The 57,671-nt window shown below is 61.0% G+C and carries 43 protein-coding genes (1 of these 43 cut by a window edge); 20 read left to right on the forward strand and 23 right to left on the reverse strand.

The window, feature by feature from the left end; genetic code table 11:
• Window positions 1-169: 169 nt before the first annotated feature.
• The 3 genes from V8J63_RS06605 to V8J63_RS06615 all read right to left on the reverse strand — a co-directional run bounded on the left by V8J63_RS06605 (window position 170) and on the right by V8J63_RS06615 (window position 3,806).
• Complete coding sequence (locus V8J63_RS06605) at window positions 170-898, reverse strand: aspartate/glutamate racemase family protein (RefSeq protein WP_122506523.1); 729 nt, start codon at window positions 896-898, stop codon at window positions 170-172.
• A gap of 54 nt (window positions 899-952) precedes the next feature.
• A complete protein-coding gene (locus tag V8J63_RS06610; protein ID WP_125927629.1) occupies window positions 953-2,491 on the reverse strand; it encodes an NCS1 family nucleobase:cation symporter-1 in 1,539 nt (512 codons plus the stop codon).
• A gap of 574 nt (window positions 2,492-3,065) precedes the next feature.
• The gene (locus V8J63_RS06615; protein WP_336463798.1) at window positions 3,066-3,806 is read right to left on the reverse strand and encodes a phosphoadenylyl-sulfate reductase; all 741 of its coding nucleotides are present in this window, start codon (window positions 3,804-3,806) and stop codon (window positions 3,066-3,068) included.
• Window positions 3,807-3,971: 165 nt separating this feature from the next.
• Here V8J63_RS06615 and thrH point away from each other — a divergent pair, with 165 nt between their 5' ends.
• Window positions 3,972-4,589, forward strand: a complete 618-nt coding sequence (gene thrH / locus V8J63_RS06620) for a bifunctional phosphoserine phosphatase/homoserine phosphotransferase ThrH (RefSeq protein WP_122705845.1) — start codon at window positions 3,972-3,974, stop codon at window positions 4,587-4,589.
• Between the two features lie 182 nt (window positions 4,590-4,771).
• Here thrH and pabB read toward each other — a convergent pair whose 3' ends face one another.
• The 4 genes from pabB to rloA form a co-directional block, all read right to left on the reverse strand.
• Window positions 4,772-6,115, reverse strand: coding sequence for an aminodeoxychorismate synthase component I (gene pabB, locus V8J63_RS06625; RefSeq protein WP_130901657.1), 1,344 nt, complete (start codon window positions 6,113-6,115; stop codon window positions 4,772-4,774).
• Window positions 6,116-6,363: 248 nt separating this feature from the next.
• Window positions 6,364-7,350: an alpha-L-glutamate ligase-like protein gene (locus tag V8J63_RS06630; RefSeq protein WP_016773817.1), complete on the reverse strand. Its 987-nt coding sequence runs from the start codon at window positions 7,348-7,350 to the stop codon at window positions 6,364-6,366.
• Window positions 7,350-8,885 (reverse strand): osmotic stress tolerance membrane protein RloB, encoded by a 1,536-nt coding sequence (gene rloB, locus V8J63_RS06635; RefSeq protein ID WP_024012295.1) that lies wholly within the window; start codon window positions 8,883-8,885, stop codon window positions 7,350-7,352. The genes V8J63_RS06630 and rloB overlap by 1 nt, the downstream gene beginning before the upstream one ends.
• A 5-nt stretch (window positions 8,886-8,890) precedes the next feature.
• On the reverse strand, window positions 8,891-9,427 hold the full coding sequence (gene rloA, locus V8J63_RS06640) for a retropepsin-like aspartic peptidase RloA (protein WP_041479149.1): 537 nt from the start codon (window positions 9,425-9,427) through the stop codon (window positions 8,891-8,893).
• A 404-nt stretch (window positions 9,428-9,831) separates the two neighbouring features.
• Here rloA and V8J63_RS06645 point away from each other — a divergent pair, with 404 nt between their 5' ends.
• From V8J63_RS06645 to prpD, 6 genes are all read left to right on the forward strand, one after another.
• Window positions 9,832-10,554 (forward strand): GntR family transcriptional regulator, encoded by a 723-nt coding sequence (locus V8J63_RS06645; protein WP_177180867.1) that lies wholly within the window; start codon window positions 9,832-9,834, stop codon window positions 10,552-10,554.
• The gene (gene prpB, locus V8J63_RS06650) at window positions 10,551-11,444 is read left to right on the forward strand and encodes a methylisocitrate lyase (RefSeq protein ID WP_024012298.1); all 894 of its coding nucleotides are present in this window, start codon (window positions 10,551-10,553) and stop codon (window positions 11,442-11,444) included. Before V8J63_RS06645 ends, prpB begins: the two co-directional genes overlap by 4 nt.
• 151 nt (window positions 11,445-11,595) lie before the next feature.
• Window positions 11,596-12,723, forward strand: a complete 1,128-nt coding sequence (gene prpC / locus V8J63_RS06655; RefSeq protein ID WP_130888993.1) for a bifunctional 2-methylcitrate synthase/citrate synthase — start codon at window positions 11,596-11,598, stop codon at window positions 12,721-12,723.
• Between the two features lie 198 nt (window positions 12,724-12,921).
• The gene (gene acnD, locus V8J63_RS06660; protein ID WP_024012300.1) at window positions 12,922-15,516 is read left to right on the forward strand and encodes a Fe/S-dependent 2-methylisocitrate dehydratase AcnD; all 2,595 of its coding nucleotides are present in this window, start codon (window positions 12,922-12,924) and stop codon (window positions 15,514-15,516) included.
• Window positions 15,517-15,571: 55 nt separating this feature from the next.
• A complete protein-coding gene (prpF, locus tag V8J63_RS06665) occupies window positions 15,572-16,762 on the forward strand; it encodes a 2-methylaconitate cis-trans isomerase PrpF (protein WP_336463799.1) in 1,191 nt (396 codons plus the stop codon).
• A gap of 292 nt (window positions 16,763-17,054) precedes the next feature.
• Entirely contained in the window at window positions 17,055-18,539 is a 1,485-nt protein-coding gene (gene prpD, locus V8J63_RS06670) for a 2-methylcitrate dehydratase (protein WP_336463800.1), read from the forward strand.
• Window positions 18,540-18,601: 62 nt separating this feature from the next.
• On the opposite strand, the gene ppsR is transcribed toward prpD, so the two are convergent.
• Window positions 18,602-19,420, reverse strand: coding sequence for a posphoenolpyruvate synthetase regulatory kinase/phosphorylase PpsR (gene ppsR / locus V8J63_RS06675; RefSeq protein ID WP_016773826.1), 819 nt, complete (start codon window positions 19,418-19,420; stop codon window positions 18,602-18,604).
• 174 nt (window positions 19,421-19,594) lie between these two features.
• Here ppsR and ppsA point away from each other — a divergent pair, with 174 nt between their 5' ends.
• The 8 genes from ppsA to V8J63_RS06715 all read left to right on the forward strand — a co-directional run bounded on the left by ppsA (window position 19,595) and on the right by V8J63_RS06715 (window position 27,733).
• The gene (gene ppsA, locus V8J63_RS06680; protein ID WP_051600403.1) at window positions 19,595-21,964 is read left to right on the forward strand and encodes a phosphoenolpyruvate synthase; all 2,370 of its coding nucleotides are present in this window, start codon (window positions 19,595-19,597) and stop codon (window positions 21,962-21,964) included.
• A gap of 98 nt (window positions 21,965-22,062) precedes the next feature.
• Complete coding sequence (locus V8J63_RS06685) at window positions 22,063-23,052, forward strand: alpha/beta fold hydrolase (RefSeq protein WP_076566892.1); 990 nt, start codon at window positions 22,063-22,065, stop codon at window positions 23,050-23,052.
• Window positions 23,053-23,262: 210 nt separating this feature from the next.
• A complete protein-coding gene (rraA, locus tag V8J63_RS06690; protein WP_016773829.1) occupies window positions 23,263-23,754 on the forward strand; it encodes a ribonuclease E activity regulator RraA in 492 nt (163 codons plus the stop codon).
• Between the two features lie 21 nt (window positions 23,755-23,775).
• Window positions 23,776-24,771 carry a zinc transporter ZntB gene (locus tag V8J63_RS06695; RefSeq protein WP_130887697.1) on the forward strand — a complete coding sequence of 332 codons (996 nt, stop codon included), beginning with the start codon at window positions 23,776-23,778 and terminating at the stop codon, window positions 24,769-24,771.
• A gap of 63 nt (window positions 24,772-24,834) precedes the next feature.
• Entirely contained in the window at window positions 24,835-25,083 is a 249-nt protein-coding gene (locus V8J63_RS06700) for a hypothetical protein (protein WP_003223293.1), read from the forward strand.
• A gap of 2 nt (window positions 25,084-25,085) precedes the next feature.
• Window positions 25,086-25,910, forward strand: coding sequence for a mechanosensitive ion channel family protein (locus tag V8J63_RS06705; RefSeq protein ID WP_016773831.1), 825 nt, complete (start codon window positions 25,086-25,088; stop codon window positions 25,908-25,910).
• A gap of 90 nt (window positions 25,911-26,000) precedes the next feature.
• On the forward strand, window positions 26,001-26,591 hold the full coding sequence (gene sigX / locus V8J63_RS06710; protein ID WP_016773832.1) for an RNA polymerase sigma factor SigX: 591 nt from the start codon (window positions 26,001-26,003) through the stop codon (window positions 26,589-26,591).
• Between the two features lie 107 nt (window positions 26,592-26,698).
• Window positions 26,699-27,733, forward strand: a complete 1,035-nt coding sequence (locus tag V8J63_RS06715) for an OmpA family protein (RefSeq protein ID WP_016773833.1) — start codon at window positions 26,699-26,701, stop codon at window positions 27,731-27,733.
• A gap of 102 nt (window positions 27,734-27,835) precedes the next feature.
• Here the strand turns inward: V8J63_RS06715 and cobA are convergent, their stop codons facing one another.
• The 8 genes from cobA to V8J63_RS06755 all read right to left on the reverse strand — a co-directional run bounded on the left by cobA (window position 27,836) and on the right by V8J63_RS06755 (window position 39,631).
• Window positions 27,836-28,597 (reverse strand): uroporphyrinogen-III C-methyltransferase, encoded by a 762-nt coding sequence (gene cobA / locus V8J63_RS06720; RefSeq protein WP_125927618.1) that lies wholly within the window; start codon window positions 28,595-28,597, stop codon window positions 27,836-27,838.
• 13 nt (window positions 28,598-28,610) lie between these two features.
• Window positions 28,611-31,322 (reverse strand): nitrate reductase, encoded by a 2,712-nt coding sequence (locus V8J63_RS06725; protein WP_125927617.1) that lies wholly within the window; start codon window positions 31,320-31,322, stop codon window positions 28,611-28,613.
• Window positions 31,322-31,639, reverse strand: a complete 318-nt coding sequence (gene nirD, locus V8J63_RS06730; protein ID WP_016773836.1) for a nitrite reductase small subunit NirD — start codon at window positions 31,637-31,639, stop codon at window positions 31,322-31,324. Before nirD ends, V8J63_RS06725 begins: the two co-directional genes overlap by 1 nt.
• Window positions 31,636-34,089, reverse strand: coding sequence for a nitrite reductase large subunit NirB (gene nirB, locus V8J63_RS06735; protein ID WP_336463801.1), 2,454 nt, complete (start codon window positions 34,087-34,089; stop codon window positions 31,636-31,638). The genes nirD and nirB overlap by 4 nt, the downstream gene beginning before the upstream one ends.
• A 418-nt stretch (window positions 34,090-34,507) precedes the next feature.
• Window positions 34,508-36,178 carry a bifunctional protein-serine/threonine kinase/phosphatase gene (locus tag V8J63_RS06740; protein ID WP_336463802.1) on the reverse strand — a complete coding sequence of 557 codons (1,671 nt, stop codon included), beginning with the start codon at window positions 36,176-36,178 and terminating at the stop codon, window positions 34,508-34,510.
• Between the two features lie 7 nt (window positions 36,179-36,185).
• On the reverse strand, window positions 36,186-37,397 hold the full coding sequence (locus V8J63_RS06745) for a nitrate/nitrite transporter (RefSeq protein ID WP_197892291.1): 1,212 nt from the start codon (window positions 37,395-37,397) through the stop codon (window positions 36,186-36,188).
• Between the two features lie 431 nt (window positions 37,398-37,828).
• On the reverse strand, window positions 37,829-38,404 hold the full coding sequence (locus V8J63_RS06750; RefSeq protein WP_095189450.1) for an ANTAR domain-containing response regulator: 576 nt from the start codon (window positions 38,402-38,404) through the stop codon (window positions 37,829-37,831).
• Between the two features lie 15 nt (window positions 38,405-38,419).
• Window positions 38,420-39,631 (reverse strand): CmpA/NrtA family ABC transporter substrate-binding protein, encoded by a 1,212-nt coding sequence (locus V8J63_RS06755; RefSeq protein WP_125927614.1) that lies wholly within the window; start codon window positions 39,629-39,631, stop codon window positions 38,420-38,422.
• 218 nt (window positions 39,632-39,849) lie between these two features.
• On the opposite strand from V8J63_RS06755, the gene V8J63_RS06760 reads away from it, so the two are divergent.
• Window positions 39,850-40,869, forward strand: coding sequence for a quinone-dependent dihydroorotate dehydrogenase (locus V8J63_RS06760; RefSeq protein ID WP_071171588.1), 1,020 nt, complete (start codon window positions 39,850-39,852; stop codon window positions 40,867-40,869).
• Between the two features lie 299 nt (window positions 40,870-41,168).
• Here V8J63_RS06760 and rmf read toward each other — a convergent pair whose 3' ends face one another.
• Window positions 41,169-41,384, reverse strand: a complete 216-nt coding sequence (rmf, locus tag V8J63_RS06765) for a ribosome modulation factor (RefSeq protein ID WP_003223300.1) — start codon at window positions 41,382-41,384, stop codon at window positions 41,169-41,171.
• A gap of 530 nt (window positions 41,385-41,914) precedes the next feature.
• On the opposite strand from rmf, the gene rlmKL reads away from it, so the two are divergent.
• A complete protein-coding gene (rlmKL, locus tag V8J63_RS06770) occupies window positions 41,915-44,185 on the forward strand; it encodes a bifunctional 23S rRNA (guanine(2069)-N(7))-methyltransferase RlmK/23S rRNA (guanine(2445)-N(2))-methyltransferase RlmL (RefSeq protein ID WP_024012311.1) in 2,271 nt (756 codons plus the stop codon).
• 144 nt (window positions 44,186-44,329) lie between these two features.
• Entirely contained in the window at window positions 44,330-46,714 is a 2,385-nt protein-coding gene (locus V8J63_RS06775; protein ID WP_336463803.1) for a sensor domain-containing diguanylate cyclase, read from the forward strand.
• 145 nt (window positions 46,715-46,859) lie between these two features.
• Here the strand turns inward: V8J63_RS06775 and dacB are convergent, their stop codons facing one another.
• The gene (dacB, locus tag V8J63_RS06780; RefSeq protein WP_073473982.1) at window positions 46,860-48,320 is read right to left on the reverse strand and encodes a D-alanyl-D-alanine carboxypeptidase/D-alanyl-D-alanine endopeptidase; all 1,461 of its coding nucleotides are present in this window, start codon (window positions 48,318-48,320) and stop codon (window positions 46,860-46,862) included.
• A gap of 234 nt (window positions 48,321-48,554) precedes the next feature.
• Here dacB and V8J63_RS06785 point away from each other — a divergent pair, with 234 nt between their 5' ends.
• A complete protein-coding gene (locus V8J63_RS06785) occupies window positions 48,555-48,899 on the forward strand; it encodes a YggL family protein (RefSeq protein ID WP_016773843.1) in 345 nt (114 codons plus the stop codon).
• 243 nt (window positions 48,900-49,142) lie between these two features.
• Here the strand turns inward: V8J63_RS06785 and V8J63_RS06790 are convergent, their stop codons facing one another.
• Window positions 49,143-50,333, reverse strand: a complete 1,191-nt coding sequence (locus V8J63_RS06790) for a benzoate/H(+) symporter BenE family transporter (RefSeq protein ID WP_323164964.1) — start codon at window positions 50,331-50,333, stop codon at window positions 49,143-49,145.
• Between the two features lie 358 nt (window positions 50,334-50,691).
• On the opposite strand from V8J63_RS06790, the gene V8J63_RS06795 reads away from it, so the two are divergent.
• Window positions 50,692-51,456, forward strand: coding sequence for a GntR family transcriptional regulator (locus V8J63_RS06795; protein ID WP_007918375.1), 765 nt, complete (start codon window positions 50,692-50,694; stop codon window positions 51,454-51,456).
• Between the two features lie 250 nt (window positions 51,457-51,706).
• On the opposite strand, the gene guaD is transcribed toward V8J63_RS06795, so the two are convergent.
• From guaD to xdhA, 4 genes are all read right to left on the reverse strand, one after another.
• Window positions 51,707-53,011, reverse strand: a complete 1,305-nt coding sequence (gene guaD, locus V8J63_RS06800; protein WP_263219290.1) for a guanine deaminase — start codon at window positions 53,009-53,011, stop codon at window positions 51,707-51,709.
• A 13-nt stretch (window positions 53,012-53,024) separates the two neighbouring features.
• Window positions 53,025-53,882, reverse strand: a complete 858-nt coding sequence (xdhC, locus tag V8J63_RS06805; RefSeq protein WP_073473987.1) for a xanthine dehydrogenase accessory protein XdhC — start codon at window positions 53,880-53,882, stop codon at window positions 53,025-53,027.
• Window positions 53,883-54,000: 118 nt separating this feature from the next.
• Window positions 54,001-56,400 (reverse strand): xanthine dehydrogenase molybdopterin binding subunit, encoded by a 2,400-nt coding sequence (xdhB, locus tag V8J63_RS06810; RefSeq protein ID WP_130911536.1) that lies wholly within the window; start codon window positions 56,398-56,400, stop codon window positions 54,001-54,003.
• On the reverse strand, window positions 56,393-57,671 hold the 3' portion of the coding sequence (xdhA, locus tag V8J63_RS06815; protein WP_122692164.1) for a xanthine dehydrogenase small subunit. It continues 176 nt past the right edge of the window; 1,279 of the gene's 1,455 nt are visible here — the last part of the coding sequence; its start codon lies beyond the right edge, outside the window; the stop codon is at window positions 56,393-56,395. Before xdhA ends, xdhB begins: the two co-directional genes overlap by 8 nt.

The following is a 57,671-nucleotide window of genomic DNA, read 5'->3' on the forward strand; positions in this document are numbered from 1 at the left end:
CTGAGCAGGGACTGGGGCGGCGGTTTAGTGCTATCTGAGCCAGGCACCAAACCGAGTTGCGGCTATCGCGGGCAAGCCCGCTCCCACAAGTTTTGAGTTGCTCACACATCTTGCAAAGAATACAAAACCCTGTGGGAGCGGGCTTGCCCGCGATGAACGATAACTCGGTCTATCGAGCAAAGCGCTGCGCCCAGCCAATAATGGTCTTCGGCCGTGGCGTCGCATACGTGCGCACCTTCGACGTCGACAACTTCAAGCGCACCAGCGATTCGGCAATCGTCACCGCCGCTGTCACGCCATCCACCACCGGCACGCCGGTGCGCCGGCGAATCTGCTCGTCCAGCCCGGCCATGCCGCCGCAGCCCAGGCAAATCACCTCGGCCTTGTCCTGGGTCACCGCCAGTTCGGCCTGCTGCACGATCGCTTCCAGTGCGCGCTGCGGTTCGTGTTCCAGCTCCAGAACCGCCAGACCACTGGCGCGCACTGAGGCACAGCGATCCCACAGACCGGACAATTTCAGTCGATCTTCGATCAGCGGCACGGTGCGATCCAGCGTGGTCACCACCGAGTAGGCATGGCCGAGGAACATCGCGGTGCTGGCCGCCGCATCAGTGATATCTACCACTGGCACGTTGAGCAATTCCTGCAAGCCTTCGCGGCCGTGCTCACCGTAGCCGGCCTGAATCACGGCGTCGAAGGGTTGGTCGTAGGCCATCACCCGGTCCATGACGGCGATGGCGGCCAGGTAACTTTCGAAATTGCCTTCAATCGATTCGGCGCCGAAGTACGGGGTCAGGCCGACGATTTCGGTACCGGGCGAAGCGACGGCCTGCGCCGAGCGGGCGATGGCGTCGGTGATGGATTCGGTGGTGTTGACGTTGACCACGAGAATACGCATGGAAAATCCTTATTGCGGGCAGTGGTGCGGCCCGAAAACCGGGCCGCGAAGGGATCAGTGGCTGACGTTATCCACAGCGATGCATTCGCCGCTGACTTCGGCGTAATGCGTCTGGCGTTTGGCGATGATCAGGTAAAGCATGCCGGCGATACCGGCACCGATCAGCCAGGAGAACGGTGAAACGCTGTGGAAACCAGGTACCAGGGCCAGGACGATGGCGATCAGCGCTGCAGGAATAAACGCCGCCACCGCGCGGAAATTGATGCCACGGCTGTAGTAATAAGCGCCGTTGGGGTCTTCGCTGTAGAGCTGCGGCACATTGATCCGGCCTTTGCGGATCAGCCAGTAGTCGACCATGATCACCCCGTACAGCGGGCCGAGCAGGGCGCCTAGGCCCGACAGGAAATACACGATCACCAGCGGGCTGTTGTAGAGGTTCCACGGCAGGATCAGCACGGCAATGGTCGCGCTGATCAACCCGGCGCGGCGGAAGGTCAGGTACTTCGGCGCCAGGTTGCTGAGGACGAACGCCGGGGCGACGAAGTTGGCCATGATGTTCACGGCGACGGTGACGATCAGAAAAGCCAGGCAGCCGAGCACCAGAAAGAATGTGTTGGGGATCGAGGCGATGATTTCGGTCGGGCTTTCGATGATCCGCCCGTTGATCTGGAACTGCGCGCCACACAGCAACACGGTAATCGCAGCGAACACCAGAATGTTCACCGGCAAGCCCCAGAAATTTCCTACCTTGATGGTTTTGCGGCACGGCGAAGAACGGGCGAAATCGCAGAAGTTGAGGATTAGCGTGCCGTAGATCGCCAGCCACAACGCGCCGCCGGCAAAGATGTTGCGCCACATCTCGCCACCGGTCAGCGGCTCGCGGATCGACCAGGCAATGGTCGCGTTAGCCTGGAAGTACATCCACCCGGCGAGGGCAGCAACGGTCAGCAGAATCACCGGCCCGGCAAACGCCTCGTAACGGCGCACCATCTCCATGCCGTAGGCGAGAATCGCCAGTTGCACCAGCCAGATCGCCACGAAGCACACCCAGCCCAGGCTCGACAGGCCCAGAATCGAGTCGTGATCGTATTCGGCGAAGCCTGGATGCACAGCGGTCAGCAAGACGCGGAATACCACCGAGGCGAGGTACGTCTGAATACCGAACCAGGCGATGGCGATAACCGCCCTGATCAATGCAGGAATTTGCGCACCGTGAATGCCGAAACTGATCCGGCTGATCACTGGAAACGGCACCCCGGTTTTCTGCCCCATGTACCCGGACAGGTTCATGAAGAAGTACACCAGCGCCGCGCCGATCCCCAGCGACAGCAGAATCTGCCAGCCGCCCAGGCCCAACGCATACAGGCCGATGGCGAACGAGTAGTTGGCGATGTTGTGCACGTCGTTCGTCCACAGGGCGAAGATGCTGTACTGGCCCCAGCGTCGCCCTTCGGCTTTGGTCGGCGCCAGATCGCTGTTGTGCAGGCGCGGGCTCAGTTGCAGCGGCTCGCTCAGTCCGTCATCGGGCAACGGTTGATCGAGCGTGGAAGAGGGCAGACCCAGCGCGATGTTATTCGAAAGACTTGTACGCATTCCGGCAGGCTCCTGACGTTCACTCCCGCGATGACTGTGCATGAGCGCTCAGGCTCGACAAATCTTCGTCGCGGCGGTGAAAACATCACTGGTTATGGGGCATCTGCAGCCTGTACGGGATAGGGCGCTTCAGGCTTGCGGATCGAAAGTGTGCATGTTTTGCAGTTTTGTATACAAAACATGTATGCGATAAAGCCAGATTTGTGCCAGTTGCCAATCTATAAGCGGCAGGGCTCATTTCGAATAGTTATCAATGCGGCATAAGTTGCTGAAAAACCGGCGATATAAATTGATCGATTGGACAGGAATTTTTTTCAGGGGAGGGAGTTTGCAGAGGGGCAAGCAGATGGGGATTCTGCTGGAGAGTGTAACTTTTCAGGGCGTCAGAACTGAAAGTGCACACATAAATGGCACCGATGGTGACAACCTTGTGTACACCTTTTGTGTGCCTGGCACCTATCAATGTGAAAGCGAGCCTGCTCGCGAATGCGGTGGATCAGGCAACTGCAACGTTGACTGGAACTGCGCTTTCGCGAGCAGGCTCGCTCCCACAGGTCTTTCTATAAATGGGGGATCAAACCTTACTCTTGCTGATGATATTCCCGGCATGCAAGCCGCATTCTTTCTGCGTGGCTTCTTCCCACCACCAGCGGCCTTCGCGCTCGTGCTGGTTCGGCAGCACTGGGCGGGTGCAGGGTTCGCAGCCGATGCTGATGAAACCGCGCTCGTGCAGGCTGTTGTACGGCAGTTCGAGCATGCGGATGTAGCCCCAGATCTCCTCGCTGGTCATCTGCGCCAGCGGGTTGAACTTGTACAGGGTGCGTTCCGGTGTCGAGAAAGCTGTGTCGATTTCCAGCACCGCCACAGCGCTGCGGGTGCCCGGGCTCTGATCGCGGCGCTGGCCGGTGGCCCAGGCTTTGACGTCGGACAGCTTGCGCCGCAGCGGCTCGATCTTGCGGATGCCGCAGCATTCGCCGTGGCCATCCTTGTAGAAACTGAACAGGCCTTTTTCCTTCACGAACGGTTCGAGTTTCGTGTAGTCCGGCGAAACAATTTCAATATCGATCTGGTAATGCTCGCGCACGTGCTCGATGAAACGGTAGGTCTCCGGATGCAGGCGGCCGGTGTCGAGGCTGAACACTTTGACGTTCTTGTTCAGCTTCCACGCCATGTCCACCAGCACCACGTCCTCGGCGCCGCTGAAAGATATCCACAAGTCATCGCCGAACTCGGCGAAGGCGAGCTTGAGGATGTCCTGGGCGGATTTGTTGGCATAGGTCGTGGCGAGTTCCACGACGTCAAACGTTGGGCTCATCAGGGCGGCTTCCTACAGGTCAATGGCGCTCGGGCGCTCTATAGGGGGCCGATGGTAACAAAAAGCTGCCGCGCCCGGGGCGTCCTCTGCGTTGCGCGCCTCGGGTGCAGACGCTAGAGTTCGGCCTCGCTTGACTCAAATAATCACTACAAACGGGAGTGTCTTGTGGAAATTGCTTGCCTGGATCTTGAAGGGGTACTGGTACCGGAAATCTGGATCGCCTTCGCCGAAAAAACCGGAATCGACTCCCTCAAGGCCACCACTCGGGACATTCCCGATTACGACGTTTTGATGAAGCAGCGCCTGCGCATCCTCGATGAGCACGGTCTCAAGCTCTCGGACATTCAGGAAGTGATCGCCACACTGAAACCGCTGGATGGCGCGGTGGAGTTCGTCAACTGGCTGCGCGAGCGCTTTCAGGTGGTGATTCTCTCGGACACTTTTTATGAGTTTTCACAGCCACTGATGCGCCAGCTGGGCTTCCCGACCTTGCTCTGCCATCGCTTGATCACTGACGAAAGTGGTCGGGTGACGGGCTATCAACTGCGTCAGAAAGATCCCAAGCGCCAGTCGGTGCTGGCGTTCAAGAGTCTGTACTACCGGGTGATCGCGGCGGGTGATTCGTACAACGACACGACCATGCTCGGCGAGGCGGATGCGGGGATTCTGTTTCACGCGCCGGACAACGTGATTCGCGAGTTTCCGCAGTTCCCGGCGGTGCATACGTTTGAAGAGCTGAAGCGGGAATTTCTCAAGGCCTCTAATAGAGAGTTGAGTTTGTAGTCGTCTGGAAGGACGTCTTCGCGAGCAGGCTCGCTCCCACACGATGATCGTTCCCACGCTCTGCGTGGGAACGCCTCATCGGACGCTCCGCGTTCGGCTTTGGATGGGACGCGGAGCGTCCCGGGCTGCATTCCCACGCAGGAGCGTGGGAACGATCGGTGTGGGAGGCTGCTCGCGATGCTTCAGAGGTTCTGCAGGGTATCGAGCAGGATCCGCACTTTGGTCATCGACTCCTGATACTCCGCCTGCCAGTCCGAATCAGCGACGATCCCGCCGCCGCCCCAGCAGCACACCTGACCATCCTTGACCAGCAGACTGCGGATGGCGATGGAGCTGTCCATCTCGCCGCGCACGTCCAGATACAGCAACGAGCCGCAATACAGACCGCGCCGGGTCGGTTCCAGCTCGTCGATGATCTGCATCGCCCGAATCTTCGGTGCGCCGGTGATCGAGCCGCCGGGGAAACTGCCGGCGATCAGGTCCAGCGCATCACGATCCGTCGCCAGTTCACCGGTCACGCTGCTGACCAGGTGATGCACGTTCGGATAGCTCTCCAGACTGAACAACTCCGGCACCCGCACCGAGCCGATGCGGCAGGTGCGCCCGAGGTCGTTGCGCAGCAGGTCGACGATCATCAGGTTTTCCGCGCGATCCTTGGGGCTGGCCAGCAGTTCGGCGGCGTTGGCGGCGTCCTCGGCTGGGGTGACGCCACGGGGGCGGGTGCCCTTGATCGGACGGGTTTCGACTTGGCGCTGGCTGACTCTGACGAAACGTTCCGGTGACAGGCTCAGCACCGCGCCGCCGTCGGGCAGGCTCTGGAACCCGGAGAACGGCGTCGGGCAGGCCTGACGTAAAGCGCAGTAAGCCAGCCACGGATCGCCCTGGCATTCAGCACGAAAGCGTTGCGCGAAGTTGACCTGATAGCAGTCGCCAGCCTGGATGTAGTCCTGAATGCGTTCGAAGGCCTGACGGTAATCGTCGGCCGAGAGATCAGCGGCCATCGGGGCGTTCAGTTTGAAAGGCGCCAGCGCGTCAACTTGAGGCTGAGTGAACAGCGCGACCAATCGCTGCCGTTCACTGTCGACAAGCGATGGATGAAAGACCAATTGGCTGGTTTGCCCGTGGTGATCGCTGATCAGCGCCCAGTCGTACAGGCCAAAACGCGCATCGGGCAGTTGCAGGTCATCCAGCGCCTGACTCGGCAGGTTCTCCAGATGCCGGCCGAAGTCGTAGCTCAGATAGCCGATCAGCCCGCCGGCGAATGGTAATTCATACCCGGCAGGCAACTGAGCTTCGCCCAAGCGGCTGAGGTGGTCACGCAGGCGCTGGAGGAAATACGCGCCGCTCTCGTCCGGCAACACCGCCAGTTGTTCCAGCGGCCAGGCGCTGAGCAAGTCATAACGGCCGCGTTCAGCGCTCGGCCGGCCGCTGTCGAGCAGCACGGCGCCGGGTGCGTTGCGAATGGCCGCGAAATAGTCGGCGGGGTTGGCGCGGTAGGGCAGTGGGTGTACGGAGCAGGTCAACATGGGCGGGGCAGATCGGCCGTTGAGGCGGGGTGGGGATTGTAGTCCTCTGCGCTGCCAGATCAAAGTCAAAAGCCTCCCCCTCACCCCAGCCCTCTCCCCCAAGGGGGCGAGGGGGAAAGGGAGCCGATCTTCATGCTTTTCAAGGCCGGAGTTCGACCGGGTATTTCAGGTCGGCGCAGCTCTCGCATCCACCACGGTCAGTCCCCTCTCCCTCCGGGAGAGGGCTAGGGTGAGGGGCTTTTCAGCTTTTAGCCCTCGACCGCAGGAATATGCCCAAACATCTCCTGGGTAAACGCCACCCGCTCTTCTACCGATTCCTTAACGCCCCGCGCCTTCAGCTCTTCCAGCCGCGCTTCAACCGCGTGAGTGCGCAAGGTCAGGCCGCAATCGTTGGCGATCTGAATGTTCAGCCCCGGCCGCGCATTCAGTTCGAGAATCAACGGACCCTTTTCCTGATCGAGCACCATGTCCACACCGATATAACCCAGCCCGCACAGCTCATAGCAGCCGGCGGCGAGTTTCATGAAACCGTCCCAGTAGGGCAGTTGCACGCCGTCCACCGCGTTGGTGGTGTCGGGGTGTTTGGTGATGATGTTGTTCAGCCAGGTGCCGCGCAGGGTCAAACCGGTGGCCAGATCCACACCAACGCCAATGGCGCCCTGGTGCAGGTTGGCCTTGCCGCCGGACTGGCGGGTCGGCAGACGCAACATCGCCATCACCGGGTAACCCATCAGCACGATGATGCGGATGTCCGGCACGCCTTCGTAGCTGATGCTCTTGAAGATCTGGTCCGGGGTCACACGGTATTCGATCAGTGCGCGGTCGCGGTGGCCGCCCAGCGAGTACAGGCCGGTGAGGATGCTGGAGATGTGATGCTCCAGCTCTTCGTGGGCGAGGATCTTGCCCGACACCGTGCGATAACGGCCTTCGAAGCGGTCAGCGATGACGATGATGCCGTCGCCACCCGCGCCCTGCGCCGGTTTGATCACGAAGTCGCTGCGCCCGCCGATGATCTCGTCGAGCTTGTCGATTTCCTTCTCGGTGGAGATCACCCCGTACAGCTCCGGCACGTGGATGCCGGCGGCGATGGCGCGTTCCTTGGTGAGGATCTTGTCATCGACGATCGGGTACAGGCTGCGCTTGTTGTACTTGAGCACGTAGTCCGCGTTTCGGCGGTTGATGCCCATGATGCCGCGCGCCTCGAGGGCCTTCCAGGTCTTCCAGAAACCGAACATCAGGCGTCAGCCTTCTTCAGGAAGGCCTTGAAACGTACCAGTTCGGTCAGGCGGTAGCCGCGATAGCGACCCATCGCCAGCATGAAACCGACCAGAATCAGCAGGATCGCCGGGAAGGTAAACACGAAGTACACCAGCTCCGGCACGGTCATGATCAGGTGCGCCAGGGAGGCGGCGAACAGCGTGCCGATGGCGACTTTCAGCGCATGGTTGGCGCCGCGTTCTTCCCAGGTGATCGACAGACGTTCGATGGTCATGGTCAGAATCACCATCGGGAACAGCGCCACCGACAAGCCACGCTCAAGCCCCAGCTTGTGGCTGAACAGACTGATCGCCGCAATCAACACCACAACGAAGGTCAGCACCACCGACAGGCGCGGCAGCATTTGCAGTTTCAGATGTTCGAGATACGAGCGCAGCGACAGGCCCAGCGCGGTGATCACCGTGAACAGCAGAATGCCGAAGCCCAGCTGCGTTTCGCGGAAGGCCAGCGCGATCAGCACCGGGGTGAATGTGCCCAGGGTCTGCAGGCCGACGAGGTTGCGCAGGATCAGGATTACCAGTACGCCGATCGGGATCATCACCATGATCATGAAGGTCTGCTGGGTCTGCAGCGGCAAGCCGTACAGCGAGTAATCGAGGAAGTTGGCGTCAGTGTTTTCGTCGGTCAGCTTGGCCAGACGAATCGCGTTCATCTCGCTGTTGTTCAGGCTGAAAGTCACGTTGGCTTTCTTGCCGCCGTCGACGGTGATCAGGTTTTCGTCACCGGTCCACCACAGCAGGCGGTCGGTTGGCAGGCCTTGCTCACCGGTTTCCGGGTTGAAGTACAGCCAGTCGTTGCCGTTGAAGCTGCGCAGCCACAGTTCGGGTGTCTGGGGCTGATCGGCGACAAGGCGGATGGTGTGGACTTTTTCTACCGGGACGTGGGCAATCGACAGCAGCAGTTCGACGATCTTGGCTTTGTGCGAGGTCGACGGATCGCCGGCCAGCAGCAACTTGACGTTGTCGTCATTCACGTTGTTGACGCGCTTGATCGCCTCGCCAATAAAGGTTTCGACGTCGGCCGAGTGTTGGCGGATCGGCGCGAGCAGGGCTTCGGCGGCGATTTTTTCCGGGCCTTCGATGACCATGCTGTCACGGAAGGTCGGGCCTTTGACCTTGGATTTTTCCGCGGTGTAGCGCTTGGTCAGCACCAGACGGTAATACAAGGTCTGGTTGCCCTTGGCGCGACGGGCCGACCAGGTCACCTTGCGGTTGCCGTCGATGCGGTTCACCGCTACGCCGTAGTTATTGGAGATGAAGCTTTCGTTGAGACTGACGTAATCGCGGCTCAGCGGCGGCACGAACATCTGGATCTTCACCGGATCCTTGGTGCTGGCGACGAACTCGACCTTGGCGTCGATGTTCCACAGGTCGTCGGTGGCGTCTTCGGTCACCGGGATGCCGAGCACGAAAATCTGATAGGCCGTAACCGAAACGCCCAGCAGCACCAGCACGGCGATCAGGATTTTCAGGTGGAAGGTTAGAGAACGCATGGAAATTACTCGGCGGTGTGAGCGGCGATGGTGCAGGCAGGTTTGCCGGCAGCGTATTTAAGACTGGGGTCGACCAGCGCGTCGAAGCGTTTCAGCGCCTCGGAGCCGATCAAAAGCGGGTATTGGAACGCACTTCGGTCGGTGAGGTTCACTTCGATGCTGCGCAATGCCGAACCCATGCAGATATCCAGCTCGATCACCGGACGGGCGGTGTACTGCTTGCCTTCTTCCGGATCGTAGTCGCCGGCGCGGCGCTTGATCTTGCTGACGCGAGCCAGCGGCCGTTCGATGGGGTGTGAATGCGCGGTGTCGATGGCCAGGTAGAAACGTACCCAGGACTCACCGTTGCGTTTGAAACGTTTGATGTCGCGGGCGCTCAGCGAGGCGGTTTTCGCCCCGGTGTCGAGTTTGGCCGCAACTTCGAGATTGATGCCGTCAAGCGAAGCGTATTCGTTGAGGCCGTACACGGTTTTTTCCCCCGCGGCGGCGAGGCCCGGCAGGCAAAACAGAGCAAAAAAGGTGGGGAAAGGCTTGAGTCTCATAAATCCTGGTGCGCAGCGTTCCGTTATCGGTTCAGGTGCCCGCGCAACCGTGCGCAAGCCCCCGCGTGTGCCTGGCAGCTTTTTATGGCAAGCCGTACTAAAGACCCGCAAATGCGGGCGGCATTCTAGCACGGTGGTTTTATGGCGCCAGCGCTTGCGCCGACCCATGAGCTGCAAGGGATGCCACTCTTGTGGGAGCGAGCCTGCTCGCGAAAGCGCTGTGTCATTCGATGTAGAAGCCGGCTGATGTGCCGCCTTCGCGAGCAAGCTCGCTCCAACATTAATAGATGATCGATTGGCTGCGGTTATTAGACGATTGTCGACAATACCTATTTATCCTTTGACTGATGCGGTCTTATTGGCTAGTTTTTGCCGCATTGGATTTAAAGGTGTCGACAATCATGCTGGATCAACTCGATCCCCCAGTCATCAGCGGCGACGATTCCGAGACGCTGTCGGAAAACGTCTTCCGGCGCATTCAGGCGGCTATCGTCAAAGGCGAAATCGCCCCGGGCAGCAAGATCTCCGAGCCGGAACTGGCGCGTACTTATGGCATCAGTCGGGGGCCGCTGCGTGAGGCGATCCATCGTCTGGAAGGCCAGCGCTTGCTGGTGCGTGTGCCGCACGTCGGTGCGCGGGTGGTCTCGCTCAGCCATGCCGAATTGATCGAACTCTACGAAATCCGTGAATCCCTCGAAGGCATGGCCTGCCGCCTCGCTGCCGAGCGCATGAGCGTCGAGGAAATCGACGAACTGCGCCGGGTCCTGGAAACCCACGAGCGCGATGCGGCGTTTCAGGCCGGCGTCGGTTATTACCAGCAGGAAGGCGATTTCGACTTTCATTACCGGATCATCCAGGGCAGCGGCAATCGCACGCTGACGCAGATGCTCTGCGGCGAGCTGTATCAACTGGTGCGCATGTACCGCATCCAGTTTTCCACCACGCCGAACCGCCCGCACCAGGCCTTCGCCGAACACCACCGCATTCTCGATGCCATCGCCGACCGTGACGGCGAGCTCGCGGAATTGTTGATGCGCCGCCACATCGGCGCCTCGAAACGCAACATCGCCCGTCACTACGAGGACGGCGCCCACAACAAGACAGCCACTGAACGAGGTGATGCATGACTTCCAACCTGAACACGCCGGGCCAGCGCTTCCGCGATGCGGTCGCCAGCGAGCATCCTTTGCAAGTGGTCGGCGCGATCAACGCCAACCACGCGCTGCTGGCCAAGCGCGCCGGTTTCAAGGCGATCTACCTGTCCGGCGGCGGCGTGGCCGCAGGCTCGCTGGGCGTGCCGGACCTGGGCATCACCGGGCTGGACGACGTGCTCACCGACGTGCGGCGGATCACCGACGTTTGCGACCTGCCGCTGCTGGTGGATGTTGACACCGGTTTTGGCTCGTCGGCCTTCAACGTCGCGCGCACGGTCAAGTCGATGATCAAGTTCGGCGCGGCGGCGATTCACATCGAGGACCAGGTTGGCGCCAAGCGCTGCGGCCATCGCCCGAATAAAGAAATTGTCAGCCAGCAGGAAATGGTCGATCGCATCAAAGCCGCCGTCGATGCCCGTACCGACGACAGCTTCGTGATCATGGCGCGTACCGACGCACTGGCAGTGGAGGGTCTGGAATCGGCACTTGATCGCGCGGCAGCGTGCATCGAAGCCGGCGCCGACATGATCTTCCCGGAAGCGATTACCGAACTGGACATGTACAAGCTGTTCGCCAATCGTGTGAAAGCACCGATCCTGGCCAACATCACCGAGTTCGGCGCAACGCCGCTGTACACCACCGAACAACTGGCCGGCGCTGACGTCTCGCTGGTGCTTTACCCGCTGTCGGCGTTCCGCGCGATGAACAAGGCAGCGGAAAACGTCTACACGGCGATCCGCCGCGATGGCACGCAACAGAATGTCATCGACACCATGCAGACTCGCATGGAGCTCTATGATCGTATCGATTACCACACGTTCGAGCAGAAGCTCGATGCGTTGTTTGCACAGAAGAAAGGCTGAACAAAACCCTGTGGGAGCGAGCCGGCTCCGGGCGGCGTTCCGACGAAGACGGACTGACATCCAACATTGATGTCGACTGATCCAGCGCTTTCGCGAGCAGGCTCGCTCCCACAAGTTTCCCCATACAAATTCAAGAAGATTGGAGAACACAATGGCCGAAGCAAAAGTACTCAGTGGCGCCGGGCTCCGTGGCCAGGTAGCCGGGCAAACCGCACTGTCCACCGTGGGCCAGGCCGGAGCCGGGCTGACCTATCGCGGCTACGACGTGCGTGAGCTGGCCGCCGACGCGCAATTTGAAGAAGTCGCCTATCTGCTGCTGTATGGCGAACTGCCGACAACAGCGCAACTGGCCGACTATCAAAGCAAACTGAGCAAGCTGCGCGACCTGCCGCAAGCTTTGAAAGAAGTGCTCGAACGAATTCCCGCCGACGCCCACCCGATGGACGTCATGCGCACCGGTTGCTCATTCCTCGGCAACATCGAACCGGAGAAAGACTTCTCCGAACAGCGCGACAAGACCGACCGTCTGCTCGCCGCGTTCCCGGCGATCATGTGCTACTGGTATCGCTTCAGCCACGACGGCAAGCGCATCGACTGCGTCAGCGACGAGCCAACCATCGGCGGCCACTTCCTGCACCTGCTGCACGGCAAGAAACCGAGTGAATTGCACGTCAACGTGATGAACGTGTCGCTGATCCTCTACGCCGAACACGAATTCAATGCCTCAACCTTCACCGCACGCGTTTGCGCCTCGACTTTGTCGGATCTGTACTCGTGCGTGACGGCGGCGATCGGTTCGCTGCGTGGCCCGTTGCACGGTGGCGCCAACGAAGCGGCGATGGAAATGATCGAGCGCTTCTCGTCGCCGGAAGAGGCGATCAAAGGCACCCTCGGCATGCTCGAGCGCAAGGACAAGATCATGGGCTTCGGCCACGCGATCTATAAGGACAGCGACCCGCGCAACGAGGTTATCAAGGGCTGGGCGAAAAAACTCGCGGACGAGGTCGGTGACAAGGTGTTGTTCCCAGTCTCGGAAGCCATCGACAAGACCATGTGGGAGCAGAAGAAACTGTTCCCGAATGCCGACTTCTACCATGCCTCGGCGTACCACTTCATGGGTATCCCGACCAAGCTGTTCACGCCGATCTTCGTCTGCTCGCGCCTGACCGGCTGGGCCGCGCACGTGTTCGAACAACGCGCCAACAACCGCATCATCCGCCCGAGCGCCGAATACACCGGCGTCGAACAGCGCAAGTTCGTGCCAATCGAACGTCGCTGAATGGTGAGCTGACCCGGAACCAGAGAACCCCGCTAGACCCTGTGGGAGCGAGCCTGCTCGCGAAGACGGACTGGCATCCAACAAGGATGTCGACTGATCTATCGCTTTCGCGAGCAGGCTCGCTCCCACAGTGGACGGTGTGCAACTCAGGTGTCTGGCCTCACCCTTTGAAATTACCGTGACCCGAGTCCTGACCCGATGAACACAGAATTCCGCAAGAACCTGCCCGGCACGCCGCTGGATTACTTCGACACCCGCGCGGCGATCGAGGCGATTGCACCCGGCAGCTACGACACCCTGCCGTACACCTCCCGCGTGCTGGCGGAAAACCTCGTGCGTCGCTGCGACCCGGCCACGCTCACCGATTCCCTCAAGCAACTGATCGAGCGCAAGCGCGATCTCGATTTCCCGTGGTTCCCGGCGCGGGTGGTCTGCCATGACATCCTCGGCCAGACCGCGCTGGTCGACCTCGCTGGCCTGCGCGATGCCATCGCTTTGCAGGGCGGCGACCCGGCGCAGGTCAACCCGGTGGTGCCGACGCAATTGATCGTCGACCACTCGCTGGCCGTCGAGGCGGGCGGTTTCGATGCCCAGGCCTTCGAGAAGAACCGCGCCATCGAAGATCGCCGCAACGAAGACCGTTTCCACTTCATCAACTGGACCAAAAAGGCCTTCAAAAACGTCGATGTGATCCCGCCGGGCAACGGCATCATGCACCAGATCAACCTGGAGAAAATGTCCCCGGTGATTCAGGTGCGCGAAGGCGTGGCGTTCCCCGACACCTGCGTCGGCACCGACAGCCACACGCCGCACGTCGATGCGCTCGGTGTGATCGCGATCGGCGTTGGCGGCCTCGAAGCCGAGAGCGTGATGCTCGGCCGCGCGTCGTGGATGCGCCTGCCGGAAAGCGTTGGCGTCGAACTGACCGGCAAGCTGCAACCGGGCATCACCGCCACCGACATGGTCCTGGCCCTGACCGAATACCTGCGCAAACAGAAAGTCGTTGGCGCGTGGCTGGAATTCTTCGGTGAAGGTGCAGCAGCGCTGACCCTCGGCGACCGCGCCACAATTTCCAACATGGCCCCGGAATACGGCGCCACGGCAGCGATGTTCTACATCGATCAGCAGACCATCGATTACCTGAAACTGACCGGTCGTGAAGACCAGCAGGTTCAATTGGTCGAGCAGTACGCCAAGTTGACCGGGCTGTGGGCTGACAGCCTCAAAGGTGCGCAATACGAGCGCGGTCTGACTTTTGATCTGTCCTCGGTGGTGCGCAACATGGCCGGCCCGAGCAACCCGCACGCCCGCGTTGCGGTATCGGATCTGGCGGCCAAAGGCATCTCCGGCCAGTGGGATGACGTGCCGGGGCAAATGCCCGACGGCGCGGTGATCATCGCCGCCATCACTAGTTGCACCAACACCAGCAACCCGCGCAACGTCATCGCCGCCGGCCTGTTGGCGCGCAATGCCAACAAGCTCGGCCTGACGCGCAAGCCGTGGGTCAAATCCTCGCTGGCGCCCGGTTCGAAAACCGTGGCGCTGTACCTCGACGAAGCGGGGCTGACCACTGAGCTGGAACAGCTCGGTTTCGGCGTTGTGGCATTTGCCTGCACCACTTGCAACGGCATGTCCGGCGCCCTCGATCCGCTGATCCAGCAAGAGATCATCGACCGCGATCTGTATGCGACCGCGGTGCTTTCCGGCAACCGCAACTTCGACGGCCGCATTCACCCGTACGCCAAACAGGCATTCCTCGCCTCGCCGCCGCTGGTGGTTGCCTACGCGATCGCCGGGACCATCCGTTTCGATATCGAAAAGGATGTGCTGGGCGTGGTCGATGGTCGGGAAATTCGCCTGAAAGACATCTGGCCGAGCGATGAAGAAATCGATGCGGTGGTGAAGTCTTCGGTCAAGCCTGAGCAGTTCCGTCAGGTCTATATTCCGATGTTCGCCGTGCATGAAGACACCGGGCCGAAAGTCGCGCCGCTGTACGACTGGCGCGAGATGAGCACCTACATCCGCCGTCCGCCGTACTGGGAAGGCGCACTGGCCGGCGCCCGTCCGCTGAAGGGCATGCGCCCGCTGGCGGTGCTGCCGGACAACATCACCACTGATCACCTGTCGCCATCGAACGCGATCATGCTCGACAGCGCCGCCGGCGAATACCTGGCAAAAATGGGCCTGCCGGAAGAGGACTTCAACTCCTACGCCACCCACCGTGGCGACCACCTGACGGCCCAGCGCGCGACCTTCGCCAACCCGAAGCTGTTCAACGAAATGGTCGTGGAAAACGGCAAGGTCAAGCAGGGTTCGCTGGCGCGTGTCGAGCCGGAAGGCCAGGTCATGCGCATGTGGGAAGCCATCGAAACCTACATGCAGCGCAAGCAACCGCTGATCATCATCGCTGGCGCTGACTACGGTCAGGGTTCGTCCCGCGACTGGGCGGCGAAAGGCGTGCGCCTGGCCGGCGTTGAGGCGATTGCCGCTGAAGGTTTCGAGCGCATTCACCGCACCAACCTGGTGGGCATGGGCGTGTTGCCGCTGGAATTCAAACCCGGCACCAACCGCCACACCCTGGCCATCGATGGCAGCGAAACCTACGACGTGATCGGCGAGCGCAAGCCGCGTGCGGATCTGACGCTGGTGATCAATCGCAAGAACGGCGAGCGCGTCGAAGTGCCGGTGACCTGCCGTCTCGATACCGCTGAAGAAGTGTCGATCTACGAGGCCGGCGGCGTGTTGCAGCGCTTCGCACAGGATTTCCTCGAAGGATCGGCGGTAGCCGTTTAAACAGGTTCAGCGGCCGAGGGGTGATGAGTCCCTTGGCCGCTTAGAAGGAGCAATCATGGCTCACGCACCACAAATCAGAATCCCTGCGACTTACATGCGCGGCGGCACCAGCAAAGGCGTGTTCTTCAGCCTCAAGGATCTGCCCGAAGCAGCGCAGGTCCCAGGCCCGGCGCGCGACGCGTTGCTGCTGCGAGTGATCGGCAGCCCCGATCCCTACGACAAGCAGATCGACGGCATGGGCGGCGCGACGTCGAGCACCAGCAAAACCGTGATCCTGTCGAAAAGTACCCGCGCCGATCACGACGTCGATTACCTGTTCGGCCAGGTGTCGATCGACAAGCCGTTCGTCGACTGGAGCGGAAACTGCGGCAATCTCTCGGCGGCGGTCGGTTCGTTCGCCATCAGCAACGGTCTGGTCGACGCCAGCCGCATTCCGCACAACGGTGTGGCGGTGGTGCGCGTGTGGCAGGCCAACATCGGCAAGACCATCATCGCCCACGTGCCGATCACCAACGGCGAAGTGCAGGAAACCGGTGATTTCGAACTCGACGGCGTGACCTTTCCGGCGGCCGAAGTGCAGGTCGAATTCATGGATCCGGCGGCGGAAGAAGAGGGCGGCGGTGGCTCAATGTTCCCCACCGGCAATCTGGTCGATGAGCTTGAGGTCCCGGGTGTCGGCACGTTCAAGGCGACCATGATCAACGCCGGGATCCCGACGATATTCGTCAACGCCGAAGACATCGGCTACACCGGCACCGAACTGCAAGGCGCGATCAACGGCGATCCGCAAGCGCTGCTGATGTTCGAGACAATTCGTGCTTACGGTGCGTTGCGCATGGGCCTGATCGCCAATCTGGAAGAAGCCGCCAAGCGTCAGCACACGCCGAAAGTCGCATTCGTCGCCAAGCCTGCGGATTACGTAGCGTCGAGTGGAAAAGCGATTGCCGCTGGTGACGTCGATCTGCTGGTGCGCGCGTTGTCGATGGGCAAGCTGCACCACGCGATGATGGGCACGGCAGCAGTGGCGATCGGCACGGCGGCGGCGATTTCCGGGACGTTGGTCAATCTTGCTGCTGGTGGCGTTGAACGCAATGCCGTGCGTTTCGGCCATCCGTCCGGGACGTTGCGCGTGGGCGCCGAGGCGACGCTGGAGAATGGCGAGTGGGTGGTGAAGAAAGCCATCATGAGCCGCAGTGCACGCGTTCTCATGGAAGGTTACGTCCGCGTGCCTGCTGACTCGTTCTGACTCGACATTTTACCCTCACCCCAGCCCTCTCCCTGAGGGAGAGGGGGCTGACAGAGGTGTCTTGCGAGGTACATCGACCTGAGAGATCGAGACGATTATGGATTCAGCGATGGACTTTCAGGTCGGTGAACCTCCACGGCATCCCCCAATCGGTCCCCTCTCCCTCGGGAGAGGGCTAGGGTGAGGGGCTACCCTCTGACACAACACAAAGAAACCAGACACCACGAACCATAAACCAGCCAAGCCCCTGAGGAAGACCCAACCACTCATTTCCCCGAACAGGAGAACCACCGTGAGCGCCAACGTCGACCTGAACAACCGCCCCGATTACGACGCAGTCCTGCAGGACATCGCCGACTACGTCCTCACCTTCAAGCCCGAATCCGCCGAGGCGCTGAACACCGCGCGCAATTGCCTGATCGACACGCTTGGCTGCGGTCTGCTGGCCCTGCGTTTCCCCGAATGCGCGAAACACCTCGGCCCGATCGTCGAAGGCACGGTAGTACCGTTCGGTGCACGAGTGCCAGGTACCCCTTATCGCCTCGATCCGGTCAAAGCCGCCTGGGACATCGGCTGCATAGTCCGCTGGCTCGACTACAACGACACCTGGCTTGCCGCCGAATGGGGCCATCCATCGGACAACCTCGGTGCCATCCTCGCCGTTGCTGATCACCTGTCACAGAAACGCATCGCCAACGGTGAGGCGCCGCTGACGGTTCGCGATGTGCTGGAAGCAATGATCATTGCCCACGAGATTCAAGGCGTGATCGCTCTGGAAAACTCCTTTAACCGGGTAGGACTCGATCACGTCATTCTGGTGAAAGTCGCCTCGACCGCCGTCAGCGCCCGACTGATGGGCGCCAATCGCGAGCAGCTGCTGTCGGCGCTGTCCCACGCCTTCGCCGACGGTCAGGCGCTGCGCACCTATCGCCATGCGCCAAACGCCGGCTCACGCAAATCCTGGGCGGCGGGGGATGCGGCGAGTCGCGGCGTAAGACTAGCCGACATTGCCATGCGTGGTGAGATGGGCATTCCCGGGGTTCTGACGGCAAAGCAGTGGGGCTTTTATGACGTGCTGTTCAGCCACACCAACAACGATCTGGCGCTGAAGCCCGAGGACAAACGCGCTTTCAGCTTTTCCCGGCCGCTCGGCAGTTACGTGATGGAAAACGTGCTGTTCAAGATCAGTTTCCCCGCCGAATTCCATGCGCAGACGGCATGCGAGGCGGCGGTGACCTTGCATCCGCTGGTTCGCAATCGGCTGCATGAGATCGACCGCATCGTCATCACCACCCATGAATCGGCGATCCGCATCATTTCCAAGGTCGGCCCGCTGGCCAATGCCGCCGACCGCGACCACTGCCTGCAATACATGACCGCCGTGCCGCTGGCATTCGGCAATCTGGTGGCGGAGCACTACGAAGACGACTTCCACAAGGCGCATCCGATCATCGATGTGCTGCGAGAAAAAATGGTGATTGTCGAAGAGCCGCGTTTCACCCGCGAATACCTTGAGCCCGACAAACGCTCGATTGCCAACGCCGTGCAGGTGTTTTTCAAGGACGGCAGCAGCACCGACAACGTCGTGGTGGAGTACCCGATCGGCCATCGCCGCCGCCGCGCCGAGGGCATTGCGTTGCTGGAGGACAAGTTCAAGGCCAACCTGGCCACGCGGTTTGCCGGCCAGCGTTGCGCTGAGATTTTTGCGCTGTGCGAGGATCAGGCGCGGCTTGAAGCCACGCCGGTGAATCGATTCATCGACCTGTTTGTGATCTGACGGACCGCGTTATCGTTCTTCGCGGGCTTGCCCGCGATAGCGTCAGATCAGGCACCGCAAACCTACTTGAACCGCCGCTCAACGCCTTTCTCGACGAGAATCTTCGCCGAAATCTCTTCCACCGAGAAATGCGTGGAATTGATGTGCGGAATGTTCTCGCGGCGGAACAGGTTCTCCACTTCGCGCACTTCGAATTCGCACTGGGCGTAGCTCGAATAACGGCTGTTGGGCTTGCGCTCGTTGCGGATCGCGGTCAGGCGGTCGGGGTCGATGGTCAGGCCGAACAGCTTGTGCTGATGGGCGCGCAGGGCGGTGGGCAGGGTCAGGCGTTCCATGTCGTCTTCGGTCAGCGGATAGTTGGCCGCGCGGATACCGAACTGCATGGCCATGTACAGACACGTCGGCGTTTTGCCGCATCGCGACACGCCCACTAGTATCAGATCGGCTTTGTCGTAATAGTGGGTGCGCGCGCCGTCATCGTTGTCGAGGGCGAAGTTCACCGCCTCGATGCGCTCCATGTAATTGGAGTTGTGTCCGATCGAATGGGATTTGCCGACGGTGTAGGAAGAATGCTCGGTGAGCTCCTGTTCGAGCGGCGCGAGGAAGGTCGAGAAAATGTCGATCATGAAACCATTGGACGTTGCGAGAATCTCACGAATGTCCTGATTGACGATGGTGTCGAAGATGATCGGGCGAAAGCCGTCGGTTTCAGCGGCTTTGTTGATTTGTTGTACCATGGCCCGCGCTTTTTCCACGCTGTCGATGTAGGGCCGCGTGAATTTGCTGAAGGTAATGTTTTCGAACTGCGCCAACAGGCTTTGACCCAGGGTTTCGGCGGTAATGCCGGTGCCATCGGAGATGAAGAAAGCAGATCGTTTCATTTGCACCTTGGGCCTTAAGCTAGTAACGAATCTTGGATATGATAGGCGCGATTTGCCGGCCGCCATTGGCCCGCATTCTCACTTATTTTCCAGGTCCAGGCCATACAACCGGCCAAGGCTCCCCCGGGCCGCCGGTTTCTGAGCTTTTCCAACACAGTTAGTGGAGAGATCACCTTGGTAGAGTACGTAGTTTCCCTCGATAAGCTCGGCAAACACGATGTTGAGCATGTGGGGGGCAAGAACGCATCCCTGGGCGAGATGATCAGTAACCTGGCAGGCGCCGGTGTTTCGGTCCCCGGCGGCTTCGCCACGACGGCTCAGGCCTATCGTGACTTCCTCGAACTGAGCGGCCTGAACGATCAGATCCACAAGGCCCTCGACGCGCTCGACGTCGACGACGTCAATGCCCTGGCCAAGACCGGCGCGCAGATCCGCCAATGGATCATGGACGCCGAATTCCCTGAAAAGCTCAACACCGAGATCCGCACCGCGTTCGCCGCGCTGTCGGCCGGCAACCCTGACGTGGCCGTGGCCGTGCGTTCTTCCGCCACCGCCGAAGACCTGCCGGACGCGTCCTTCGCCGGTCAGCAGGAAACCTTCCTGAACATCCGTGGTGTGGAAAACGTTATCCGCGCCGCCAAAGAGGTGTTCGCTTCGCTGTTCAACGACCGTGCGATTTCCTACCGCGTGCACCAGGGCTTCGACCACAAACTGGTCGCCCTGTCGGCTGGCGTGCAGCGCATGGTGCGTTCGGAAACCGGCACCGCCGGCGTGATGTTCACCCTCGATACCGAATCGGGTTTCCGTGACGTGGTATTCATCACCGGCGCTTACGGCCTGGGCGAAACCGTCGTACAAGGCGCGGTCAACCCCGATGAGTTCTACGTACACAAAGGCACCCTGGAAGCCGGTCGTCCGGCCATCCTGCGCCGCAACCTGGGCAGCAAAGCCATCAAGATGATCTACGGCGACGAGGCCAAGGCCGGTCGTTCGGTCAAGACTGTCGATGTCGACAAGGCCGAACGCGCGCGTTTCTGCCTGACCGACGCCGAAGTCAGTGAGCTGGCCAAGCAGGCGATGATTATCGAGAAGCACTACGGCTGCCCGATGGACATCGAGTGGGCCAAGGACGGTGACGACGGCAAGCTGTACATCGTGCAAGCGCGTCCGGAAACCGTGAAAAGCCGCACCCAGGCCAACGTGATGGAACGTTACCTGCTCAAGGAAACCGGCACCGTGCTGGTGGAAGGTCGGGCGATCGGCCAGCGCATCGGCGCCGGCAAAGTACGCATCATCAAAGACGTCTCGGAAATGGACAAAGTCCAGCCGGGCGACGTGCTGGTTTCCGACATGACCGACCCGGACTGGGAACCAGTGATGAAGCGCGCCAGCGCCATCGTCACCAACCGTGGCGGGCGTACCTGCCACGCGGCGATCATCGCCCGTGAACTGGGCATTCCGGCGGTGGTGGGTTGCGGTAACGCCACCCAGCTGCTGAAGGATGGCCAGGGCGTGACCGTATCCTGCGCCGAAGGCGACACCGGTTACATCTTCGAAGGCGAACTGGGCTTCGACATCAAGAAGAACTCCGTCGACGCCATGCCGGAGCTGCCGTTCAAGATCATGATGAACGTCGGCAATCCGGATCGCGCCTTCGACTTCGCCCAATTGCCGAACGCCGGCGTTGGTCTGGCGCGTCTGGAATTCATCATCAACCGCATGATCGGCGTGCACCCGAAAGCGCTGTTGAACTACGACGGCCTGCCGCAGGAAATCAAGGACAGCGTCGACAAGCGTATTGCCGGTTACAGCGACCCGGTCGACTTCTACGTCGACAAACTGGTGGAAGGCATCAGCACCCTGGCTGCAGCGTTCACGCCGAAGAAAGTCATCGTGCGTCTGTCGGACTTCAAGTCCAACGAATACGCAAACCTGATCGGCGGCAAGCTCTACGAGCCGGAAGAAGAAAACCCGATGCTGGGCTTCCGTGGCGCTTCGCGTTACATCAGCGAATCGTTCCGCGATTGCTTCGAGCTCGAATGCCGCGCATTGAAACGCGTGCGCAACGAGATGGGCCTGACCAACGTGGAAATCATGGTGCCGTTCGTCCGTACTCTGGGCGAAGCCAGCCAGGTGGTCGATCTGCTCGCCGAGAACGGCTTGAAGCGCGGCGAGAACGGTCTGCGCGTGATCATGATGTGCGAACTGCCATCGAACGCGATTCTGGCCGAGGAATTCCTCGAATTCTTCGACGGTTTCTCGATCGGCTCCAACGACCTGACCCAACTGACTTTGGGTCTGGACCGCGATTCGGGGATCATCGCGCACCTGTTCGACGAGCGGAATCCGGCGGTGAAGAAGCTGTTGGCCAACGCCATTCAGGCCTGCAACAAGGCCGGCAAGTACATCGGCATCTGCGGTCAGGGTCCTTCGGACCACCCGGATCTGGCCAAGTGGCTGATGGAACAGGGCATCGAAAGCGTGTCGCTGAACCCGGACACCGTGCTGGAAACCTGGTTCTTCCTCGCCGAAGGTCAGGCTTGATCTGTATGTAATTGGCCCGCGCCCCATGTGGGAGCGGGCCTTGAGATTGAAGTAGGGCGGGCTCCAACGGATGCCGCCCTTTTTTGTGCAAGAGCATTATGCAAAGCAGCAGCAACCTGTTTCCTGTCGCGCTGATCAGCGCCGAACGGCGCGGCGATCTGAGCGAAGACGTCTATCGATTGAAACCCGGCAACAGCCCGGACTGGTCCGTGGAGATCGCCGTCACCCGCCTGGGGATGGCCGATGACACGGCGCCACGCGGCGTGCCGGTGATTCTGTTGCACGGCAGCTTTTCCAATCGGCGCTTCTGGTTTTCCCCCAAAGGCCTCGGGCTCGGCGCGTATCTGACGCGGCTGGGCTTCGACGTGTGGATTCCGGAAATGCGCGGTCACGGCCTGTCCCAGCGCAATGAGGACTACCGGCGCAACCGCGTGGCCGACTATGCCCGCTACGATCTGCCGGCGATTGCCGCGTTCGTGCGTGAGCAGAGCGGACAGATCCCGCACTGGATCGGCCATTCGCTGGGCGGCATCACCCTGGCGGCGGCGCTCGGTGGCGAATATCTCGGCGAACCGGCCGTGGCCTCGGCGGCGTTTTTCGGCACCCAGGTCAGCCGCACCTACTGGCCGTTGAAAATCCCACCGGTGGAGTGGGGCGGGCGCTTTATTCTCAAGCGTTTCGCGCAGTTGTCCGGCTCACGCCTCAAACGCGGCCCGGAAGACGAGCCGATCGGCCTGGCCATCGAAAGCATGCGCTGGTACGGCTTGTTCGGCCGCTTCGGCGACAAGGACAAGGATTGGTGGGCCGGTCTTGCCGAGGTGCAGGTGCCGGTGCTGGCGGTGACGGCAGCGGGCGATCATCAGGATCCGGCGTGGGCCTGCCGCAAGCTGTTCGAGCAGATCGGCTCAGAGTGCAAGCAGTTCATCAATCTGGGCCGCGAGCAGGGCTTCTCGGATAATTTCGGTCATGTCGAAATGTTGGTGAGCAAAGCGGCGCAGGCTGAGGTGTGGCCGCTGGTGGCGCGCTGGTTGAACGATCAGCAGACGCCGTTGCTGGCGCAGACGACGGATCTGGCCGCTGCGGTGTGAGGGGCGTTCCGTTCAGCCTGGCTTGCGGCTAAGATATGACGCATTGTGCGGTTCCGGTCATATTTCGTGACTGTTTAGCGATAACGTTTCAGCTGCGGTTCAGGTTCGCTCAGCGACCATGGCATGGACTAAGGTAAACAGCGACCGCCGGAACTCGTCTCATCAGAATGCGGCATCCTTGATCGTCTTCCTTGTTACAGGAGTTTTTCGATGGAACATTACCTTACGCCTGACCTGTGCGACGCCTACCCGGAGCTGGTGCAGGTGCTGGAACCGATGTTCAGCAATTTCGGCGGCCGGGATTCCTTCGGCGGCGAAATCGTGACCATCAAGTGCTTCGAAGACAATTCGCTGGTCAAGGAGCAGGCCGAACTCAATGGCAAAGGCAAAGTGCTGGTGGTTGATGGGGGCGGTTCGCTGCGCCGCGCCCTGTTGGGCGACATGATCGCCGCCAAGGCCGCGCAGAACGGTTGGGAAGGGCTGGTGATCTACGGTTGCATCCGTGACGTCGACGTCATCGCCCAGACCGATCTCGGCGTGCAGGCGCTGGCCAGCCATCCGATGAAAACCGACAAGCGCGGCATTGGCGACCTCAACGTCCCGGTGACTTTCGCCGGCGTGACGTTCCACCCGGGCCAGTACATTTATGCGGACAACAACGGCGTGATCGTGTCGCCGAGCCCGCTGAAAATGCCTGAATAAGCTTTTCGACAAGGGATGCGGATGTTCGAGGAAGAAAACGCGCAATGGGGGCTGGTGCATGCCCTGGTGCTGGACGGCAAGGGCGGTGCGCGTTCGATAGCCCGGACTGAGCTCGACGATTTGCAGCTGCTGGCCCATGAAAGCCTGTGGCTGCACTGGGATCGCAGCCATCCGCAGACCCAGACCTGGCTGCGCAAATCCAGCGGGCTCAATGAATTCACCTGCGATCTGTTGCTGGAAGAGAATACCCGCCCGCGTCTGTTGCCATTGCCCGACTCCGAGCTGCTGCTGTTTCTGCGCGGGGTCAATCTCAACCCGGGCGCCGAGCCGGAAGATATGGTCTCGGTGCGGATTTTCGCCTCGGCTCAGCGAGTGATTTCCCTGCGCTTGCGTCCGTTGCGCGCTACGGATGAGTTGCTGGCGCTGCTGGGTGAGGGCAAAGGGCCAAGAACTTCCTCGGAATTGATGCTGTATCTGGCGCAGTTCCTCACCAACAAAGTGCAGGATCTGGTCACGTGCCTGTCGGAAGTGGTGGATGAAGAGGAAGAAAAACTCGACGCCGACGAACGGTATACCCCCGAGCATGGGGCGATTTTGCACATCCGTCGCAGAGCGGCCGGGCTGAAGCGTTTTCTCGCCCCACAGCGGGACATTTTCGGACAGCTGACGCGGATCAAACTGCCGTGGTTCGTCGAAGACGACGCCGACTACTGGAACGAATTGAACAACAGCCTGACCCGTTATCTGGAAGAGCTGGAATTGACTCGAGAGCGCGTGGGGCTTGTGCTGGAGGCCGAAGACCGGCGTTTGAGCGTGCACATGAACCGCACCATGTATCGCTTCGGCATCATTACCTGCATCTTTTTGCCGATGAGCTTCATCACCGGTCTGCTCGGCATCAATGTCGGCGGTATTCCGTTCGCCGAAAGCCCGTATGGCTTCCTGATCGCCTGTCTGACGGTGCTCGCCCTGGCATTCGGCCAGTGGTGGTTGTTCCGTCGATTGCGCTGGGTGTGAACATGGCGCATGTGACCCGAGCAAATCTGCCCGCGTCTTTCACAGACATCACGAGAGGTGCGTATGCACGATCCGTTTGAACAGTCTTTGCGCGACATGCTCAACGCTTCGCCGTCCAGCCGCGACGACGATGCGTGCCTGGGCCGCGTACTCAAAACCGCCAACCGCCAGGTCGGCGCCGGTGATCTGTTCAGCCTGCTGGGCCGCTGGCTGCCCGCGCTGATGATCGCCCTGAACAATGGCTCGGCGCATGTCTCGCCGGTTTCCCGTCTTCGTAAAACCACTGCTCGCACTGCTGATAAGGCTGATTGAATATGGAACTTGATCTCTGGACTCAGAGCCTCGTCACTGCAATGACTGCGTTGTGGACCAAAGTCGCTAACTTCATTCCGAACCTGTTCGGCGCACTGGTTGTGCTGCTGCTGGGTTTCGTCGTGGCCAAGCTGCTCGACACCCTGCTCTCCAAATTGCTCGCCAAACTGGGCCTCGATCGCCTGATGGGCGGCACCGGGCTGACCAAGCTGATGTCGCGCGCCGGGCTGCAAGTGCCGATCTCGACGCTGATCGGTAAAATCGTCTACTGGTTCGTTCTGCTGATTTTTCTGGTTTCTGCGGCAGAATCCCTTGGCCTCGAGCGAGTTTCAGCTACGCTGGACATGCTGGCGTTGTATCTGCCGAAAGTATTCGGCGCCGCGCTGGTGTTGCTGGTCGGTGTCCTGCTGGCGCAACTGGCCAACGGGCTGGTGCGCGGCGCAGCAGAAGGCGTAGGGCTGGACTACGCTTCCGGGTTGGGGCGGATCGCGCAGGGGCTGGTGATCATTATCAGCATCTCGGTTGCGATCAGCCAGCTCGAGGTCAAGACCGACCTGCTGAACCATGTGATTGTTATCGTATTGATTACCGTTGGTCTGGCAGTTGCGCTGGCCATGGGTTTGGGAAGCCGGGAAATCGCCGGTCAGATTCTTGCGGGAATCTATGTGCGTGAGCTGTATGAGGTTGGGCAACAAGTGCGTGTTGGCGAGGTCGAAGGCCAGATCGAAGAGATCGGCACGGTTAAAACCACATTGCTGACCGATGAGGGTGAGCTAGTCTCTCTCTCCAATCGGATCCTGCTGGAACAGCATGTGAGTAGCCGCTAAACCGGCAAACCCTGCTAATGTATGCCGCCGCAAAATGCCAGCCGAGGCTGGTTGTGGCGGACATTGACCTGACTGTCGGCACGACTTGTTTTGAATAAAGCCCAACCGCTATCCACGCGCTACGACCCCCGCGAGCTCTCTGATGAGGAGTTGGTCGCGCGCTCGCATACCGAGCTGTTTCACGTAACGCGCGCCTACGAAGAGTTGATGCGGCGTTACCAGCGAACATTATTTAACGTCTGCGCGAGATATCTTGGGAACGATCGCGACGCAGACGATGTCTGTCAGGAAGTGATGCTGAAGGTGCTGTACGGCCTGAAGAACTTCGAGGGGAAATCGAAGTTCAAAACCTGGCTTTACAGCATCACTTACAACGAATGCATCACGCAGTATCGGAAGGAACGGCGTAAGCGTCGCTTGATGGACGCTCTCAGTCTGGACCCTCTTGAGGAAGCGTCTGAAGAAAAGGCGCCGAAGCCGGAGGAGAAGGGTGGGCTTGATCGCTGGCTGGTGTATGTGAATCCGATTGACCGCGAAATTCTGGTGCTACGATTTGTCGCAGAGCTGGAGTTTCAGGAGATCGCAGACATCATGCACATGGGTTTGAGTGCGACAAAAATGCGTTACAAACGCGCTCTAGATAAATTGCGTGAGAAATTTGCAGGCATTGCTGAAACTTAGTTCAGCGCAAATATCTCTTACGTGTAGGCAAGTTCTGATAGACTTGCCGCCGAGTTGTCCCCCGGTTTGCGGGACTGCTTCACAATCACCAGATGGGGATTTAACGGATGAAACTGAAAAACACCTTGGGCTTGGCCATTGGTTCTCTGATTGCCGCCACTTCGTTCGGCGCTCTGGCACAAGGCCAAGGCGCAGTTGAAATCGAAGGCTTCGCTAAGAAAGAACAATTCGACAGCGCTCGTAACTTCAAGAACAACGGCAACCTGTTCGGCGGTTCGATCGGTTACTTCCTGACCGACGACGTTGAACTGCGTCTGGGCTACGACGAAGTGCACAACGTACGTGCCGACGATGGCAAGAACGTCAAAGGCGCTAACACCGCTCTGGACGCTCTGTACCACTTCAACAACCCAGGCGACATGATTCGTCCATACGTTTCGGCCGGTTTCTCTGACCAGAGCATCGACCAGAACGGTTCGAACGGTCGTAACCGTTCCACCTTCGCCAACGTTGGCGGCGGTGCCAAGCTGTACTTCACCGAGAACTTCTACGCCCGTGCCGGCGTTGAAGCTCAGTACAACATCGACCAGGGCGACACCGAGTGGGCTCCTAGCGTCGGTATCGGTGTGAACTTCGGTGGCGGCTCCAAGCCAGCTGCTGCTCCAGTTCCAGCACCTGCTGAAGTCTGCTCCGACAGCGACAACGATGGCGTTTGCGACAACGTTGACAAGTGCCCGGACACCCCAGCCAACGTAACCGTTGACGCTGATGGCTGCCCAGCAGTTGCTGAAGTTGTTCGTGTTGAGCTGGACGTGAAATTCGACTTCGACAAGTCGGTAGTCAAGCCAAACAGCTACGGCGACATCAAGAACCTGGCTGACTTCATGAAGCAGTACCCATCCACCACCACTACTGTTGAAGGTCACACTGACTCCGTCGGTCCTGACGCTTACAACCAGAAACTGTCCGAGCGTCGTGCAAACGCCGTTAAGCAGGTTCTGACCAACCAGTACGGTGTTGAATCGTCCCGCGTTCAGTCTGTTGGCTACGGCGAATCCCGCCCAGTTGCTGACAACAAAACTGACGCTGGCCGCGCTGTAAACCGTCGCGTAGAAGCGCAGGTTGAAGCTCAAGCTAAGTAATTAGCTGCCGCTGATGGAAAAGCCCGGCTCAGGCCGGGCTTTTCTTTGTCTGCGATTTGGCTTCGAATCTTGAAAGATCGCAGCCTGCGGCAGCTCCTACATTCAGATCATATGTGTCCTGTAGGAGCTGCCGAAGGCTGCGATCTTTTGCTCTTCCACGACAGCAGCCACCGCACCAATCACCAGAATCGCCGGGCTTTTCAATTCAAACGCCGAGGCATCCTCAGCCATCGCAGTCAAATCACTGCGACATTCACGCTGATGCGCCAAAGAGGCGTTTTCGATCATCGCCACCGGCGTATCCGCCGCCATCCCTCCGGCCAGCAGATGATCACGAATCTCGCCCAGCTTGGCCACGCCCATGTAAACCACCAGCGTCGTCCCGCCTTGCGCCAGCGCCTGCCAGTTCAACTGGCTGTCATCCTGGGTATGCGCAGTCACCAACGTTACTCCGCGCGCCACGCCCCGCAACGTCAGCGGAATATCGCACTGGGTCGCCCCGGCCAGCCCAGCGGTGATGCCATTGACCAGTTCCACTTCAACCCCGCGCTCGCGCAACCACTGCGCTTCTTCGCCACCGCGGCCGAAAATGCACGGATCGCCGCCCTTCAGGCGCACCACGCATTTGCCCTGGAGTGCGTAACGCAGCATTAGGCGATGAATGAATGCCTGCGGGGTCGAACGGCAGCCGCCGCGTTTGCCCACCGGGATCACCCGCGCAGCCGGGCAGTGCTCCAGCACCGCGTCGTTTACCAGATCATCGATCATCACCACATCGGCCTCGCGCAATGCGCGCACCGCTTTGAGCGTCAGCAACTCCGGATCGCCAGGGCCTGCGCCCACCAGCCAGACTTTCGCATTCATGGTGTTGTCCTCGTTAAATGACCGCGACCGGCCGCGCTTCGGCAGCCAGCAGACGCTTGATTTCCGGCACGCAGGAACCGCATTGCGTACCGCATCGGAGATTGTTTTTCAGGCCTTGCAGATCCAGGCCCTGGCGAATGCCGGCGCAGACTGCGTTGAGGCTGACGTTTTCGCAATTGCACAAGGTCTTGTCGGTGGCGATCGCTCCGACAGTGCCCGGCGGCGCGCTCATCGGCGCGAGCAGCCAGCGCCGCAGTTGTTGGTCGGCGCGGCCCTCCAGCCACAGGCTCTGCAACCAGTGTTGCGCAAGGGTTTCGCCGGCCAGGCGAATGGCGGTGATACGGCCGTTTTCGATGCGCACGCGCTTGCCAATGGCGCGACGCGGATCGTCATAGGCTAGAACCGGGCCATCCAGCAGTGACAGGCACTGGTCGATCTCGCCCAGCAGCTGTGGATCCGGCGCCTGGCCGTGTGCAGCGCGTATCAGCAGCGCTGGCCGCTCACGACCGACAAGGCTGAGGCTGACGTAGGAAAACGCCTCGCACAGCGGTCGTAGCGTCTCGAAATGCCGTTGAACATCACCCTCAATCAAGGCGAACAGTTGCCACGGCAGATTGACTGCCTCCAGACGCACGCCGCTGTGCTTGAGCTCCGGTTGCCTGGACAGCGGATCAAACGCCGGCAAGGTCAGCGTGTTGACGCCGCCCTTGAGATAGCGATCGCCCCAGTGCATCGGCAGGAACGCCTGGCCCGGACGCACGCTGTCGTCGCTGCCGACCGCAACAATCACTGCGCCACGGCGGCTTTTCAGATTGACCAGATCACCGGGCTGCAAGCGGTGCCGGCGCATTTCGTCAGGGTGCAGGCTCAGCACGGCTTCGCTGACGTGGCCGAACAATTGCGCGGCGGTGCCGGTGCGGCTCATGCCGTGCCACTGGTCACGCAGGCGACCGGTGATCAAAGTCAGCGGGAAGCGCGCGTCGCGTTGTTCCTTGGCGGCGCGGTACGGGTCGGCAATGAACTGCGCGCGGCCATTGGCTGTAGGGAAAATGCCGTCGCCGTACAAGCGTGGCGTGCCTTGGCGGGCGCCGGCAGGGAAGGGCCATTGCTGCGGGCCTAGCTCGTCGATCAAGGCATGACTGATCCCGGACAGATCCAGGTCTCGCCCACGGGTCAGCGCTTTGAATTCATCAAACAACTGCGAAGGTTGATCGAAAGCGAACAGGCTTGGCTGCTTGGGGCGCAGACGTTTCTCCAGACGCTGTGCGAAATCCACCGTGATTGCCCAGTCCGGCCGCGCTTCGCCCGGTGCGACAACCGCTTTGCGCACGTGGGAAATGCGCCGCTCGGAGTTGGTCACCGAACCTTCTTTCTCGCCCCAACTGGCGGCGGGTAACAGCAGGTCGGCAAACGCTGCGGTTTCGGTGGTGCGAAAGGCTTCCTGCAATACCACAAAAGGGCAGGCCTCAAGCGCTGCGCGGACTGCGCTCTGATCAGGCATCGATTGCGCCGGATTGGTACAGGCAATCCACAGCGCTTTGATTTTGCCGCTGCGCAGGTTTTCGAACAGTTCAATGGCGCTCAGGCCCGGCGCCTCGGGCAAGCTATCCACGCCCCAATACGCCGCCACCTCGGCGCGATGCTCCGGGTTGGCGGCATCGCGGTGACCCGGCAGCAGATTGGACAGACTGCCGGTTTCCCGCCCGCCCATCGCATTTGGCTGACCGGTGAGGGAGAAAGGTCCTGCACCGGGCCGGCCGATTTGCCCTGTGGCCAAGTGCAGATTGATCAGCGCGCTGTTCTTTGCGCTGCCGGCGGTGGACTGATTCAGGCCCATGCACCACAGCGACAGGAAGCTCGGCGCAGTGCCGACCCATTCTGCGCATTGCTGCAGTTGCTCGATGCTGATGCCGCACAGTTGCGAAACCATCTGCGGGGTGTAATCGCGGACCAGCGTTTTAAGTTCGGCGAGGCCTTCGGTGTGCACCTTGATGAAATCGCGATCGACCCAGTCTTCCCACAGCAGCAGATGCAAAATCCCATGGAACAGGGCGACATCGGTGCCCGGAAGAATCGCCAGATGCAGGTCAGCCAAATCGCAGGTGTCGGTGCGACGCGGGTCGATCACGATGACTTTCATCTGCGGGCGACGGGATTTGGCTTCCTCCAGTCGACGGAAAAGTACCGGATGGGCGTAGGCCATGTTACTGCCGACGATCATCACGCAGTCGCTGAGCTCCAGGTCTTCGTAACTGCACGGCGGCGCGTCGGCGCCGAGGCTGCGTTTGTAGCCGACCACCGCCGAAGACATGCACAGCCGCGAATTGCTGTCGATGTTGTTGGTGCCGACCAGCGCCCGCGCCAGTTTGTTGAAGGCGTAGTAGTCCTCGGTGAGCAACTGCCCGGAGATGTAGAACGCCACGCTGTCCGGGCCGTGTTCGGCGATGGTTTCGGCAAACACGTTGGTCGCGTGGTCGAGGGCGGTATCCCAGTCAGTACGGCTGCGCGCCAGGCCTTTGCCCAGGCGCAGTTCCGGGTACAAGGCGCGGGCGGCGAGGTCGCCGGTCAGGTGCAGCGTCGAGCCTTTGCTGCACAGTTTGCCGAAGTTGGCCGGGTGCGCCGGATCGCCGCTGACGCCGAGGATGCGCTCGCCGTCATGCTCGATCAGTACGCCGCAGCCGACCCCGCAGTAACAGCAGGTCGAGGCGGTCGTCTGGCGGTTCATCAGATGGCGTCCCGCAGGGCCAGTTGCACCCGGCCATTCTCGACCCGCGCCGGATGGTGATGGGCACAGCCGATGTCTGGCGCCTGAGCTTCGCCGGTTTCCAGGTCGATCTGCCAGTTGTGCAGCGGGCAGGCCACGCGCTTGCCATAGATCAGGCCTTGCGACAGCGGCCCGCCCTTGTGCGGGCAGCGGTCATCGAGGGCGAAAACCTCGTCGTCGCTTGTGCGAAAAATCGCGATGTCTCCTTTCGGCCCGGCAATGATCCGCGAACCGAGGGCGTTGATCTCTTCCAGCGCACAGATATCGAGCCAGTTCATGCCGGCACCTCCAGGTTTTTCACGGGGATCACGTCGAATTCTTTCTTCAGTTGCGGCTGCGCCAGGCGTTCTTTCCATGGGTCCTGTTCGAACGACAGGGAGAATTGCAGGCGCTCATTCAGGGCCTTGCGCCGCTCGGCGTCTTCGAGCACGTTCTTCTTGATGTGCTCCATGCCGACCCGTTGCAGGTAATGCACGGTGCGTTCGAGGTAGAAGGCTTCTTCGCGGTAGAGCTGCAGAAACGCGCCGTTGTATTCACGGACTTCTTCGGCAGTCTTGAGCTTGACGAAGAACTCGGCGACCTCGGTCTTGATCCCGCCGTTGCCACCGATGTACATCTCCCAGCCGGAGTCGACGCCGATAATTCCTACGTCCTTGATGCCCGCTTCCGAGCAGTTGCGTGGGCAACCGGACACGGCCAGCTTCACTTTGTGCGGCGACCACATGCTGAACAGGTCGTGCTCGAGTTCGATGCCCAGTTGCGTCGAGTTCTGTGTGCCGAAGCGGCAGAACTCGCTGCCGACACAGGTTTTCACGGTGCGGATGGATTTGCCGTAGGCGTGGCCGGACGGCATGTCGAGGTCTTTCCAGACGCCGGGCAGATCCTGTTTCTTGATCCCCAGCAAGTCGATGCGCTGACCGCCGGTGACCTTGACCATCGGCACGTTGTACTTGTCGGCCACATCGGCGATTCGGCGCAGTTCCGATGGGTTGGTCACGCCGCCCCACATGCGCGGCACCACCGAATAGGTGCCGTCCTTCTGGATGTTGGCGTGGGCGCGTTCGTTGATCAGACGCGATTGCGGGTCGTCCTTGGCCTCGCCCGGCCAGGTGGAAATCAGGTAGTAGTTGAGCGCCGGGCGACAGGTCGCGCAGCCATTGGGCGTGCGCCAGTTCAGGTAACTCATGGTCTCGGCGATGGTCAGCAGGTGTTCCTGACGGATCGCCTGACGAATCTGCCCGTGGTTGAGATCGCTGCAACCGCAGATGGCTTTTTCGCTTTTCGGTTTGACGTCGGCCGCGCCACCCACCGTATTGATCAGGATCTGTTCAACAAGGCCGGCGCAGGAACCGCAGGAGCTGGCCGCCTTGGTGTGTTTCTTCACTTCATCGACGCTGAACAGGCCGTGTTCCTGAATCGCCTTGACGATGGTGCCCTTGCACACACCGTTGCAGCCGCAGACTTCGGCGCTGTCGGCCATGACCATGGCTTTGTCCTGGCCCTGATGTCCTACGTCGCCTAAAGCGTTTTCGCCGAACATGAGGTGATCGCGGATCTCGCCTATGGCGTGATTCTCACGAATCTGCCGGAAATACCAACCGCCATCTGCCGTATCGCCGTACAGACAGGCGCCGACCAGCACGTCATCCTTGATCACCAGTTTTTTGTACACGCCGCCGATCGGGTCGGAGAGGGTGATGGTCTCGGTGCCTTCGCCGCCCATGAAATCGCCGGCGGAGAACAGGTCGATGCCGGTGACTTTCAATTTCGTCGAAGTCACCGAGCCCTGATAGCGAGCGAAACCCAGTTGCGCGAGGTGATTGGCGCAGACCTTGGCTTGTTCGAACAGCGGCGCAACGAGGCCGTAGGCGATGCCGCGATGGCTGGCGCATTCTCCGATTGCGTAGATGCGCGGGTCGTAGGTTTGCAGGGTGTCGTTGACCAGAATCCCGCGATTGCACGGAATGCCGGCCTTTTCTGCCAGTTCGGTGTTGGGGCGGATGCCGGCGGCCATCACCACCAGATCGGCAGGAATGATGTCGCCGTTCTTGAACTGCACCGAGCCGACCCGGCCATTGCCGGCATCGTGCAGGGCTTGGGTCTGTTCGCATAGGCGGAAGTGCAGACCACGGGATTCCAGCGCCGATTGCAGAAGCTGGCCGCTGGTCTTGTCCAGTTGCCGCTCCAGCAGCCATTCGCCGAGGTGCACCACGGTCACGTGCATGCCGCGCAGCATCAGGCCATTGGCCGCTTCGAGGCCGAGCAGGCCGCCGCCGATGACTACGGCGTGCTTGTGGGTCCTGGCGGTGTCGATCATGGCCTGGGTGTCGGCAATGTCGCGGTAACCGATCACACCCTGCAAGGTGTTGCCGGGAATCGGCAGGATGAACGGGGTCGAGCCGGTGGCGATCAGCAGGCGATCGTACTCGGCTTCGGTGCCGTCCTCGGCAATCACTCGGCGTTTGACCCGGTCGATCTCCACCACTTTGCGGTTGAGCAGCAACTTGATGTTGTTTTCCAGATACCAGTCGAGGTCGTTGAGGACGATCTCTTCGAAAGTCTGCTCGCCGGCCAGCACCGGCGACAACAGGATGCGGTTGTAGTTGGTGTGCGGTTCGGCGCCGAAGACGGTGATGTCGTAGAGCTCGTCGCTCAGCTTGAGCAGTTCTTCCAGGGTACGCACCCCGGCCATGCCATTGCCGATCATCACCAGTTTGAGTTTTTTCATCAGGTTCTCCGGGAGCTGCGGCTGGCCTCTGGTGGGCCGTCGGGCCTTGCTCGACAAATTTTGCGCAAACAAAAAAAGGCGTCCCGCTAGTTGCCTAGCGAGGACGCCTTTGTCCTGGTCCCGTTCTCTCGGGAAGCGCAGCCTTCGTCGTTGAAGGTTGGGCTTTATGTATGGTGAAAAGGGTAATGCAGTGGTTGTGCCAACTCGGGGGGACGCGGATTTATTGGGGATTGGGGTTGTGACAGGAGATTTTTTTGCACCGAATCGAGGCGTGTTGCTCGTTCGTGGCGCGTTAATTCTTGGGGTTATGCGGTGTGAAGCCGAATGCCTTCGCGAGCAGGCTCGCTCCCACAAGGTGTAGGCGAACGACACCAATCCCCTGTGGGAGCGAGCTTGCTCGCGAATGGCGCGGCGCGGTTCAACTGTGAAACAACAAAACCAGCAGCACCACATTCCCCAGCAACGCCACCAACGCCATGGTCCGCCAGACCTTCAACGGCTCCCGCTCGAGTAAAGGCCGGGGCCGCACACTCAAACTTTGCCGCTCACCCTGTTCCAGCACCAGCAGCCACTCTTCAGCGGTTTCGAAGCGTTGCTGCGGATCGGTTGCAACGCCGCGCTCCAGACTTTGCGCCAGCCAGTCCGGCAGGTCCGGGCGATAGCGACTGGCATTCACCGGTACGCCAAATCGGGGTCTCTGGAACGCTTCGATTTCGCCATAGGGAAAATGCCCGGTGAGCAGGTAATAGAGAGTGACACCGACAGAATACAAATCCTGTTGTGCACTCGGTGGTTCGCCGCGAAACGCTTCCGGGGCGATGAAACTAGGCGTTCCCGGCAGGGTCGCCGGCGCGTCCTCCGACAGTCCCGGGCAATAAGCCAAGCCGAAATCCAGCAGGCGCAGTTCGCCGTCGTCACCCCGCAACAGGTTTTCCGGTTTGATGTCGCGGTGCAGAATCTGCCGTCGATGCAGCAGCCCGACCGCGCGCAACAGGCGTTCGGCGATGTCCTGCCACTGCGCCAGTGGCAACGGGCCGTTGAGTTGAAACATTTCGGCCAGCGTCGTCCCGGCGTATTCGCGCATCACGTAGTACAAATGCTGACGCTGAGTGCAGGCATGGATTTGCGGAAAATGCCGGCCGGCCACGCGCTTAAGGAACCATTCTTCCGACAGCAGCGCCTGCCCGGCTTGCGGATCGTCGGCCAGCCGCGTCGGCAAGGTCTTCAACAGCCAAGGCTGGCCCTGACTATCGAGCACGCGATACAGCAATGATTGCTGGCTCTGGCCGATGATGCCTTGCACCTGCCAGCCTTCAAACGCTTGCCCGGGTTTCAGCGTTGGCGGCAGTGGCCATTGCTGCAATTGCACCAGCGCATCGCCGATGCTCGCTTCGCCCAGCGCATCGACGCGCACCAGCAGGGCACTGGCGTTGTCCTGACTGCCGGCCAGATGCGCGGCGTTGACCAAGGTTTGCGCCGCGCTGGGCAGATCCGCTTGATCACGCAGAATCGCGGCGATCGCGGTATCGCCCAGGGTCGACCAGACGCCGTCGCTGAGCAGCACGAAGCTTTCGCCCTCACGCAGTTCGCCGTCGAGGAAATCCAGGACCAGATGCTGATCGAGCCCGAGCGCACGCTTGAGCACGTGCTGCATGCCCGGTTGCTCCCAGACGTGATCCTCGCTGATGCGCTGCAAGCGCTCGGCGTGCCAGCGATAGACCCGGCAATCGCCGACGTGGGCGAGGGTGAAGCGCCGACCGCGCATCACCAGCGCGCTGACCGTAGTCAGCAGCGGTTGCCCGCCGCCGTTGGCTTGCAACCAGCGATTTTGCGCGAGCAGCAGGCGATCCAGCGCTTGGGCCACGCTCCAGGTTTCCGGCGTCGCGTAGTAGTCCAGCGCCAGCGCCTGCAAGGTCGAACGCGCGGCGAGGCCGCCATCGGCGCACTGGCTGACGCCGTCGGCGATGGCGAACAGATAACCCTTGCTCACCGCCAGTGCCGGCGCCGGTGTCACCGAACGCAGGGCGTCCTGATTCTCCGCGCGCGGGCCGGTGGCGCTGGCTTCGGCGAAGCTCAGTTGCAGGGCCATTCGAGCCTCAGACCCGCGCCGCCGTCACCGCCGCCGAACCCCAGGTGGTTCTCCAGCGACGCTTGACGCCGTGCAGGCCAAACCATGCCAGCACGCCGAGGCTGGCGAACAACCACAGCGCCAGTTGATAGCTGCCGGTGCTTTGCTTGATCGCGCCCATGCCGGCCGCGAGGGCGAAGCCGCCGATACCGCCGGCCATGCCGATCAGCCCGGTCATCACGCCGATCTCCAGACGAAAACGCTGCGGCACCAGTTGGAAAACCGCACCGTTGCCCGCGCCCAAGCCGAGCATGGTGCAGACGAAAAGCGCCAGCGCCGCGTAGGAACTTGGCAGATTGAAGCCGACGGCGGCGATGCAGATGGCAGCGACGGTGTACATCGCCAGCAAGGTGCGAATGCCGCCGAAGCGATCGGCCAGCGCGCCACCCAGTGGCCGCATCAGGCTGCCGCCGAACACGCAGGCAGCGGTGTAGTAGCCGGCGGTTACCGGGCTCAGACCGTATTGATCGTTGAAGTAACCGGGCAGGGCGCTGGCCAGGCCGATGAAACCGCCGAAGGTGACGCTGTAGAAAAACATGAACCACCAACTGTCGCGATCACCGAGGGCCTTGAAGTAGTCGGCCATGGCTTTCGGTTTTGGCCGCTGCGGGGCGTTTTTTGCCAACAGGGCGAACAGCGCCAAGGTCAGAACCAGCGGGATCAGGGCGAAACCGAAGACATTGCTCCAGCCGAACGCGGCGGCAATCACTGGCGCCAGCAGCGCGGCGAACACGGTGCCGGAGTTGCCCGCGCCGGCGATGCCCATGGCTTTGCCTTGGTGCTCTGGCGGGTACCACTGCGAGGCCAGCGGCAGCGCCACGGCAAATGATGCGCCGGCCATGCCGAGGAACAAGCCGAGGATCAGCGCCTGTTCATAACTGCGGATACCCAGTTTCCAGGCGCCGAACAGCGCGCAGATGACGATGACCTGGCCGATCAGCCCGGCGGTCTTGGGCGACAAGCGATCAGCGAGCATGCCCATGGCGAAGCGCAACACCGCGCCGGCCAGAATCGGCGTGGCGACGACAAGTCCGCGCTGCTGGGTGGTCAGGTGCAGGTCGGCGGCAATCTGCACCGCCAGCGGGCCGAGCAGGTACCAGACCATGAAGCTCAGGTCGAAATACAGGAAGGCCGCGAACAGGGTCGGGGTATGGCCGGATTTCCAGAAGCTTGAATTCATCGCGCACCTCGGCTGAAAAGAGTCTCGAAAGGAGTCATGCACAGCAGGTGGAGCGCCTCACGGCCGCACCACCGGCCCCGTTCTGTGGGGCCAAAACGCAAAAACGCCGCTACCTGATTCGCCGAGGGGCGAACGGGGTGAGCGACGTCTTTGTCGTAGGTGGGGCAACCGCCGTTGGTTACCTGTGCGGTTTACTTAGCGAGATTTGTGCCAACAGCTGAAAAGCAAAAGCCCCTCACCCTAGCCCTCTCCCAGAGGGAGAGGGAACCGAGCGGGGGATGGCCGAATCATTTGCCGATCTGAACGATTTCGAGTGAATCCATAATCGACTCGGTCGTTCAGGTCGGCGGACAGCGCAAGACAACGCGGTCGGTCCCCTCTCCCTCCGGGAGAGGGCTAGGGTGAGGGGCTCTTGATTTGCAGCGAAAATTTCAGCCCAGCAACTCACTCATGGCAATGATCTGCTCCGCCACCTGAATCAGCTTCTGCTGGCGGCTCATCGCCTGGCGGCGCATCAGCGTATAGGCCTCTTCCTCGTTGCAGTCCTTCATCTTCATCAGCAAACCCTTGGCCAGTTCAATGCGCTTGCGCTCGGCCAGTTGCTGGTCACGGGCCTGCAATTGCGCGCGCAAGGCCTGGTCACTCTCGAAGCGCGCCATCGCCACGTCGAGAATGGGCTGCAACCGTTGTGCGTGAATGCCTTCGACGATGTAGGCACTGACCCCGGACTTGATCGCCTGACGCATCACCCCCGGGTCATGTTCGTCGGTAAACATCACGATCGGCCGGGGCTGGTCGCGGCTGACCAGCACCACTTGCTCCATGACATCGCGGCTCGGTGACTCGGTATCGATCAGGATCACGTCCGGGCGCACCGTTTCGACGCGCGCCGGCAGGTCGATGGTCAGGCCGGACTCGTCGATCACCTCGAAGCCGGCCTCGATCAGCGCCGCTTTCAGGCGTCCGACTTTTTTCGCGGTGTCGTTGATCAGCAGAATGCGCAACATGTTCGCGGTCTCCTGTCAGCGGCGGGCGAGAAGGGGTGCATCGTCGTTCAACGCGTGCAGTTTGAAACTGCGCGCATAGCCCGCCGGATCGCTGCCGTCCCAGGCCTTGCCGTCGAGCAACTGGCTGCTGCGCAGGTCGGCGTGCGAAGCCGCAATACCGACAGCGCTCGCTGCCTCGCGATACAGATCCAGACGCTGAACCTGGCGGGCGACGGCCAGATAATCCGGATCCTCGCGCAACAGACCCCAGCGACGGAACTGGGTCATGAACCACATGCCGTCGGAAAGGTAGGGCAGATTGACCTCGCCATCGCCATGAAAACGCAGCGCATGCGGATCCTGCCAGCGATTGCCGAGGCCATCGGCGTAGTCACCCATAAAACGCGGCTCGATGCACGCGGCGGGGGTGTCGAGGTATTCGGTGGCGCTGAGCAATTGCGCGGTGCTGCGGCGGTTTTCCGGGCTTTCTTCGATGAAGCGGCTGGCCTCAAGAATGGCCATGACCAGCGCCCGCGCGGTGTTGGGGTATTGCTCGACAAATTCCCGGGTGCAGCCGAGGACTTTTTCCGGGTGGTCGGGCCAGATGCTCTGGCTGGTCGCCAGGGTGAAGCCGAGATCCTGCTGCACGGCGCTGGCCGCCCACGGTTCGCCGACGCAAAAACCGTCGATGCGCCCGGCTTGCAGGTGCGCGACCATTTGCGGCGGCGGCACCACCACGCTGTCGACGTCCTGCAACGGATGAATGCCCTGGCTCGCCAGCCAGTAATAAAGCCACATCGCATGGGTGCCGGTGGGGAAGGTCTGGGCGAAGGTCAGTTTTGCGCGGCTTTGGTGCACATGCCGATCGAGCGCTTCAGGACTGTTCACGCCAGCCTGTTGCAAACCATGGGACAGGTTCAGGCTCTGGCCATTCTGGTTCAGACCCATCAGCACTGCCATGTCGGTCGGGGCGACGCCGCCGATGCCCAGGTGCACCGCATAAATCAGCCCGTACAGGCTGTGCGCGGCATCCAGTTCGCCGCTGACCAGTTTGTCGCGCAAGTTGGCCCATGAGGCCTGACGCTTGAGGTTCAGGGTCAGGCCGTAGGGCTGGGCGAAGCCCTGAGTGGCGGCGACCACCACCGAGGCGCAGTCGCTCAGCGCCATGAAGCCGAGATTGATCGCGCTCTTTTCCGGCGCGTCGCTGCCATTGACCCAGGCCAGAGGCCCCAAGGACGTTTCGTTCATACGCTACCTCAAAAAAAACGTCGTCCCGGATTCTGCGCAGGCAAAACCCGGGGACGACGCCATTGTCCTGGTCTGCGCGCCGTCATTGGTCGGCAGACTGATGAGCGGGGTGGTGCAAGGCATATGCCAGTCGCCTGATTCGCGCAGGCGCCTCGCGCCGGGGGACGATGCCCGGCTATAATCGCCGCCTCTTTTCGCCGCCCGAGTCATTGCCGCCCATGTACACCCTGGCCCGTCAGCTGTTGTTCAAACTTTCCCCGGAAACCTCCCACGATCTGTCGCTGGATCTGATCGGCGCGGGTGGACGTTTGGGCCTCAACGGCTTGCTGTGCAAGGCGCCGGCGAAAATGCCGGTGACCGTCATGGGGCTGGAGTTCCCGAACCCGGTGGGGCTGGCGGCAGGTCTGGACAAGAACGGCGCGGCCATCGACGGCTTTGCACAACTGGGTTTCGGTTTTGTCGAAATCGGCACCGTGACCCCGCGCCCACAACCGGGTAACCCGAAACCACGGATCTTCCGCCTGCCGGAAGCCGAGGCGATCATCAACCGCATGGGTTTCAACAACCTCGGTGTGGATAACCTGCTGGCGCGGGTCGCTGCGGCAAAATACCAGGGCGTGCTGGGCATCAATATCGGCAAGAACTTCGACACTCCCGTCGAGCGTGCGGTCGATGATTACCTGATCTGCCTGGACAAGGTTTACGCCCACGCCAGCTACGTCACCGTCAACGTCAGCTCGCCAAACACCCCGGGCCTGCGCAGCCTGCAGTTCGGTGACTCGCTCAAGCAATTGCTCGCTGATCTGGCCACCCGTCGCGCCGAACTGGCCCTGCGTCACGGCAAGCATGTGCCGCTGGCGATCAAGATCGCGCCGGACATGACCGACGAAGAAACTGCGCAGGTTGCCCAGGCATTGATCGAAACCGGCATGGACGCGGTCATCGCCACCAATACGACTTTGAGCCGTGTCGGTGTTGAAGGCATGGAGCATGGCGACGAGGCGGGCGGTCTGTCCGGCGCGCCGGTGCGTGAGAAGAGCACACATACCGTGAAAGTGCTGGCGGGCGAATTGGCCGGACGCTTGCCGATCATTGCCGCGGGCGGGATTACCGAGGGCAAACACGCGGCGGAGAAGATCACTGCTGGCGCGAGCCTAGTGCAGATCTATTCGGGCTTCATCTACAAAGGCCCGGCGCTGATTCGTGAATCGGTAGACGCCATCGCCGCGTTGCGCTGAGGATTGCCGAGGCCTTGTGGGAGCCTTTGTGGCGAGGGGATTTATCCCCGCTGGGCTGCCCAGCAGCCCCAAACCTTGCACATTGATATGCCAGTTAAATTGAAATTCCGACTTCGCGACTGCTGCGCAGCCGAGCGGGGATAAATCCCCTCGCCACGTGGAACCCGGTTAACCCTTTTTGCAGGCATTAAAAAGGGCTCCTCGAAGGAGCCCCTGGGCCGTAGCCCGCCGTCCGGGAAGGACGTGCGTGGTTAATTCATTGCAAATTCAGATTGTCGTGTCGGAATAAATGCCCTGTGTCAGCCGACGGCGTGAAGTTCGTTGAGTCTGTGGATTCCCGCAGTGCCGGTCATACCGTCCCAGTTGTCGCCGCGTCCTTCTCGCCAGCCGTTGATCCAGGCTTGACGTACCGACGGTAGAGTGAATGGGCAAAGCTCACGGGATTTGCCACCAACGCCATATTGATATCCGCGCAAAAATGCTCTTTCCAACGGATCACGCTTAAGTCTTCTCATAGGGTGTTTCCCTCACTTGTTGACTGTAGTGTCGCGTTGACCTCAATTGAGGTCTGGCAGAAAAAACCTGCCATCGTGCGGCTCGCTGCCGGCGTGGCGAGCCAAGGTGTTGACGCCGTTGCGACGTCAACCTGTGCTCAGTTCTAACCAATGAGTCACACCGAGGGAATGATCGTTTTGTCATAAGCACGTAACGTAAAGGATGCTATGGCGATAAGTAACCGCGTATTTATTCAACGTTCAATGCGCAAACCCCGGTATGATCGGCGCCCCGCTGACTCAGGGGGTTAATCCTTTAGTGAGAATGACCCACGTTTGCGCTTGGGTAATATTCGACGAAGGGTCGCTTTCAGTCTTTTTGTTGCACCAACTTTTTTATCTGTCCCGGCATCTAAGCTCTTTTAACCCGAGCAGCGGGGATGGAACGGCACACCTTCGTGCCACGCGGGCGCTCTTTCAGAAAAGCGCCTGATTGAAAACCGGGTCGGCAATGCGTTGCCGGCCCACTAGCCAAAGGCTCTGGAATTACCATGTCCGATCGTTTCGAACTCTTCCTCACTTGCCCCAAAGGCCTTGAAGGCCTGCTCATCGAGGAAGCCGTCGGGCTTGGCCTTGAAGAAGCGCGCGAGCACACCTCCGCCGTGCGTGGCATGGCGACCATGGAAACCGCCTATCGCCTGTGCCTCTGGTCGCGTCTGGCCAACCGCGTGTTGCTGGTGCTCAAGCGTTTCCCGATGAAGGACGCCGAAGACCTCTACCACGGCGTGCTCGACATCGACTGGCAGGATCACATGCTCAGCGACGGCACCCTGGCCGTCGAATTCAGCGGCCACGGCTCGGGCATCGACAACACCCACTTCGGCGCGCTGAAAGTCAAAGACGCCATCGTCGACAAACTGCGCACGCCGCAGGGCGATCGTCCATCCATCGACAAACTCAACCCGGACCTGCGTATCCACCTGCGTCTGGATCGCGGCGAAGCGATTCTGTCCCTCGACCTTTCCGGCCACAGCCTGCACCAGCGCGGCTATCGCTTGCAGCAGGGCGCGGCGCCGCTGAAGGAAAACCTCGCGGCGGCAATCCTCATTCGCTCCGGTTGGCCGCGTATTGCTGCCGAAGGTGGCGCACTGGCTGACCCGATGTGCGGTGTCGGTACGTTCCTCGTCGAAGCCGGGATGATTGCCGCCGACATGGCGCCGAACCTGCGTCGCGAGCAGTGGGGCTTTACCGCGTGGCTCGGTCACGTGCCGGCACTCTGGAAAAAACTCCATGAAGAAGCCGTCGAGCGTGCCGCCGCCGGTCTGGCCAAACCGCCGCTGTGGATTCGCGGTTACGAAGCCGACCCACGATTGATTCAGCCAGGCCGCAACAACGTTGAGCGCGCCGGCCTCAGCGAGTGGATCAAGATCTACCAGGGCGAAGTGGCGACCTTCGAGCCGCGCCCGGACCAGAACCAGAAAGGTCTGGTGATCTGCAACCCGCCGTACGGCGAGCGTCTCGGTGACGAAGCCAGCCTGCTGTATCTCTATCAGAACCTCGGCGAGCGTCTGCGTCAGGCCTGCCTGAACTGGGAAGCGGCGGTGTTCACCGGCGCCCCGGATCTGGGCAAGCGCATGGGTATCCGCAGCCACAAACAGTATTCGTTCTGGAACGGCGCGCTGCCGTGCAAACTGCTGCTGATCAAGGTTCTGCCCGATCAGTTCGTCACTGGCGAACGTCGCACTCCGGAACAGCGTCAGGCCGAGCGCGAGCAAGCGGCTTACGATCAGACCCCGGACGAGCCGCAAGAGCGCAAGTTCAACAAGAACGGCAACCCGATCAAGCCGACGCCAGCCCCGGCGCCAGTGATCGAACAGCCGCGCCTGAGTGAAGGCGGGCAGATGTTTGCCAATCGCTTGCAGAAAAATCTCAAGGCGATGGGCAAGTGGGTCAAGCGCGAAGGCATCGATTGCTACCGCGTCTATGATGCCGACATGCCCGAATACGCAATGGCCATCGACCTGTACCACGACTGGGTGCACGTTCAGGAATACGCCGCGCCGAAATCCATCGACCCGGAAAAAGCCTCGGCGCGCATGTTCGATGCGCTGGCGGCCATTCCGCAGGCGTTGAACGTCGACAAGAACCGCGTGGTGGTCAAGCGCCGCGAGCGGCAGAGCGGCACCAAGCAGTACGAGCGTCAGGCGGCGCAGGGCAAGTTCGTCGAGGTCAATGAAGGTGGCGTGAAGTTGCTGGTCAACCTCACCGACTACCTCGACACCGGCCTGTTCCTCGATCACCGGCCGATGCGTATGCGCATTCAGAAAGAGGCGGCCGGCAAACGCTTCCTCAATCTGTTCTGCTACACCGCGACCGCCAGCGTGCACGCGGCCAAGGGCGGCGCTCGCAGCACCACCAGCGTCGACCTGTCGAAAACCTATCTGGACTGGGCGCGGCGCAACCTGTCGCTGAACGGCTTCTCGGACAAGAACCGTCTGGAGCAGGGCGATGTGATGGCGTGGCTGGAAAGCAGCCGTGACGAATACGACCTGATCTTCATCGACCCGCCGACGTTCTCCAACTCCAAGCGCATGGAAGGCATCTTCGATGTGCAGCGCGATCAGGTGCAGTTGATCGACTTGGCGATGGCGCGGCTGGCACCGGGTGGCGTGCTGTATTTCTCCAACAACTTCCGCAAGTTCCAGTTGGAGGAAAACCTCGCCGAGCGTTATGCGGTCGAGGAAATCAGTGCGCAGACCATTGATCCGGATTTCGCCCGCAATACCAAGATCCACCGCGCCTGGAAAATCACGGCTCGTTGACGCTTTCACTGGTTGGATCCACAGAGCGTTGATTTTTAACGGCTCGGTGGATCCAGCGGTGCTAGCTAAATTAGTGGCTAATAGCTATAACTCACACACCGCCAATGGGGTTTTCCCGCAAATCTGGCGGAGTGAGTCGTGCTTATGCCGTTGCACCCCGTGCGCCCGAAAATCCTCGGTTTCATCAGTGAAGACGTCTCAGCCTGGCTGGTCGCTTTGCTGGTGTTGCTTGCCGGCGGGATTCTCACCGGGCTGCTCGCATGGGGCACCTTCAACCAGTTTCAGCAACAATCGCGTCAGCGTTTCCAACTGCTGGCCAACGAACGCTACAGCCGCATCGCCGAACGTTTTCAGGACCAGGAGCAACGTCTCGATAGTCTGCGGCGGTTCTTCGCCAACTCCGAATCGGTGTCCCGCGCTGAATTCGATGGTTACTCTCGACCGTTATTGCTGCGCACCCAAGCCTACACTTACGCGCCGCGAGTCAGCGGTGCCGAACGGGCCGCCTTTGAACAGCAGGTACGTGATGAAGGCCTGAGCGAATTCACCATTCGCGAACTGGACGCCAAAGGCGAATTGCAACTGGCGCCGCCGCGCGACGAATACGTGCCGGTGCTCTACACGCAAACCCAGAGCCGACTGGCGCCGCCGCTGGGTTACGACTTGCTCGCCCAACCCTTGCGCCGCGAAACCCTGCAACGCGCCGACCAGTTCGGCAGCATGGCGGTGTCGCAACCGATGCATCTGGTCGGGATCGAGCCGTCGTATGCGCGTGGTGTGCTGCTGCTGGCGCCGGTCAGTCGCGCTGGAGAGTCGCAGCCGTTCGGCTATGTGATGGCGGTGATCAGCATGCGCCAGTTGCTCGCCGACGGACTGCCCGATGCCCTGCACGATTATCTGTCGGTGCGCATTCTCGACCTGTCGACCCAGGATCAGCACGAGGCGCTGTTCGAATCGAGCAACGAAGCGGTGCCCGGCGATCTGGCGGCGACGCGTTTGCTGCGCATGGCCGATCACGACTATCAGGTCGATATCCTGCCAAGCTACGCCTTCATGCAGGCCAACCATTCGTCGGTGGGCAGCGTGATCATTCTTGGCGGCTTGCTCAGCGCACTGTTCAGCGCCTTGCTTTACGTGCTGGTCAGCCAGCGCCAGCGCGCGGTGCGCCTGGTCGAGGTGCGCACGCAGGAGTTGCACGAGCGCGAGCAGGAATTGCGCGGCACCCACGGTCAACTGCGCGGCGTGCTGAATGCCGCCACTCAGGTCGCGATCATTGCCACCGACCTGCGCGGCGTGATCAACACCTTCAACCCCGGCGCCGAGCAAATGCTCGGCTACAGCAGCGCCGAAGTCGTTGGGCGCATGACCCTGGAGAATCTGCATTTGCCTCGCGAGCTGGCGGCGCGTTCGGCCGAGTTGAGTGCGCGCTACGGCAAAAGCATTCCGACTTGCCACGCGATGCTGGTCGAGGGCGGCGAAGTCGGCGGCCATGAAGCGCGCGAGTGGACGCTGGTGCGCAGCGACGGCAGTCATCTGCCGGTGAACATGCTCGCCACCCCGGTGCTTGACGAACAAGGCCTGTGGGTCGGTCATCTGGCGATCTGCATCGACATCACCGAACGCAAGCGAGTGCACGAGGTGCTGGCAGCACGCGACACATTGCTGAAGAAGCTCAGCGCCCATGTTCCCGGTGGCATCTACCAATTCAAGATGGAATTCGACGGACGCTTCAGCGTGATCTACGCCAGCGATGGCATCCGCGAAATCTACGAGCTGGAGCCGGATGTGCTGCTGCTCGACTCCGAGGCGATCTTCAGTCGTATCCACCCGCAGGATGCGATTCGCGTGCGCAGCTCGATCCGCGAATCGGCGGAAAACCTCAGCCCTTGGCGCGAAGAGTACCGCGTGCAATTGCCCGAGCGCGGTCTGCGCTGGGTGCGCGGCGAGGCGACACCGGAAGAGCTGCCGGGCGGCGGGGTGCTGTGGCACGGTTATATCTCGGATATCTCCGATCTCAAGCGCGTGGAAGAAGAATTGCGCGCGTTGTCGATCACCGACTCGCTGACCGGCATTCACAACCGCCGCTATTTCCAGGAACGCCTGACCACCGAAATGGCCCGGGTCGAGCGTGGCGGCGGTGAGTTGTCGGTGATCATGCTCGACATCGACCACTTCAAACGCATCAACGATCAGTTCGGCCACGCCGTCGGCGACCGCGTGCTGCAGGCAGTCTGCGAGCGGATTGGCCATCGCCTGCGCCGCACCGACGTGTTCTGCCGTTTGGGCGGTGAAGAGTTCATGGTGCTGTGCCCGGATATCGACGGTGAACACGCCTACATGCTGGCGATGGAGTTGTGGGAAGGTTTGCGTAGCGCGCCGGTGGACGTGGTCGGCTTGGTCACCGCGAGTTTCGGCATCGCCAGCTGGCGCCCGGGGGAGGGCGCAGATGCGCTGTTGCTGCGCGCTGACTCAGGGGTTTACGCGGCGAAGCAGAATGGCCGGGATCGGGTTGAGCGGGAGATGAGCTGAGCCGCTGATGCTCGATACACCACAAACCTGTGGGAGCTGGCTTGCCAGCGATAGGGTCATTCCAGTCAGCATATTCGGTGACTGACAGTCCGCTATCGCTGGCAAGCCAGCTCCCACAGGGTTTTGTGGTGTGGCTTGGATTGGGTTACAGCACCGAAGCGGTCTGCGGCAGTTTCGGCTGTTTGTACAGATCCAGCAGCACCTGATCGAGTACCGACGAGGCGCCGAACGGGGCTTTGTCGTTGAGGATCGCCACTACCGCCCAGGTATTGCCGTTCACGTCACGGCTGAAACCGGCAATCGCGCGCACGGTGTTCAGGGTGCCGGTCTTGACGTGGGCTTCGCCGCGCATCGCCGTGGTTTTCAGACGTTTGCGCATGGTGCCGTCGGTGCCGGCAATCGGCAGCGAGCTGATGTACTCGGCGGCGTACGGGCTGTGCCAGGCGGCTTGCAGCATGTTGGCCATCTCACGCGCGCTGACCCGCTCGGCCCGCGACAGACCAGAGCCGTTCTCCATCACCAGATGCGGCGCGGTAATGCCTTTCTTCGCCAGCCACTGCCGCACCACGCGCTGCGCAGCCCGCGCGTCATCACCATCGGCATCGTTGCGGAAACGCTGGCCAAGACTGAGGAACAGCTGCTGGGCCATGGTGTTGTTACTGTATTTGTTGATGTCGCGGATAATCTCGGCCAGATCCGGCGAGTACGCGCGGGCGAGCAGTTTGGCGCCGCTCGGCGTCGGTGCCAGACGATCCTTGCCCTGGATGCTGCCACCCAGCTCCTTCCAGATCGCCCGCACGGCGCCGGCGGTGTAGGTCGCGTGGTCGAGCAGCGACAGGTAGGTCTGCGAGCTGCAGCCTTCGCCCAACTGGCCGCCGACGGTTACGGTCACGCTGCCATCGGCCTGCGGCACCGGGTTGTAGCGCACGCCGCCGGTGCATTGCTTGGACGGCAGCGCCTTGACAGTGTTTTCGATACGAATGCTGGCAATCGGCGGCTCAACCGAAATCAGTACGCGGCCACCGTCATTGCGCGCGACGAAGCGCAGGGCCTTGAGGTTGACCAGCAATGAGTCGGGCTTGACCAGGAACGGCTTGTTGTCGTCGTTGCCGTCATCGTTGAATTCCGGCAATTGCGGCTGCACGAAGAAATTGCGGTCGAGGATCAGGTCACCGGTAATCTGGGTCACGCCGTTGGCGCGCAGGTCGCGCATCAGCAGCCAGAGTTTTTCCATGTTCAGCTTCGGGTCACCGCCACCCTTGAGGTAGAGGTTGCCGTTGAGAATGCCGCCGTTCAGGTCGCCGTCGGTGTAGAACTCGGTTTTCCACTGATGGTTGGGGCCGAGCATTTCCAGCGCCGCGTAGGTGGTGACCAGTTTCATTGTCGAGGCCGGATTGACCGAAACGTCGGCGTTGAACACGGTCGGCGTGCCCGGACCGTCGAGCGGCACCATCACCAGCGACAGCGCAGTGGGCTGCAACTTGCTGGCCTTGAGGGCTTTTTCGACGTTCGGGGTGAGGGAAGTGTTGATAGTGGCAGCGGAGACAGGCAGGGCCAGAGGCAGAAGAAGGCCGGCGAGAAACAGTGGACGCAACGATTTGATCATATGCAATAAAACCCTGCAAAAGAGGGGGAAAAAGACGAGGACATGGATGAAAAGGCCCTCAGTGGTCATGAAAGTGTCGGCATTATGCCCCAAGCTGTAACAGCTTGTGCCGTGTCGCGACCGGCCAATCGCTTATTTTTTTACAGGCGGTCGGCCGCAGCGACCAGAGAGTCGGGCAATCGCCGGCTTAAACTGGTAAAGTGCCGGCCGTTATTACTTAAGAGGATTGTTCCAATGGCGACTAACCGTTCCCAGCGTCTGCGCAAAAAACTGTGCGTTGATGAATTTCAAGAGCTGGGTTTCGAACTGAACCTGGACTTCAAAGAAGACTTGTCCGAAGAAGCCATTGACGCTTTCCTCGAAGCATTCATCAAAGAAGCCATGGAAGCCAACGGTCTGGGTTATGTTGGCGGCGACGACTTCGGTCTGGTGTGCCTGCAGAAGCGTGGCTCGGTCAACGAAGAGCAGCGCGCTGCCGTTGAAGCCTGGCTGAAAAACCGCTCCGAGCTGACCAAGTATGAAGTCAGCCCGCTGCTGGACGTGTGGTATCCGGAAAAGCCGATCAACGCGGCCAAGTGATACTGAAAAAAACGGCGACCTGAGAGTCGCCGTTTTTTTTCGTCTGGGGTTTGGGTGGTACGGCTTGGGTTTGGCGGTGGATTCGCCCCTCACCCCAGCCCTCTCCCGAGGGAGAGGGGGCCGATTTGTGGGCTTTTCGGGATGTGAGTTCGACTTGGTATCCCTCGTCGGCGTATATCTTCCGAGCACCTGGGTCAGTCCCCTCTCCCTTTGGGAGAGGGTTAGGGTGAGGGGCTTTTGATCTTAAGCTCTGCGCCAATTCAAAATCACCAGCGTCAAAACCCCCGCCACAATCCCCCAGAACGCCGAACCAATGGAAAACAGCGTCAACCCCGACGCCGTGACCATAAACGTGATCAACGCCGCTTCCCGTTCCTTCACCTCGCTCATGGCAATGCTCAAGCCATTGATGATCGAGCCGAACAACGCCAGCGCGGCAATCGACAGCACCAGTTCTTTCGGCAACGCCGCAAACAATGCCGCCAACGTCGCGCCGAACACCCCGGCAATCCCGTAGAACACCCCGCACCAGACCGCTGCGGTGTAGCGCTTGTTGCGATCTTCATGGGCATGCGGGCCGGTGCAGATCGCCGCGCTGATCGCTGCGAGGTTGATGCCGTGGGAGCCGAACGGCGCCAACAGCAGCGAGGCGATGCCGGTGGTGGTGATCAGTGGCGAGGCCGGGACGTTATAGCCATCGGCGCGCAGCACGGCGATGCCGGGCATGTTCTGCGAGGTCATCGCCACCACGAACAGCGGAATGCCGATGCTGATGGTCGCGGCCAGGGAGAAGTGCGGCGTGGTCCACACCGGGGTGGCCACTTCCAGGTGAAAGCCGCTGAAATCCAGCAGCCCCATGAAGCCCGACAGCGCAGTGCCAATCAGCAGCGCTGCAAGCACCGCATAGCGTGGTGACAGGCGCTTGACCAGCAGATAAGTGAAGAACATTCCCAGCACCAGACCGGTACGGTGTTGCGCGGCGACGAAGATTTCGCTGCCGATCTTGAACAGAATCCCTGCCAGCAGAGCTGCCGCCAAAGAAGCCGGGATCTTTTTTACCAGCCGTTCGAAGCTGCCGGTCAGGCCGCAGATCGTCACCAGCACCGCGCAGGTGACATAGGCGCCGATCGCCTCGCCATAACTGACACCGCCCAGGCTGGTGATCAGCAACGCCGCGCCGGGGGTCGACCAGGCGATGGTGATCGGCGTGCGATAGCGCAGCGACAGACCGATCGAACACACCGCCATGCCAATCGAAATCGCCCAGATCCACGAGGAAATCTGCCCGCTGCTCAGGCCGGCCGCTTGCCCGGCCTGGAACATCAGCACCAGCGAACTGGTGTAGCCGGTCATCATCGCGATGAAACCGGCGACGATGGCGGAAGGCGAGGTGTCGGCGAGAGGGCGCAGGCGGGCGTGGGTGGCGTCGGTCATGACGGCGGTGTTCCTTATACCAATGAAGATGTCCGCCACAACACAGAACCTCTGTGGGAGCGAGCCTGCTCGCGAAAGCGGTAGGTCAGTCAACATTCATAGTGAATGTGGAATGGCTTTCGCGAGCAGGCTCGCTCCCACGAGGGATTGCGGTCATGCAGCGGATTCTGCGATCAAGCCTAAACTCAAACGTAACTCAGCGTTGCAATACAGCCGCAGGCGCAAACAGCCGTACAGTCGTGTTGCCACCATTCATTGTGTACAATCGCGCTGTTTTTTACGCGATACTTGCCAGCGACCTACTGTGCCGTATTACAGTCACGGTCTATTCGCCGCAGTTTTCCCGACTCGAGTGCCCATGAACGAACAGTTGCAACCCCTCAAGAAACAACCGCGAGCAGGCAAAGCCGGCCGCAGCGGAACCCAGGACGATATTGTCTACGCGCATATCTTCGAGGCCATCCTCGAACAGCGTCTGGCGCCCGGCACCAAATTGAGCGAAGAAGCGCTGGGGGAAATCTTCGGGGTGAGCCGCACCATCATTCGCCGTGCACTGTCGCGTCTGGCCCATGAAGGCGTGGTGCTGTTGCGGCCGAACCGTGGCGCCGTCGTCGCCAGCCCGAGCGTTGAAGAGGCGCGTCAGGTGTTCCTCGCACGGCGTCTGGTCGAGCGGGCGATCACTGAACTGGCTGTGCAACATGCCACTGCCGAGCAGATCGCTGAACTGCGGCAGATGGTCAACGACGAGCGCGACAGCTTCTCCCGTGGCGATCGTGGTGCCGGTATTCGTCTGTCGGGTGAATTCCACCTGAAGCTGGCGGAAGCGGCAATGAACGCACCGTTGATCAGCTTCCAGCGCAGCCTGGTGTCGCAAACCTCGCTGATCATCGCCCAGTACGAAAGCGGCAACCGCTCGCATTGTTCGTACGACGAACACACGCAGTTGATCGACGCCATTGAAAAGCGCGACGGCGAACTGGCGGTGAACCTGATGATGCATCACATGGATCACATCGACAGCAAGCTCAACCTCGACGAGGAAGGCGCGTCGGATGATCTGCATGCGGTGTTCTCGCATTTGTTGCAGACCAAGAAGCCGGGGCGTCCAGCGGCCAAGCTCTAAGCTGAGACCGAGTCGCGGCTTTCGCGAGCAGGCTCGCTCCCACAGGGAAATGCATTTCAAAGGTGGGAGCGAGCCTGCTCGCGAAGACAATCTGACCGGCAACAAAAATCCCCCGGGGTAAACACCACCGGGGATGATCGTTCCCACGCTCCGCGTGGGAATGTCTCTAGGGACGCTCCGCGTCCAGTGACGCGGAGCGTCACGGGCTGCATTCCCACGCAGAGCGTGGGAACGATCAGTGCAGGAAAACCTAGCGCTGATGCACCAGCGCCCCCGCTGCATACGTCTGCGCCACGGTGCGGTCATCGCCCAGGGTCATCAGCACAAACAACGTCTCGGCGATGTTATTCGACTGTTTCAAGCGGTAGCTCAGCAGCGGCGTGGCGTTGTAATCCAGTACCAGGAAGTCGGCATCACTGCCCGGTTGCAGGTTGCCGATCTTGTCTTCCAGACGCAGCGCCCGCGCGCCACCCAACGTCGCCAGATACAACGATTTGAACGGACTCAGGCGCGCGCCTTGCAGTTGCATCACTTTGTACGCTTCGTTCAGCGTCTGCAGCAGCGAGAAACTGGTACCGCCGCCGACGTCGGTGCCGAGGCCGACATTGAGCTTGTGCTTTTCCGCCATCGGCAGGTTGAACAGGCCGCTGCCGAGGAACAGGTTCGAGGTCGGGCAGAACGAGATCGCCGAGCCGGTTTCCGCCAGTCGCGCGCATTCTTCGTCACACAGGTGCACGCCGTGGGCGAATACCGAGCGTTCGCCAAGCAACTGGTAGTGATCGTAGACGTCGAGGTAACCCTTGCGCTCCGGGAACAGCTCTTTGACCCACTCGATTTCCTTGAGGTTTTCGCTGATGTGGGTCTGCATGTACAGATCCGGATATTCCGTCAGCAATTGCCCGGCCAGGGTCAGTTGTTCCGGGGTGCTGGTCGGTGCGAAACGCGGCGTCACCGCATAGTGCAAGCGACCCTTGCCGTGCCAGCGCTCGATCAGCGCCTTGCTGTCGACGTAGCTGGATTCGGCGGTATCGACCAGATAGTCCGGGGCATTGCGGTCCATCATCACCTTGCCGGCGATCATGCGCAGATCAAGCTTCTCGGCGGCCTCGAAAAACGAATTCACCGATTGCGGATGCACGCTGCCGAACACCAGCGCCGTGGTGGTGCCGTTGCGCAGCAGTTCCTTGATGAAAATATCGGCCACTTCGTCGGCGTGAGCCTTATCACCAAACTGGCTTTCGCAGGGAAAGGTGTAGGTGTTCAGCCAGTCGAGCAGTTGCTCGCCGTAGGAGCCGACCATGCCGGTCTGCGGCAGGTGAATGTGTGTGTCGATAAAGCCCGGGGTGATCAGCGCATCCTGATAATGGTTGATCTCGATATCTGCCGGCAGGGTTGGCAGCAGTTCGCTGGCGTGGCCGAGGGCACTGATCTTGCCGTCGTCGACCACCAGCAGGCCGTCCTCGAAATATTCATAAGAGGCTTCGATGCCGACTTCGGCAGGGTCGGCAATGCTGTGCAGAATGGCGGCGCGGTAGGCTTTGCGAGTCAGAGGCATGAGGGTTCTCTAATCAGTTTGAGGCTTTGAGTTTGGCGGACTGGCTGCGGCGCGAGGCGGGCAGCAGTCGGGCAATCGGTTCGGCGCGGGCGCTGTGCTGGCCGAAATTGGCGTTATAGGTGGCGATGATTTCACCGGCGATGGAGATGGCGATTTCCACAGGCAGTTTGCCTTTGACTTCGCCGATGCCCATCGGGCAGCGCATGCGCTGCACCACGCTCGGGTCGAAACCACGATCACGCAGACGGTGTTCGAATTTGGCGCGTTTGGTTTTCGAGCCGATCAGGCCGAACCAAGTGAAATCGTTACGCTTGAGAATCGCCGCGGTCAGCTCCAGATCGAGCTGATGGTTGTGGGTCATGACGATGCAGTAGCTGCCGGCGGGCAGATCATCGACTTCGTCCACCGGCTCTTCGCTGACGATTTTACGCACGCCGTGGGGGATGTGTTCAGGGAACTCGGCCTCGCGCGAATCGATCCAGCGCACCCGGCAGGGCAGGCTGGCCAGCAGGGGCACTAGGGCGCGACCGACGTGGCCGGCACCGAACACGGCAATCTGCGCCTGCACCTGGCCCATCGGTTCGAACAGCAACACCGTAGCGCCGCCGCAGCACTGGCCGAGACTGGCGCCGAGGCTGAAGCGCTCCAGGTGGGTGTCCTGCTTGCCGCTGGCGAGCATCTCGCGGGCGATCTGCATGGCTTTGAATTCCAGGTGCCCGCCACCGATGGTGTCGAACAGGCGGTCGGCGCTGACGACCATTTTCGAGCCGGCGTTGCGTGGCGTCGAGCCGAGTTCTTCGATGATCGTCACCAGCACACAGGGCTCGCCCTGATTCTGCAGGTCGGCGAGGGCGTCGATCCAGTTGTACATGTTCACCTCGACATCTTCGTTGTCTGTGCCGGCCTCTTCGCGAGCAGGCTCGCTCCCACATTGGCAATGCATTCCAAATGTGGGAGCGAGCCTGCTCGCGAATGGCCGCGCCTCGGTCCTAGAGCGGAGCCAGCTCGGTTTCAGCTTCGACAGCTTTCACCGCTTTGAGCTGGCGCATCTGCTCGCAGCCCCACAACACCCGCTCCGGCGTGGCCGGCGCATCGATCTTCGGCTGATGCTGATAATCACCGAGGCTCGCCACCGCGTCCTTGATTGCGCACCACGCGGCGATGCCGAGCATGAACGGCGGTTCACCGACAGCTTTGGAATGGAACACCGTGTCTTCCGGGTTCTTGCGGTTTTCCACCAGTTTCACCCGCAGATCCAGCGGCATGTCGGCCACCGCCGGGATCTTGTAGCTGGCCGGGCCGTTGGTCATCAGCTTGCCTTTGTTGTTCCAGACCAGCTCTTCCATGGTCAGCCAGCCCATGCCCTGGACGAAACCGCCCTCGACCTGACCGATGTCGATCGACGGGTTCAGCGAGGCGCCGACGTCGTGCAGGATGTCGGTGCGCAGCATCTTGTACTCGCCGGTCAGGGTGTCGACGATCACTTCGCAGCAGGCTGCGCCGAAAGCGAAGTAATAGAACGGACGCCCACGCGCCTGACTGCGGTCGTAATAGATTTTCGGGGTCTTGTAGAAGCCAGTGCTCGACAGCGAGACCTGATTGAAATACGCCTGTTGGATCAGCGCTTCGAAGGTCAGAATCTGCTCGCGCACCCGCACGTGGCCGTTGCGGAATTCGACGTCTTCTTCGCTGACTTTGTAGTGCCGCGCGGCGAATTCGACCAGGCGTTGCTTGATGGTCTGTGCTGCGTTCTGCGCGGCTTTGCCGTTCAGGTCGGCGCCGCTGGAAGCAGCGGTCGGAGAGGTGTTCGGCACTTTGTCGGTGTTGGTCGCAGTGATCTGCACACGATCGATTTCGACCTGGAACACTTCCGCCACGACCTGGGCGACTTTGGTATTCAGGCCCTGACCCATTTCCGTGCCGCCGTGGTTCAGGTGGATGCTGCCGTCGGTGTAGATGTGGATCAGCGCACCGGCCTGATTGAGGAAACTGGCGGTGAAGGAAATGCCGAATTTCACCGGTGTCAGCGCCAGGCCTTTTTTCAGGATCGGGCTGTTGGCGTTGTAGCGACGGATCGCTTCGCGGCGCTCGGCGTACTGGCTGCTTTCTTCCAGTTCGGCGGTCATCTCTTCGAGCATGTTGTGCTCGACGGTCTGGTAGTAGTGGGTGACGTTGCGCTCGGTTTTCCCGTAGTAGTTGGCCTTGCGCACCGCCAGCGGGTCGAGCTTCAAGTGCCGGGCGATCGCATCCATCACTTCTTCGATGGCGACCATGCCTTGCGGGCCACCGAAACCACGGTAAGCGGTGTTCGACGCGGTGTTGGTCTTGCAACGGTGACCATTAATCGTCGCGTCGCCCAAGTAATACGAGTTGTCCGAGTGGAACATCGCCCGGTCAACGATCGAAGCAGACAAGTCCGGCGAGCAGCCGCAGTTGCCGGCCAGCTCCATGTTGATCCCGTGCAGACGGCCGCTGCTGTCGAAACCGACGTCGTACTCAACGTAGAACGGGTGGCGCTTGCCGGTCATCAGCATGTCTTCGACGCGCGGCAGGCGCATCTTGGTCGGTTGGCCGGTGAGGTGCGCGACCACCGCGCACAGGCACGCCGGGCTCGCGGCCTGGGTTTCCTTGCCACCGAAACCACCGCCCATGCGGCGCATGTCGACTACGATCTTGTTCATCGACACGTCGAGCACTTCGGCGACCAGTTTCTGCACTTCGGTCGGGTTCTGCGTCGAGCAGTAGACGATCATCCCGCCGTCTTCAGTAGGCATCACCGAGGAGATTTGCGTCTCCAGATAGAAGTGCTCCTGGCCGCCGATGTGCAGCGTGCCCTGAATACGGTGTTCAGCCGTGGCCAGTGCAGAGGCCGAGTCGCCGCGCTGGTGGGTGTGGCTGTCGAGCACGAAATGGCGCTTGCGCAGGGCTTCGACGACGTCGAGCACCGGTTCCAGATCTTGGTATTCGATGATCGCCGCCATCGCTGCCTTGCGCGCGGTTTCCAGGTCTTTCGCCGCGACCGCCAGCACCGGCTGGCCGACGAACTGCACGTCATCGATGGCCAGCAGCGGGTCGCCCGGCATCAGCGGGCCGATGTCTTTCAGGCCCGGCACGTCTTCGTGGGTAATGACAATGCGCACGCCTTCGAAGGCGTAGCACGGCGACGTGTCGATGCTGAGGATTTTCGCGTGGGCGCGGTCCGACAGGCGCGCATACAGATGCAACTGGTTGGGGAACTCCAGGCGATCGTCGATGTACTGCGCTTCACCGGACACATGCTTGGCGGCGCTGTCGTGCTTGACGCTGCGACCGACACCGGTGGTCAGATCCTTGGCGAACAATTCGGCCAATTCAGCCTGGGTCTTCTCTACGGCGTGATGATTAGACATAAGCGGTCACCCGAGTCTCGATGTGCGGTGTTTGCAGTTCGATGAAGTATTTGCGCAGCAGGTTCTGCGCGCTGAGCAGGCGATATTCCTTGCTGGCGCGGAAGTCCGAGAGCGGCGTGAAGTCTTCGGCCAGCGCGGCGCAGGCGCGCTCGATCACTGCGTTGTTGAACGGCGCGCCTTGCAGCACGGCTTCGCAGTGCGCAGCGCGTTTCGGAATCGCCGCCATGCCGCCGAAGGCCACCCGCGCGTCGCTGATCACGCCATTTTCCACGCGCAGATTGAAGGCAGCGCAGACGGCGGAGATGTCGTCGTCCAGGCGCTTTGACACTTTATAGGCGCGGAACAACTGCTCGGCGCTGGCGCGCGGGACGATGATTTTTTCGATGAACTCGCTTTCCTGACGCGCGGTGACACGATAGTCGATGAAGTAATCTTCCAGGTTCAGCGTGCGGCGGGTTTCGCCTTTGCACAGCACGATCTGCGCGCCGAGGGCGATCAGCAGCGGTGGCGAGTCACCGATCGGCGAGGCGTTGCCGATGTTGCCGCCGAGGGTCCCTTGATTGCGGATCTGCAACGAGGCGAAGCGGTGCAGCAATTCGCCGAAGTCCGGGTACTCGGCATTCAAGGCCTCGTAGCAGTCGGAGAGGGCGGTGGCGGCGCCGATTTCGATGCGGTCATCGAAGGTTTCGATGCGCTTCATTTCGGCGACGTTACCGACATAGATCATCACCGGCAGAGTGCGGTGGAACTGGGTGACTTCCAGCGCCAGATCGGTGCCGCCGGCGAGCAGCCGCGCTTGTGGATAAGCGTCGTAGAGATCGGCCAGGTCAGCGACGGTCAGCGGCACCAGGCAGCGCTTGTCGCCGCTGTTGAGTTCGCCGATATCGGTCGGCGCGATGGCCTTGAGGCGGGCAATGGTTTCGGCTTCACGGGCGTCGAACTGATCCGCTGGCTTGCCGCAGCAGGATTGTTCGGCAGCGGCGAGAATAGGGCGGTAGCCGGTGCAGCGGCAGAGGTTGCCGGCCAGCGCTTCGTGAGCCTTGGCCTGATCCGGCGCGTCGCTGTTCTTTTGCAGGGCGAACAACGACATGACGAAACCGGGGGTGCAGAAGCCGCACTGCGAACCGTGGCACTCGACCATGGCTTTCTGCACGCTGTGCAGTTCGCCCTTGTGCTTGAGGTCTTCAACGCTGATCAGTTGCTTGCCGTGCAAGGACGAGACGAAAGTCAGGCACGAATTGAGGCTGCGATAGCGAATATGCTCACGCCCG

It is taken from the genome of Pseudomonas sp. CCNWLW23 (genome assembly GCF_037095675.1).
Lineage (GTDB): Bacteria > Pseudomonadota > Gammaproteobacteria > Pseudomonadales > Pseudomonadaceae > Aquipseudomonas > Aquipseudomonas atacamensis.

What these genes read in the sequence shown, in the direction of transcription:
- V8J63_RS06605 (WP_122506523.1), bottom strand. Translation starts at nt 898, where the DNA reads ATGCGTATTCTCGTGGTCAACGTCAACACCACCGAATCCATCACCGAC.
- V8J63_RS06610 (WP_125927629.1), bottom strand. Translation starts at nt 2,491, where the DNA reads ATGCGTACAAGTCTTTCGAATAACATCGCGCTGGGTCTGCCCTCTTCC.
- V8J63_RS06615 (WP_336463798.1), bottom strand. Translation starts at nt 3,806, where the DNA reads ATGAGCCCAACGTTTGACGTCGTGGAACTCGCCACGACCTATGCCAAC.
- pabB (WP_130901657.1), bottom strand. Translation starts at nt 6,115, where the DNA reads ATGTTGACCTGCTCCGTACACCCACTGCCCTACCGCGCCAACCCCGCC.
- V8J63_RS06630 (WP_016773817.1), bottom strand. Translation starts at nt 7,350, where the DNA reads ATGTTCGGTTTCTGGAAGACCTGGAAGGCCCTCGAGGCGCGCGGCATC.
- rloB (WP_024012295.1), bottom strand. Translation starts at nt 8,885, where the DNA reads ATGCGTTCTCTAACCTTCCACCTGAAAATCCTGATCGCCGTGCTGGTG.
- rloA (WP_041479149.1), bottom strand. Translation starts at nt 9,427, where the DNA reads ATGAGACTCAAGCCTTTCCCCACCTTTTTTGCTCTGTTTTGCCTGCCG.
- prpB (WP_024012298.1), top strand. Translation starts at nt 10,551, where the DNA reads ATGACTTCCAACCTGAACACGCCGGGCCAGCGCTTCCGCGATGCGGTC.
- prpC (WP_130888993.1), top strand. Translation starts at nt 11,596, where the DNA reads ATGGCCGAAGCAAAAGTACTCAGTGGCGCCGGGCTCCGTGGCCAGGTA.
- acnD (WP_024012300.1), top strand. Translation starts at nt 12,922, where the DNA reads ATGAACACAGAATTCCGCAAGAACCTGCCCGGCACGCCGCTGGATTAC.
- prpF (WP_336463799.1), top strand. Translation starts at nt 15,572, where the DNA reads ATGGCTCACGCACCACAAATCAGAATCCCTGCGACTTACATGCGCGGC.
- ppsR (WP_016773826.1), bottom strand. Translation starts at nt 19,420, where the DNA reads ATGAAACGATCTGCTTTCTTCATCTCCGATGGCACCGGCATTACCGCC.
- V8J63_RS06685 (WP_076566892.1), top strand. Translation starts at nt 22,063, where the DNA reads ATGCAAAGCAGCAGCAACCTGTTTCCTGTCGCGCTGATCAGCGCCGAA.
- rraA (WP_016773829.1), top strand. Translation starts at nt 23,263, where the DNA reads ATGGAACATTACCTTACGCCTGACCTGTGCGACGCCTACCCGGAGCTG.
- V8J63_RS06695 (WP_130887697.1), top strand. Translation starts at nt 23,776, where the DNA reads ATGTTCGAGGAAGAAAACGCGCAATGGGGGCTGGTGCATGCCCTGGTG.
- V8J63_RS06700 (WP_003223293.1), top strand. Translation starts at nt 24,835, where the DNA reads ATGCACGATCCGTTTGAACAGTCTTTGCGCGACATGCTCAACGCTTCG.
- V8J63_RS06705 (WP_016773831.1), top strand. Translation starts at nt 25,086, where the DNA reads ATGGAACTTGATCTCTGGACTCAGAGCCTCGTCACTGCAATGACTGCG.
- V8J63_RS06715 (WP_016773833.1), top strand. Translation starts at nt 26,699, where the DNA reads ATGAAACTGAAAAACACCTTGGGCTTGGCCATTGGTTCTCTGATTGCC.
- cobA (WP_125927618.1), bottom strand. Translation starts at nt 28,597, where the DNA reads ATGAATGCGAAAGTCTGGCTGGTGGGCGCAGGCCCTGGCGATCCGGAG.
- V8J63_RS06725 (WP_125927617.1), bottom strand. Translation starts at nt 31,322, where the DNA reads ATGAACCGCCAGACGACCGCCTCGACCTGCTGTTACTGCGGGGTCGGC.
- nirD (WP_016773836.1), bottom strand. Translation starts at nt 31,639, where the DNA reads ATGAACTGGCTCGATATCTGTGCGCTGGAAGAGATCAACGCCCTCGGT.
- nirB (WP_336463801.1), bottom strand. Translation starts at nt 34,089, where the DNA reads ATGAAAAAACTCAAACTGGTGATGATCGGCAATGGCATGGCCGGGGTG.
- V8J63_RS06740 (WP_336463802.1), bottom strand. Translation starts at nt 36,178, where the DNA reads ATGGCCCTGCAACTGAGCTTCGCCGAAGCCAGCGCCACCGGCCCGCGC.
- V8J63_RS06745 (WP_197892291.1), bottom strand. Translation starts at nt 37,397, where the DNA reads ATGAATTCAAGCTTCTGGAAATCCGGCCATACCCCGACCCTGTTCGCG.
- V8J63_RS06750 (WP_095189450.1), bottom strand. Translation starts at nt 38,404, where the DNA reads ATGTTGCGCATTCTGCTGATCAACGACACCGCGAAAAAAGTCGGACGC.
- V8J63_RS06755 (WP_125927614.1), bottom strand. Translation starts at nt 39,631, where the DNA reads ATGAACGAAACGTCCTTGGGGCCTCTGGCCTGGGTCAATGGCAGCGAC.
- V8J63_RS06760 (WP_071171588.1), top strand. Translation starts at nt 39,850, where the DNA reads ATGTACACCCTGGCCCGTCAGCTGTTGTTCAAACTTTCCCCGGAAACC.
- rmf (WP_003223300.1), bottom strand. Translation starts at nt 41,384, where the DNA reads ATGAGAAGACTTAAGCGTGATCCGTTGGAAAGAGCATTTTTGCGCGGA.
- rlmKL (WP_024012311.1), top strand. Translation starts at nt 41,915, where the DNA reads ATGTCCGATCGTTTCGAACTCTTCCTCACTTGCCCCAAAGGCCTTGAA.
- V8J63_RS06775 (WP_336463803.1), top strand. Translation starts at nt 44,330, where the DNA reads ATGCCGTTGCACCCCGTGCGCCCGAAAATCCTCGGTTTCATCAGTGAA.
- dacB (WP_073473982.1), bottom strand. Translation starts at nt 48,320, where the DNA reads ATGATCAAATCGTTGCGTCCACTGTTTCTCGCCGGCCTTCTTCTGCCT.
- V8J63_RS06785 (WP_016773843.1), top strand. Translation starts at nt 48,555, where the DNA reads ATGGCGACTAACCGTTCCCAGCGTCTGCGCAAAAAACTGTGCGTTGAT.
- V8J63_RS06790 (WP_323164964.1), bottom strand. Translation starts at nt 50,333, where the DNA reads ATGACCGACGCCACCCACGCCCGCCTGCGCCCTCTCGCCGACACCTCG.
- V8J63_RS06795 (WP_007918375.1), top strand. Translation starts at nt 50,692, where the DNA reads ATGAACGAACAGTTGCAACCCCTCAAGAAACAACCGCGAGCAGGCAAA.
- guaD (WP_263219290.1), bottom strand. Translation starts at nt 53,011, where the DNA reads ATGCCTCTGACTCGCAAAGCCTACCGCGCCGCCATTCTGCACAGCATT.
- xdhC (WP_073473987.1), bottom strand. Translation starts at nt 53,882, where the DNA reads ATGTACAACTGGATCGACGCCCTCGCCGACCTGCAGAATCAGGGCGAG.
- xdhB (WP_130911536.1), bottom strand. Translation starts at nt 56,400, where the DNA reads ATGTCTAATCATCACGCCGTAGAGAAGACCCAGGCTGAATTGGCCGAA.